Genomic DNA, 55,687 nt, shown 5'->3' with positions numbered 1-55,687 from the left:
ATGATACAAGGTAGCATTAATCAACGCCCCCTCTCATATTCCAGGCCTTCTGCACCCTCTTCCTGAGGATGTTGAGGTATCTGCTGCTTTGATGGAAGAACATGATATCATACATCTTTTTGCAGGCTGGATACAAGAAGTAGACGAAATGATTCCATTATATAGAGACCATCTGTAAGGCAAGCGGATTGTCTGGGTGTCCTTTCCAAAAAAGGCCTCAAGAGTAGATACTGACCTTACAAGGGATAAGGGATGGGAGACTGCCGAGAAAGAGGAGATGAAAGGAGTCTCTCAAGTGTCTGTGGATGATGTATGGTCAGCAGTTCGCTTTACGTACACATACGAGGAACAATAACAGGAGAAAGATCTTGTAAGTAAAGGGGGTTCTGTACTTGGAAGAAATTTCAATAAGGCCCATGGAAGAAAAAGATCTTATTTCTGTTCAAAGAGTCGCATGTATTACTTGGCATGATGCTTATCACATTCTTCTTTCAAAAGAAGAACGAGATGAATATTTACAAAGAGCATACAGCGAAGAAAGACTTAGGAGCTACCTTAAGGAAGGCCTTCATTTTGTTGCTGAGCAAAATGAAATGGTTATAGGATTTGCAGGCTTTTTCCGGCAGGATATGATTAACAGCTGGCTTGTTGCAATGTTTGTTCTTCCTGAATACCAAAATCTAGGAGCAGGGAAAGCTTTGTTTCAAGCAGGGAAATCCGCTCTTATTGGTATGGAAGCTCTGCTTGTAGAAGTGGAGGAGGAAAACAAACCAGCTCTTTCTTTTTACGAGCATATAGGCTTTGAAAAGGTAAAAGATGATTCCATTACGTTTCCCTCCCGCAAGGAAGTGAAGACTCATATTCTTAAATATTCTCTTTTATAATAGACAAACAGGCTGTTGAAAAGATTTTCTCAACAGCCTGTTTCGTGATGACTGGCCGGTGACTCAGCAGGCCGCTTCTCTTCACAGCGTGGAAAGAGAGAAAAAAAGCTGGACTATAATGAGCACGAAAAAGCCAACAGTAAAGAGAGATTTCTGTCTTTTTAAGCCGCGAGAATTCCCTCAAAAAGCAAGAACCCCCGCTTTTTTTAAAGCTAAACTTCTGTTACGAACTCACTTTTTCTTATTCCTGGGGAGAAACCATTTTTTCTGGGTTCACGTACTCTTCAAATTGTTCTTCAGTCAGAAGGCCGCTGTCAAGCACAGCTTCTTTTAAAGTGGTCCCTTCCTGGTGAGCTTTTTTTGCAATTTTAGCTGCATTCTCATAGCCAATATGAGGGTTAAGAGCTGTTACAAGCATCAAGGAATTGTTTAAATGCTCTTTAATCTTGTCGCGATCAGGCTCAATACCTACGGCACATTTGTCGTTAAAGGAAATCATGCCTTCTGCAAGCAAGTAAGAGGATTGAAGGAAATTGTAAATAATTACAGGCTTAAATACATTCAATTCAAAGTTCCCCTGGCTTGCGGCAAAGCCGATGGTGGCGTCATTGCCCATTACCTGGGAAGTTACCATTGTAAGAGCTTCGCTTTGAGTAGGGTTTACCTTACCAGGCATGATGGAGCTTCCAGGTTCATTGGCAGGAATAGTAATTTCACCTAAACCGGAACGTGGACCACTTGCGAGCCAGCGCACATCGTTTGCAATTTTCATCAAGTCGGCAGCCAGAGCTTTTAACGCCCCGTGAGCATAGCTTATCTCATCATGGCTTGTTAACGAATGGAACTTATTTGGAGCTGAACGGAAGGTTTTTTCTGTGATGCTGCTGATTTCTTCAGCTACATAAGCGCCAAACTTAGGGTGGGCGTTAATTCCCGTACCTACTGCTGTGCCGCCAATCGCCAGATCCCGTACATGGTCGATGCTTTCTTTAATCATTTCACTGCTTTTTTCCAGCATGCGGTGCCATCCGCTGATTTCCTGGCCTAAAGTAAGAGGCGTTGCGTCCTGAAGGTGGGTGCGGCCTATTTTAATCACATCATCAAATTCCTTCTTTTTTTCAGCCAGTGTATTCTTAAGTATATCAAGCGCAGGGAGAACATCGCTCTCCACTTTTTCAACAGCAGCTATGTGCATCGCTGTCGGGAAGGTGTCGTTTGAGCTTTGGGAACGATTGACGTCATCATTTGGATGAACGATAAGATCTTTTCCTTCTTCTTCTAGTAGAGCTGTAGCCCGGCGTGCCAGGACTTCATTCATGTTCATATTGGATTGTGTACCGCTACCAGTCTGCCATACGACAAGAGGGAAGTTATCATCTAACTGGCCGCTTAGCACTTCATCCGCCGCTTTGGCAATCGCGTCTGCTTTTTCCGGTTCCAGCTTGCCAAGTCTTTTATTCGCAAGGGCGGCTGATCTTTTTAAAATGGCGAATGCATGGACAACTTCAATGGGCATCTTTTCTTTTCCGATTTTGAAGTTTTCCAGACTTCGCTGGGTTTGAGCTCCCCAGTTTTTATCAGCTGGGACTTTCATTTCACCTAGGGTATCTTTTTCAATTCTATATTCCATCTTGAACGTTCCCCCTAAAAAAGATTTTTACCTTATTATATACCCGGAAGCTTTATCATCAAATCATAGTTTTTTGAAAAATATGATAAAACGAAAAAAGAAGAAATAAAGGTGGGAAAGAAATGATAGAAAAGGATATTTTTCATACACAGTGAAATATGAACTAATATTCGAGAATCCCGAACAACAAGCCCATTGCTAAAAAATCTACTTAACTTCTATAAATAATTGTGTTTAAAATAGATTTTAGAGGGGAACTCCAATGATTGACACCAAAATTTCCGAACAATAATTTTAATAAAAGGAGTGATTGTGCGATGAAAGATTTATATCCATCTCGCATCGGACAAGAAACTAAAATTGTAGAACGGAAAGACCCAGTGATTCATTCAGATTCTTCTCAAAGTAATGGTCCTTTGAATAAAAAAGAGCTAGATTTTTATGAAGAAAATGGATACTTACTCTTTGAAAAAATGTTCAGCGATGAAGAAGTCGAAATCATGAAAAGAGAGCTTGACGGTACAATGGAAGCAAATGAAAGCCGTGAAGCTGACGATGTCATCAAAGAGCCTGGAAGCAATGAAATCCGCTCTGTTTTTGAAACTCATAAGGATGGCAGCTTCTTTGAAGCTCTTTCCAAAAATGAGCGTCTTGTGAAAATCGCAGAGCAGCTTTTAGGAGACCAGGTGTACATTAACCAATCCCGTATTAACTTTAAGCCCGGTTTCAAAGGGAAAGAATTCTACTGGCACTCTGATTTTGAAACATGGCACGTAGAGGACGGCATGCCGAACATGCGTGCAGTCAGCTGCTCGATCGTTCTTACGGACAACTATGAATACAATGGACCGCTTATGCTGATCCCAGGGTCCCACAAATGGTTTGTTTCCTGCCCTGGTGAAACTCCGGATGCAAACTATAAGAGCTCTCTTCAAAAGCAGGAGCTTGGGGTGCCGGACAATGAAAGCATGAAGTGGCTGGTGGATCAGGCAGGAGGACGTATTGACCGTGCAACCGGTCCGGCAGGATCTGTGTTGTTCTTTGAGTGCAACACAATGCACGGATCTGCAGGGAACATCTCTCCTTATCCGCGAAGCAATGTTTTCTTTGTCTATAACTCGATTACCAATAAGCTTCAGGAGCCGTTTTCCGGCAAAGAGCCGCGACCTGAGTTCCTGGCTAACCGAGAAAATGTACAGCCGATCACTCCGGTAAGCGGAGATATTACGAAACAAAAGACAAAGTAAAATGAATAAGGAACAGCTTGTCCGAACGGGGCAAGCTGTTTTTACTATATGAAAACAAGAAAGGGGCGGTGAAAAGTAAATGTCGTTTAAAGACCAAGAAAGAGTGGCTCGGGCAAAAGACAAGGCTGAGGAGAGAACAGTTACCCTGCCTGATGGCACGTCTGTTCCTTCCATTGGCCAGGGAACATGGTATATGGGGGAAGATCCCCGGGAAAAAGATCAGGAAGTTAAGGCCCTCCAGCTTGGAGTTGAAGCCGGCATGAAGTTGATTGATACGGCAGAGATGTATGCTGACGGTGGAGCTGAGGAAGTAACAGGGGAAGCGATAAAAGGAAAAAGAGAAGATGTGTTTCTCGTTTCAAAAGCGTATCCCCATCACGGTGGCAAGGATACCTTGCCGAAGGCGTGTGAACAAAGCTTAAGACGCCTTAAGACAGACTATATAGATTTATATTTGCTTCACTGGAGAGGAAGCATTCCTTTAGAGGAAACGATAGAAGGAATGGAACAGTTGAAAAGAGAGGGAAAGATCAGAAGGTGGGGCGTTTCGAACTTTGATACAAAGGACATGGAAGAGTTACTTGGGAAAGAACAAGGGTCCAACTGCGCAGTAAACCAGGTTTTGTATCATTTAGGTTCACGGGGGATTGATTATGATCTTCTTCCCTGGCAGCGTCAGCACAACATGCCGATTATGGCGTACAGTCCTTTGGCAAGAGGTGATGATCACTCCCGAGTCAGCCTTGTCAACCATCCAACTGTAAAGGAGATCGCAGAGGAGCACCAGGTGAAGCCTCTGCAGATTGCTTTGGCATGGACCATTAGAAATCACGATACCATTGCCATTCCTAAAGCCGTTCAGGAGAATCACGTGATCGAAAATGCTGAAGCTGCTTCTATTATTCTCAGCGAACAAGAGCTGGCACAGCTTGACGAAGCCTTCCCTGAGCCCGACAAAAAAGTCCCACTCGACATCATTTAGAGTCCCCATTTAGGGTGCCTGGCACCCCAGTGGGAGGTTACACTCCTGTAACAAACAATGACTGCAATCCCCGGTGTACCGGGCTTGTGCAAAAGTACCCAATTAGGGTGCCTGGCACCCCAGTAGGATGTTACACTGCTGTAACAAACAATGACTGCAAACCCCGGTCTAACGGGAAAAGGCCAATAGCCTCATAAAAGGTGCCAGGCACCTTTTATGAGGCACATTTATGGTTTGGTGGCGATGTACACGCCTCCAAGGACGAGAGCTCCTCCTACAAGCTGGACGAGACCAAAGCTTTCGCCGAGAAAAAGCACGGCAGCGACTGTGGTAAAGAGGGGAACAAGATTGAAGAAAATGCTCGCTTGAGAAGGACCGACTTCAGCCACACCACGGTTCCAGAGAAGGATGGCAAGAGCAGAAGGGAAAATCCCAATGTACAGCAGCCCAGAGATATGAGAGACAGTCCATTCAATGGGAAATCCATCTCTCCACTCAAAGGCTGCAGCAGGAAGCAGAAAAACAGCCCCGAACACCATCGTCATAATAATACCTCCGTAGAAAGGAAAGCGGTGGCCGTACTGCTTAATAAAAATGGAATACACAGCCCAGCTTACCACTCCTAAAAGCATAAGGAGGTCTCCTGGGTTGATCGAAAGAGAGAGAAGAGTTCCGAGAGAGCCCCGGGAAACAATCCAGACAACGCCGGCAAAGGAAATGATAATCCCGGCAACCTGTTTTGACAGCAGTCTTTCTTTTAAAAATAAGAACCCCAGCATTGCGGCTACAGCCGGAGTGAGCGCATCTACTATGGAAGCATTAATGGTAGTAGTATAATGAACTGACGTGTAAAGCATGACGTTAAATAAGCCGAGTGTTAAAGCAAGCCCGGCTAACGGCCGCCACTCCTGGCGCCACAGCGCCTTGTTGTTCATAATCTCCTGCCAGCCCAATGGAAGGAGGATGACAGCGGCCATGGCAAATCTCATAAAGGAAAGCGTTAAAGGCGGGATAGTATCGCTAAAAGCTTTTCCGACAATAAAGTTCCCTGAAAACATAAGCATGGCTAACAGCAATAATACATATGGGTGAGCCATAGGATAACCCTCTTTGTTTAATAGTTGCCCCGGTTATTTTATCACAGGAATGTTGTGAGCATTATACATTTTTAGAAAGGAGCGAGGAGAATGAGAGAATGGGTCATCCCTTTTCCGTTTCAAAAAGAAGAAGAAGTATCTTTTCAGCTGTATGAAGCGGGGTTTCATCACTTTTACATAGAAGAGCCAATCAAGCAAATTCAAACGGAGGACGGCTACGGGGTAGAGAAGGTGGAGGAGGGAACCGCCCAGGTTCACCTGTTTCCTGAGAACGACTGGAGTGCTGAAGAAATAGCAGCGATTGTCGGTGTCACAGTAGAGGATATAAAAGAAAAGGAGTGGAAAGAGGCGCAGGCAGCTTATGAAAATATTACGCTTCCCTCTGGCTGGAAAGTAATCTATCCTCCTTTTCCCGCAAAGAAAGGAGAAAAGGAGCTGCTTCTTGATCCCCAGGGAGCCTTTGGAACCGGCGTCCACGGTACAACCCAGGACAGTCTTGATATCCTGATGGAACTTCCCCTTGAAATAGGCAGAAAAGCCGCTGATATAGGAACAGGGTCGGGGATTCTTGCAATTGGTGCTGCGGTAAAAGGAGTTCAAGTAGACGCTTTTGATATACAGCCGGTACAAAGGGAAGTCACTCACCAGGCCGAGCTTAATCATGTGGAGGAGCGTATTATAGTAAAGGAACAGGATGTTCTTTCAGAAGATCTTGAAACCTATAATTATGACCTCATCATCATTAATATCGGCGCTTCCGTGACAAAGGAGTGGCTTCAGAGCAAAAGAGTATTTGGAAAATCCACCTGCCCTCTCTATTTAGTATCGGGCATTGTTGACTGGGCCAAAGACGGAATCATTACATTATTTCATGACGCTGGCTTCAAGCTTTGTAACAGCAGGCAGTCAGAAGAGTGGAATACCCTGTTGTTTACTGCAGGGCAAGGCGAAGATGTAACATGAAAATTGTAGTGACAGCTGACACACATATTCCTAAAAGTGCAAAGCAGCTTCCTTCTCGTCTGCTTCAGGAGCTGGAAACAGCAGACAGGATCATCCATGCTGGAGACTGGCAGACAATAGAGGTGTATGAAGAGCTACAGAAGTATGCCCCGGTTGATGGAGTATTTGGCAATGTGGACGGGGAGGACATCAGGCAAGTGATGCCCGAAAAGAAGAGTATAGAGGCTGGCGGCTTTACCATTGGAATTATACACGGCCATGGCGAGAAAAAAACGACGGAAAAGCGAGCCCTCGAAGGATTTGAAGAGCCTCTTGACTGCATTATATTTGGTCACTCCCATATCCCATACGTCAGATTCGCCAGCAAAACACTACTGTTTAATCCCGGTTCTGCTACGAGCAAACGAAAGATGCCTTATTATTCATTTGGAGTTCTTACTGTTGGGAAAGAACTGAAAACAGAGCACATTTTTTATGAAAACAAGGAATAAAAAAAGCCTGAAGGTCTCCCCCTTCAGGCTTTAAATTTACGTAAGTTTAAATTTACGTAAGTCTTGCAATAAACATGGTCGCCATCCCAAAATAAATGAGCAAGGATAATATATCGTTAATTGTTGTAATTAAGGGCCCGGATGCTACGGCAGGATCTACTTTAAATTTGTAAAGAATCAATGGGATAATGGTGCCGGCTAACGTTCCAATGATTAAGGTGGCTAGCAGGGAGCTTCCCACAACCAGGCCGAGAATTATGTTTCCCATCCAAACATAGGCAATGAAAGCAATGAGAATGCCGCAGACGATCCCGATAATAATACCGACTAGGAGTTCACGAAATATCAATTTGAGAGATTGTTTAAAATTTAATTCCTGTGATACTAACCCCCGAACAACTACGGCCAGGGACTGTGTCCCGGTATTGCCTGTCATTCCGGCAATCAATGGCATAAAAAAGGCCAAAGCGACAACCTGCTCAAGCGTTCCTTCAAATCCACTGATGATTCCCCCTGAAACCAGTCCGATAAATAAAAGGAGAATAAGCCAGGGAAGCCGCCGGTAAGCGGCAATGGTTGGCTTTGTGTTAAAATCGATGGCTTTTCCTGAGGCGGAAAGCTTTTCGATATCTTCATTTGCTTCTTTAATGACGACATCAATCACGTCATCTACTGTAATAATACCGACAAGCTTGCCGTCTTCTTCCACAACAGGCATGGATATAAAATCATAGCGATTGATAAGCTTTGCTACTTCTTCCTGGTCTGTATACACGTCAACCTTAACGAGGCGGCTGAACATGATATCTTCTATTTTATCAGTAGGTTTTCCAAGGAGTAAATCCTTGTATGATGCGACTCCTACAAGCTTTTTCTCCGAATCAATTACATAAATGTAATTTAAGTATTCAGCAAGCTCATAGAAGTTCTTCAGTTTCTCTACGGCTTCATGAACCGTGTAATGCTTTGGAATCCAGACGTACCTGTCCGTCATGATTCTCCCTGCTGTTTCCGGCGGGTAATTCATTAAATACTGAACGGCTTCAGACTCTTCCTGTTTCATTTCTGAAAGCAGCTCATTTGCTTTCTCCGGTTCTACATCTGTTAACAGGGAGGCAATTTCATCGTTTTCCATTAAATCAAGGACTTTTGAGGATTTTTCGGTTCCCAGTTTATGTAGCACCTCGAGCTGATCATCCTGTTCTAATTCAACGATAAGATAAGTCAGCTGTTCAATTGACAAATAAAGAAGAAACTTATTGCGATGTTTTGCAGGGAGATAATGATATTGCTGAGCCAGATCATACGGCTGCAGTTCATTAATGATCTCTTGAAAGACTGTCTTTTTTCCTTCCTTTAAGGTCTTGATCAGAGCGAGTGTCATTTCATTTTCAGTCATGCTGCGTGCCACACTAGCACCTCATTTCCTAGAGCGTTTTCTCTTTTGTGATGTTCTAATTTTCTATAGGCAGAAGGCAGTTACACAGCTTCTTTAGGTTTCATTATATTACTCTTTCCTCCATGAGTGCTTGTCACTCTTTCCTTTTATGTAACACGATATCTTTCAGAAAAGTAATTTTTTCTTATCCTTTATCCTGACGCCCTGCTTTTTTTAGGATCTGAGGCTCTTTTCATAACTACCCTCTCCAACCCTATTTCAATCTCTCTCCAGCCTCAGGGTTTCTTTGAGGGTGATTCCTGGGGTTTGATTTGAAAAAAGAATTCGGATTAGTTATTTTGAATGTGTTGCTTTTTTCGACATAATTATTACATAGACAAAGAGGAAGACCGGGACTTGAAATAGAAGTATGGTAAGGAGAGAAAGGTATAAATGAGAGAGGGTGACCCCATGAAACCGTATGTATACGTAGCACGAAAAATGCCGGAATCAATCATTCATATGCTTGAAGAACAATGTGATGTTTCCATGTGGGAGAAAGAAGATGAGCCCGTACCAAGAGAAGTACTGGAAAAAGAAATAAAAAAAGCAGACGGATTGTTTTGTACAGTTACAGAAGAGATTGATCAGGATCTTATTGATAAAGCTGAGAGCCTTAAAATCATAGCCACTATGGCGGTCGGCTACAATAATATCAATGTTCAGGCCGCAGCGAGAAGAGAAATCATGGTTGCTAATACTCCGGGCGTTTTATCTGACACGACGGCTGACCTTACCTTCGGCCTGCTCATGGCCACAGCCCGGCGCATTCCAGAAGGGGTGGATAGCATAAAGAACGGGGAGTGGAAGACATGGGCTCCGTTTCACCTGATTGGACAGGATATACACGGGGCAACACTTGGAATCATTGGTATGGGGAGAATTGGTGAAGCCCTTGCGAGAAGAGCGAAAGGGTTTGACATGAAGGTTCTTTACCATAACCGTAACCGTAAGCATGAGACTGAGATCAATCTTGGTGTGAGGTATGCAGAATTAGAGCAGCTCCTCGCCGAGTCGGACTTTGTTTGTTTGATGACTCCGTATACCCAGGAGACGTTTCATTTGATCGGAAAAGAAGAGCTGAAAAAAATGAAAAACTCAGCTGTGTTTATTAATACCTCCCGAGGCGGTACGGTAGACGAGGAAGCCTTATACGAAGCTCTAAAAGAAAAGGAAATATGGGCAGCAGGGCTTGATGTCTTTGAAGATGAACCGATAGGACCAGATCATCCTCTGTTATCCTTGCAAAACGTGGTGGCTCTTCCTCACATTGGGAGCGCCAGTGAAAGAACAAGAATGAGAATGGCTGAAATGACCACCCGTCATATCCTGCAAGCCTTATCCGGAGAACGTCCGGATCATTTAGTGGGAGGATGAACCTATAAGGGGATAGGACAATAGGTCTCTTTTTGAAATTTTATTGAACTTTTTTCGTTTTAAAAGAAAAAACAGGTTTAGACACAGAGTAGAAAAAGGAAAGATAGGATTAAAGAGAACTGGCTGCCGGCTATAAGTGAAAAAGTATGCAGGAACTCCTGGTAATGGTTACTTTATCTTTGCGGTTTCTGCATACTTTTTCTATCTATTCCCCCTGTAGTAAGTTATTCATCCCATCGGCCGGTATGCTATGTTCTTCTTTACCATCCATCATCCCCTTTTAAGCGATCCGTAATGGATCGTTTTTTTTTTTGGCTGCAGAAGGGTGTATGTAAATGTTTAAGTGAAAAAACAAAAAGGCAGCCAAAGAGCTTGGAGTTCTTCTTATGATTCATTCATCAGACTCTCTGTTAATATAAACGATACTGTCAAAGGGCAGATAAAAGGTGTCTTCATCTTTCCTGGTCACAATATGAAACTTTCTTTCCTGCTGGTTAAGGTGGTGAATCCTTCCAGAAACTTTGTGTATAAAACCATTCTTCCAATAGATAAAAAGCAGGGGATGATGGTCCGCCATCGCTTCACACACCTTTTCTTCGATCTCCTGCCAGGCCTGCTCATCAAGTTCCGGCTTTTTGACTTTCTGCTGCTCGTGTTCCAATTGCTTTAAGAGCTCTACGTGCTCAGGCAGCATCATTGCTGTCCACTTGATTGTTCCACGATCTTTGATATCCATTCGAATCCCTCCTTGTTCTTATTATACACGAACAAACGTTCTTTTAAACCTTGAATAAGAACGTTTGTTCTGACATAATAATATATAGAGAAACTGTTCGTGTTACCAAGAAGGAGGGTACTGCAATGAATCCAGAAAAAATAATCAAAAAAGCAATGATGACAAACACAGCCATAACGTTTATCTATGAGGCAAAGACAGGGGAATTGACCCAAAGAACGGTAGAAGTGAAAAAGATCCTGGCAGGCCGCTTTGTCGGATATTGTTACTTAAGGAAAGGCGAAAGAATATTTAAGATGGATAATGTTCTTTCGATTCAATTGAAGAAAAGAGCAGAGACGGGATCATAGGTGAGGTTGATCGTCAGGAGGAAACGGATAGGATAAAGTTAGGGGAACCGTACCATAAGTAAAGAGAAAGTTGAGAAGACAAAAGATTGAAGTAGACAGTTAATATTTGTGTATTCAATCTTAAAATGTGTTTCTAAAATAGAATTTTTCTTTGATGACCAACCTTAGAATGTATGATTTTACATCGTTAGTTCCAGCATAATGAAATTAGATCAGATTTAGAATGATAACAACCTTTGATTAATTAAAAAGAAAATTGCGGAAAGGGCCCCAATTTTCCTGTCTAGCAAACTGAGGATAAGCGGACATAAACGTAATAATGATAGGAGAGTGATCTAGATGAGGGGATGTGTCAAATAAAAACCGATCGCCGTAGCGGATAGCTGTCAAGGCAAGAGGTAATTCACGTCTAAAGATTTCATTGCGTATTGCTGCTTCATTTTGATTATATTCTCCTTGGTCCACATGCAAATAAACACGATAGACTAAGGAACTACCCTTTGTTTTCCATTCTCCTAAGACTTCATCTCTCATAGGATTGACTTTATTCCATGCATAATCCATTCCAATTGTTAAAAAAAGCTCTCCTGTCTCATCCGAGTGAGTTAATGTATAACGTCTTGGGAAAACAGGTTCCGTCATCGTAACACCATTCAAGTATTCCACAAATAGTTTTTCCGGATTGAAATGACTCAAGCAATCAACTCCAAACTTTTTTATACCATCATTATGTTCATTTACCATCACTAATTCTAATAATTACAAAGAGAGTTTAGTTTCACCCTCCACTCAAACACGCCGGATGCTCTTTATTTGTGCTAATTTACTTACTTTAGAGAGCTGAATCTAAACGAAGTTTCGTAAGACTATGGATCTGTTGCCCTAACCTCCAATGTCTCATATAGAAACAAAGAACCGGATCCCTCTGTGAGGAATCCGGTTTCTTTTATCAAGCGTCGTGATAAGGCGATGCTTTTTTCTGGGCTTTCTCTTCTCTCATTTTCTTCAGGAAGTATGTGGTTTCTGCCACAACAACACCGGAGAGACCGAGTAAGCCGATTAAGTTTGGAGCTGCCATGAGTCCGTTTAATACGTCGGCAATCCCCCACACAAGGCCGAGGTCCATGATGGCCCCAAAGAATACGGCGATCACAAACATGATCCTGTAAATTGGAACGGATCCTGGCTTCTTAAAGAGATACAAAAAGCAGCGTTCCCCGTAATACGACCAGCCAAGGATCGTAGAATAGGCAAAGAACACAAGGCCGACTGCGACTATCACTCCGCCGATCGGGCCAAGGAAGAACTCAAATGTAGCGGATGTAAGAGCTGCACCTTCAAGCCCCTCTTCCATATACATCCCACCCATAACAAGAGCAATCCCCGTGATGGAACAAATCACAATCGTATCAATAAATACCTGTGTCATAGAAACGAGCGCCTGGCGGCCCGGGTAATCTGTACGGGCGGCAGCTGCTGCAATTGGAGCAGAACCTAACCCGGCTTCGTTCGAGAACACACCACGGGCAACCCCGTATTGAATAACGACCCCGATTGCACCACCAGCTACAGCCTGGCCGGTAAAAGCATCTGTGAAGATAAGGCCTACTGCTGCGGGAACAAGTCCTGCGTTCATAATCATCATCACAAGTCCGGCAACAACATAAAAGAGTGCCATAACAGGAACGATATAAGCAACAACGCGACCGATGCTTTTAATTCCGCCAAGAATAACAAGGCCGGTAAATACAGTAAGAAGAATTCCTGTAAGCCATGGTGCTACGTTCCAATTTGATTCCAAAACGTCTGCGACAGAGTTAGATTGAACCGTATTTCCAATACCAAACGCAGCCACAGCTGCAAAGAGGGCAAAGATAACGCCAAGCCAGCGAAGACCTAGCCCTTTTTCAATATAATACATCGGACCACCGGACATTTTGCCCTCTGGGTCTTTGACACGGTATTTTACCGCAAGGATGGCCTCCGCGTATTTTGTTGCCATTCCGAAGAGAGCCGAGAGCCACATCCAAAATACGGCACCAGGTCCCCCGAGCACGACCGCTGTAGCAACACCGGCAATGTTACCTGTTCCCACCGTAGCTGCAAGAGCTGTCATAAGGGATTGGAAGTGGGAGATATCCCCTTCTGATGTCTTGTCCTGTTTACGGCTGAAGGCAAGCTTCAACGCATAGGGCAGGGCGGAGAATTGAAGAAATGATAGCCGGATCGTAAGAAATATCCCTGTCCCGACAAGCAGGATTAAAAGAGGCGGCCCCCAGACTAACCCGCCCAGCATGTCGATAAATTCACTGAATGTCAATGTTTGTTCCCCCTATTCTTTTTTTATAAGATAAAAAGCCCCTCACTTTTGCTTATGTATACTAAACTAGCAGAAGTGAAGGCTAAAGGAATAATATAATAGTATCATTTTTTTGAAAAAATAAACAATTATAAATTATTTTGTCACCAATAGAATATCTTCAGATAAATAGCTCTGCCAGTAATAGACTCTTGCTTTCCACGTAAAGAGTCCATAAGATGAAATAGAGTACATTTTAAGTGGAGGGCATCAATGATTAAGAAAGCAGGAATCGCGTTACTATATATTGTTATTGGCTTTCTTATCTATTTATATGGAGAGCCATTAATTGTATGGATAAATGAAGAAGGCCATAACTATGTTACCATAACAACCATTGCAGCAACCATGTTTTCATTGTTTCCTATTATTCCATACCCTGTCATCGGAGGAATTATCGGGGCAGCTTACGGACCGTTTTTGGGAACAATTGTCATTTGGATAGGATCATCAGCAGCTTCTATTATTATGTTTTTGTTTGTTCGTTACGGCTATCAAGACTGGGGATACAAGGTACTGAGAAAGTATAAGGCGCTGGAGAAGGTAACAATTTTATTTGAAAAGAATGCTTTTCTCGCAATCTTTTTGACAAGGCTGGTTCCTGTCGTCCCATCGATTGCAGTTAACATATACTCAGGGTTGAGCAGAGTCAGATTTATGCCATATGCAGTGGCTTCTTCGGCAGGAAAGGTTCCCGCCATGGTATTATTTGCTACCATTGGAACGGTAGCAGTAACGAATCCATGGGATCTTTTCTATGTTATTGCGGTTTACAGCATTTTCCTTGTCCTGTGCTATATTGTATATAAAATTTTTAAAAGCAAAGCTCGAGCTGAGATAAAGCCTGTAAGACAAGTACGATAATGCAAAAAGAGATGCCCAGAGAGGCATCTCTTTTTAAATCTATCACGTTTATGTTGCCTGCTTTTCACGGGCACGAAGCTCCACACGGCGGATTTTTCCGGAAGTAGTCTTTGGAAGCTCATGAAGAAATTCAATCTTGCGGGGATACTTGTAAGGAGCTGTAAGGTTTTTCGTATGCTCCTGAAGTTCTTTTACCAATTCTTCCCGGTTAGATACTTTTTCTTCATCTTTAAGCACAATAAAGGCTTTAACGATATTTCCCCTGACTTCATCAGGACTGGCAACCACTGCGCACTCCTTGACTGCATCATGCTTTGTTAGTGCATCCTCCACTTCAAAAGGCCCGATTGTATAGCCGGAGCTGATGATGATGTCATCGCTGCGTCCTTCAAACCAGAAGTAGCCGTCTTCATCTTTTGACGCCTGATCACCGGTTAAATACCAGTCACCAAGAAAGGCAGCGGAAGTTCTTTCTGGATCTTTGTAGTATTTCTTAAATAAAGCCGGGCAGTCTTTATGAACGGCAATGTCACCAACTTCACCGACCGCAACAGGTTCTCCCTGCTCATTGATGATTTCTACATGATTGCCTGGGGTCGGTTTTCCCATGGAGCCTGGTTTAATCTCCATTCCAAGAAGGGTGCCGACAAGAAGAGTATTTTCCGTTTGGCCGTAGCCATCGCGGACATCCACTCCAAAAGCATTCTTAAACGCTTCGATCACCGGACGGTTTAAAGGTTCGCCTGCGGAAACGGTACTGCGAAGGTGAGGAAGCTTATAAGAAGCAAGTGTATCCACCTTAGACATGAGCCTGTATTCAGTAGGTGTGCAGCAAAGAACTTGAATGTTTTCTTTTTCTAATAGCTGCAAGTAAATATAAGGATCGAATTTCCCGTTATACACAAAGGCCGTAGCACCTAATGTAATGGTAGATAAGAAAGGACTCCAGATCCATTTTTGCCAGCCGGGAGCTGCAGTCGCCCAAACGATGTCATTCTCTCTGACGTCCAGCCATTTTTTTGCTGCGGTGCGGACATGAGCATACGCCCACCCATGACTGTGGACAACCCCCTTGGGATTTCCTGTTGTGCCGGAGGTATAAGACAAGAATGCCATGTCATCTTTAGAGGTTTGAGCGCCAGAGAAGGCAGACGGCTGCAAATCAGCTAAAGACTCCAGGTTTTCCCATCCGCTATGCGAGCCGCCGATTGTTAGTTTGTACTGAAGGGACGGAGTAGGATCAGAGATGTTTTCAACTTCACCGACAGCGGTGTGAAAAGATATGACTGCGGTGGCGCTGGAATGATTAATTCGGTATGATAAATCCTTCGCTCTAAGCATTTCAGAACATGGAATGGCTACAATGCCTGCTTTTAAGCAAGCTAAATAGGTAATATAGGCTTCAGGTGAGCGGGGAAGAATGATCATTACCCGGTCTCCTTGTTCAATGCCTACCGTTTTCAGAGCGTTGGCATATTGATTCATTTTTTCAATAAGTAAGGAATAAGAGACTTCCCGGCGTTCTCCTGACTCATCGAGCCATCGGATAGCCGTGCGGGTCGAATCATTTGAAAACGCTTCCAATTCATTCGTTACATTATACTTAGCAGGTGCAATTAGTGATTCAGTACTCAAAGGATCCCCTCCTGAAAATCTATTATCATCCTATTATACTAAATTGAAGTTGAATTTTGAATATTTTTATTATTGCAGGAGAAGATTTTTTTATAAAGCAGGACATTTGTGTGAAAAAAGATAATAGATATGAAGATAAGGAAGGAGAGGATGGAATGGAGAAAATAAACATTTTCGAAAAAGCAGGAGAAATACTTAATGAGGGTATGAAAAAGCAGCTTGTATACGGGGAGCCGGTCAGACATGGGGATAAAACTGTGATCCCGGTGTCAAAAAAAATCCTGTCCTTTGGAGGAGGAGGGGGATCAGGGACTGAAAAAGAATCCTCTCAAGAGGGAGAAGGGGGAGGAGGAGGCGGAGCGGTCAGGGAAAAGCCAATTGGCGTCTACGAGGTAACTGATGAAGAGACCATCTTTATCCCTGCTTTTGACCTTAACCGCTTCCTCTTAACGGGTATCGGCTGCCTGGCCGGAGCATTAGTCATAAGCCAGCTGTCTGGAAAAACTGGTTTATTCAGTTGTAAAAGTAAAGAAGAGAACTAACCTGTGCCTTCTGGCGCAGGTTTTTTCTTGTCAGAAGTAAGAAGAACTAAAGAGAGGAGGAGGGCAAGTGAGCTTTTCCTCTTGTTAAAAGGGAGTGTGCTATACTTCTGGTAGAAATATTACAGTGGTAAGAGAAAAGTTGGTGACGCCGATGGACGTTTTGTTGTTAATTATTTCAGAAATTATTGCACCTGTGTTTGTTCTTATCTTTGTTGGAGTCCTCCTGCAACGAAAATTCCAAATGGATTTGTCTACATTATCAAAAGTAAACTTTTATTATTTGATTCCGGCGGTTATTTTTCTGCGGATCTATGAAAGCAGCCTCTCTTTTGAATTGATAGGAAATGTGCTTCTTTTTCTTTTCATTCAGGCAGCAGGGTTATGGGTGGCAAGCTATGCCGGCAGCAAAATTTTCGGATACCAGCGGGATTACAGGGTAACCTTGCAAAATAGTATACTTTTAAATAATCAAGGCAATTTTGGTCTTCCTGTGAATGCTCTCGTGTTTCGGAATGATCCATTTGCGGCTTCAATTCAAATAATCATAATGACGTTTCAAAACATTTTAACCTTTACATATGGCGTGTTTTCTATGGGAGCCTCGAAGCAGGGAGCGAAGAAAGCAGCTGCCGGCTTTGTAAAAATGCCGGTTCTTCATGCGCTTCTTTTAGGACTGTTGTTCAGCTGGGCCGGTATTACTCTTCCAGCAGCCATTGCTATTCCTTTAGATTCAGCGGCAGCTGGTTTTCTGGCAGTGGCTTTAATGTCGTTGGGCGCTCAGGTAGCATACTTAAAGCTTAATAAGAACCTTGGAATTGTAGCCATTAGCAGTTTTTTACGACTGCTTTTTTCCCCAATGCTTGCCCTTGCTGTGATATGGTTATTGGACCTTTCGGGAATGATGGCCCAGGCACTTTTGATTTCAAGTGCTTTTCCTACGTCAAGAAACAGCGCGGCCATTGCCCTTGAATATGACAACAATCCTGATCTTGCGGCTCAAATGGTACTGGTTTCTACTATTTTAAGCAGCATTACTGTAACGGCAGTCGTGTATATTGCCTTTATACTTTTTTAATAGAAGAAAGGGAGAACTTACATGGCAAGAATGACGAGAACAAAGAAATTAGAGGAAAAGAAAAAGGTAGATACGAAAGAGCGTATTGCACAAGGAAGTGTATATTCTTTTTTTCTCATGATTGCTCTTTTAATCAGTCTTATCCTATCTTTTTTCTTTCACTTTGAAAGAATAGAAGCTGCCCTTGTTTATTTATTTCTTTTAACGTTGGTACTTACTTTCGGATTAACTACGGCTTCGGCAGTCCTGAAACGATACATAAGCCGCCTTCAATTATGGATTTTGATTACTTCCACAGGCCTGTTAGCTATTTGTTCCTATGTCATCTATATTTTCCGCTTTGCCTAGGACTTGTTTAATACATACTTTGGGTGGGAATAGAAATGTTTGAATAGGAAGTTATCATACACCAGCTTCTAATATGGAGGTTTTTCTATATGAAAAAGAAATTTGTTTACTCAGCAGCTTCGGCTCTCGTAGCAGCTGGGATTCTAACAGGCTGCGGGGAGGAAGATGAAGCTCCCGAGGAGCCGATTGATGAAGAGCCGGTTGAGGATTATGAAGAAGAGGATCCACCTGCTGATAGTGAAGAAATTATAGATGAAGAAGAACAGGAAGAGAGAGAAGAAGGGGATCAGGATCCAGCAATTGAGGATGAAGAGCTGGAGGAGTCTGAGGAAGAAAGAGATGAAGTAGAAGAAACTCAAGAAGATGATGAAGAATAATCTCTTCTTCCCAGTTTTATCTTTTCTTCCCCGGGGAATGGCGTTATTACAAGAGTAAGAGCTTTAATGAAGGAGGAGGTCAAAAATGAAAATTGATCAAGTATTTAATGAGAATAATGACGAGCTTCGTATAACTTCAGGAGAGTTAATCGTGGAAGATGAAACTTCCGGATCATGGGAAGCAAAGCTTTATGGCGTAGAGAACCAGCGCTTTTTTACAGATGCACTGAAGGATGACACGAAGGAAAGACTCACATTTGAAACAGACCGGGGAACGTTAAATGGAATTATTTCTGTGGAGGCTCTTGATTCCACTGTGGAAGAAAGTGTAATTACGCTAAAAGGTGTAGGTCATTTAAACGGTTTACGCAATTAGAAAAGTAGGTAAGAGCTGTTGAGTAAAATCTCAACAGCTTTTTTCTGTGGGAGCAGAAGGTGAGATGAGCGAAAGGGAGGAGGCGGGTGAGAGTGCGAGGGGTGTTGAAATTTGTCGTTTGACCCAATAAGTGACGGTTTTGACCCAATTATTTGAAAATAGACCCAATTAACCCGAAAAATGACCCAATTATTGCGTGAAGTGACCCAATTAAACCGCAGACCGACCTGATTAATACTCAAAGCGTTCAATATTTTCTGATTATATAAAGGCATCCCAGAAAGCACAGAAGAAAAGTAACATTCTAGCAGCATTTCGTTGCAAAACTTCAATAGTTTGTTCCCTCAAAAGAAGATACGGTAAAATAGAAAGAGATCACCTTGGAGCCATATAAGAAAGGGGCAGCGGTATATGAAGAAAAATAACATTTTATTTATTGGAGCAGGAAGAATGGCAGAAGCAATATACGCCGGCTTGCTTCGCCAAAGCCACCCTGATATCGGAAGAATTATCGTTTCAAATAAATCCGATGAGGAACGTTTACATAATCAAGCGAAGCAGTACGGGGTAAAGCAAACAACCAAGTGGAAGGAGGAAACTGGCCAGGTTGACGTAATCGTACTGGCAGCTCCCCCCGGAGTTCATGATGAGTTACTAAAGGAGCTGGCAGAAGTTGTAGATGGGCAGCTTGTCATTACAGTTGCAGCAGGGATCGATCCAGAATATATGGAGAAGCGTCTTCCAGAAGGCACCCCCGTGGCATGGATCATGCCTAATACAGCCGCGCAAGTTCAACAGTCGATGTCCACCTATGTATGCGGGCAGCATGTAAACAACGAGCATAGATATATATTAGAAGTGATATTGCACGCGATCGGGGAGTATGAAGAATTAAGTGCCCAGCAGGTTCATGATTTAACGGCAGTGACAGGAAGCGCTCCTGCTTTCATGTATTTATTTTGCGAAGCTTTGGAAACGGCAGCAATGGAATACGGAGTGACAAGAGAGCAGGCCAGGAAGCTGGTCGTTCAGATGGCAGCCGGGTCAGCCGCCATGCTTCAGGAAGGCCATAATCCCGCTGATCTTAGAGGACAGGTGACGTCACCGGGAGGAGCGACAGCTGCCGGGATAGAAACATTAAAAGAAGCCGGGTTTGAAGAATTGATTAAGAAAGCTGTGCAAGCAACAAATCAACGGGCCAAAGACCAGGCTGAAGACTGAAAAAAATCTTTATAGAGCCGTTCCTTTCATAGAGGGAGCGGCTTTTTCAGTTGTACATAGATTAACGGAACGTAAATCAAGTGAGGACCAGCTTGCCGACGAAGGGAAAGCCAGTTTCCTTGAATGGTTCAAAGAATAACATAATACAAGAATGCTAGAATAAAAAAGAATATAAGAGAACTGAAGAGTTTTAAAATAATAATTAAGTTATTTGCAGAATAAAGAAAATATATGTGGAAATTCAGAAAAATACTAATTATACTAATCTTGATCACAATTGATTCTTTGATCCTACAACTACATATGGCAGGAGGAGTAAACCATGAGTCGTTTACTGATGAAATGTTTGGCTGTTGTTGTGCTGCTGGCGTTGGTCCCGGTACATACATATGCTGCACCCGGGCAGGAGGAGCTTGATTTATACCTGCAGGAGATTGACTGGACCCAGAAAGAGTTAGAGGAGTACCTGGAAACTGAATATGGGACAGAGCACTCTGATTTTGAGGATGCAGAGGAGTTAAGAACATTTTTAGGAGACTTACTAACAGACGAATCGTTACATGAGCTGTTAACAGAGTACAAGATGACAATAGAAGAGCTTGACCAGCTGCTTAAAGCAGACGACAAGACATTAGCAGATTTCAAGTTTACTGATGATTTAGATTTTTTCCTGTTTGACCACATGCTTGCTGAGCTAGATTTTGAAGAAGCTGAAATGCTCTATGATGATTATTTTGCAGAATTTGGTTTGGATGAAGATGAATTCTGGGTGTTGTATGAACACTTTTATCAAGTATTGTTTACTGAAAACGGAGACTTTAATGAAGGAGTCCTGGAGCGATTAGAAGCACTGCTAGAAAGGCTGGAAAGCTTTCCTTACTTTGAAAGTGCTGATGATTTAACGGCAGAAGATATTGCCGAACTCTTATCCATATGCCAGGAGCTGTTAAGCATTTTCCAGCTTGAAGCCGACTTTTATCTGACCAAGGATGAAGAAAAGCTTCCTCTTACGCTTGGTGAACTCCTTTCTCTTGAAACGACGAATGGATATGATCTGTTAATAGAGTTATACAACGCAGAAGGAGACTTTCTTGCCGACATCATTTTATCAGCTGAATTATTTGCTTACGATTCTATTGATCAAGTGACTGGAGAGTTTAATGAAATTAAGACTATCGCTGAGGTTTCGGCTGATGCAGGGGGAAAAAGTGTAAGCGGACCGGATGAGCGGACGGAAACAGGAGGGAGACTTCCTGATACAGCTTCCTCTTATCCATTACAGATCCTTATTGGATTAGCTGCAGCTGTGCTTGGAGGACTGTTTTACGTAAGAGTAAGAAAGACAGCAGCATAAAACAAAATGTAAATAAGAAGGAGATGAGGAGCAGAACGCCCCTCATCTTTCTTTTTCTGTACCGTCAGATACAGTACAAGTGAGGTTTAAATAAAATAAAAAAAGGTTAAAACAAGTGAAGAAGGTTCTACATTCATGGAAAATAGAGCCCGTACTCATAGATGTGGGGAGGGATAAAATGTCTGAGGAAAAACAAGAAATGATTGACCGGGTGTATGGGGAGCTGGAAAATGTAGAAGACCCTGAGCTTGGAGTAGACATTGTGAATCTTGGATTGATTTATGGCGTGGATATTGATGACAGCAAGAATGTCAAAGTTGAAATGACACTGACATCCATGGGCTGTCCTCTTGCTGGAACGATTGTCAATGATATTCAAAATGCCTTATCGGATTTAAAAGAATTTGGAGAAATAAATGAAGTAGATGTAAATATTGTATGGGATCCACCATGGGATAAAAGTAAAATGTCAAGGTACGCCAAGATCGCATTAGGCGTACACGAAGGTCCTGAAGATCGAGCATAGAGCGAAGGGTCATCATTTGTTATGATGGCCTTTTTCGTTTCTGCCAAAAGGAGGAAACCATGGAAATTCCGCAAGTTTTAATTGATACCTGTAAAAAAAGAATGGAGCCGTATCCTGCTGAGGGCTTTCTCATCGGCGGAGGGAATCCTCAGGCTGATGTCCTGTTTGTTGGAGAAGCGCCTGGAGAGCATGAGCTAATATCTAAGCAGCCATTTACCGGCAGGGCGGGAAAGGAACTGGATAAATTTCTTGAAAGTGCAGGGATATCACGGGAGGATGTATACATTACAAGTGCTGTAAGAAGCCGCCCATACAAAATAGTCAGAAAACAAAAAGGAGAAGAAATAGTCATCAAAAGGCCGAACCGAAAACCGACCAAAAAAGAAATCATTGCCCATGCGCCTATTCTTGATTACCAGATTGAGAAAATAGATCCGACGATCATTGTTACGCTGGGAGGAGTGGCCTATGAAAGACTGACAGGAAAAAAGGACAAAATGACAGAAATTCATGGCGAGGCGCAAAAGACAAGAATACTCAAACTGAAAAATACAACAGACAATACCCTGGTTTATGGAATGAAAGAATATATTCTTTTCCCTTTTTTTCATCCGGCCTCAGTTTTTTATAATCGGAAGCTTGAAGAAATGATCTACGAAGATGCAAAAGCACTTGCAGCCTTAATTCAACATGAGACCTCTTAAAAAAACACTCATCTGAGAGCACAGATGAGTGTTTTGTCGTTGCTTACAATTGGGTTTGGTAATATGTTTCTTCCTCAGGTTGATCAACATTATCGTCATCAAGAGAATCTGCAAAGAAAACAGGGACAGAAACCACTAAAGTAAGAAAGGAAAATAATATCGTTGCAGCAAGCTTTTTCATATGTACCACCTTGTCATTTAATCTCGTGAAAATTTTAACAAATATTCCTTTTATTTAGAAGACGTATATACAAATTTACCTACATAAATGATGAGTCATTTGTAGTGCAGGGCTTTTGTTACAGACCTTATTATGGATAAAAGTTTGAATGGAAATCAAAGTGAGGAAAAGCTGTCAGCTTCTTTTTATCCTGGGCAGGGTAAGGGAGAGAAAAAGGTGGAAAAAAGTTTAATGAAAATGATTATCGGATAAACACTAGTATTGCCTATTTCTGTTTAGGTAAATTTAAAATAGAAGAAGGAGTGTTAATCAATGAGTGAAGGCTATAACCTCTTTAAAGGCCGGCAGTCTGAGGGAACTCCTCCACAGGAACAGGACAAACAGCCTGGCTATGAATACAAAATGAATCCAGAACCAGTATATGAAGATCCAGCTTATAAGGGCAGCGGTAAGCTAAAAGATAAAGTTGCTTTGATTACTGGAGGCGACAGCGGGATTGGCAGATCAGTGGCCATCTATTATGCAAAAGAAGGAGCCAACGTCAGCATTGTTTACTTAGATGAACATGAAGATGCTGAAAAAACAAAAGAATTAGTGGAAGAAAAGGGAGGGAAATGCCTTCTTATCCCAGGAGATGTAGGGGAGGAAGCCTTTTGTAAGGAAGCTGTTGAGAAGACAGTAGAGGAATTCGGTCAATTAGATATTCTGGTTAATAATGCAGCCGAGCAGCATTATCAGGAAGATATCAGAGACATTTCTTCAGAGCAGCTTCACCGGACTTTTCAAACCAATATTTATGGTTCGTTTTACTTCATCCAGGCCGCTTTGCCACACTTAAAAGAAGGCAGCTCAATTATTAATACGGTATCTATCGTGGCCTATCAAGGAATGCCGGTGTTAATGGACTACTCTGCAACAAAAGGCGCCCTTGTTGCCCTGACACGCTCTTTATCACAAAACCTGGTTGACAAAGGGATCAGGGTAAATGGGGTGGCGCCAGGCCCCATCTGGACACCTCTCATTCCAAGTTCCTTTCCAGAAGATGTGGTAAAAGACTTTGGGATTGGCGATCCGGCTCCTACACCGATGCAGAGGCCAGGACAGCCAGCAGAGCTTGCTCCAAGTTACGTCTATTTAGCATCAGATGATTCAACCTATGTGACAGGACAGACGATTCATGTGAATGGAGGAACTGTAGTCAACGGATAAGAGAGTATGAAAAAGCATCTGCCCACCGGCAGATGCTTTTTTTTATTAGGTGCGGAAAGGTATTGGAGCCAAAAAATTGAGGAATTATGTAAAATGATAAATTAAAGCGTAAATATGATTAATTTGCCCAGAACGAGGAAAAAGAAGTAATGCTGTATTATAGGTAAGGGTAAGGAGGATCGGACAATGTTTACACTGGAAGACATGTGGGTTTTCTTTCTCTCGCTCCTGGTTATATTGCCATTTATTACAATGGTTCATCAACTGGGCCACGCATTTTTCATATGGGTTTTTGGGGGGAAATCTACTTTTACAATAGGAACAGGAAAAAAATTATTTAATATTGGTCCGATGGAATTTAGAAGAATATATTTCTGGCACTCTTTTTGCCAGATCGAGAAGCTGAAGTGGGATACAAAAACAGCTCACGTTCTTATCCTTTTAGGAGGAACTATATTTAATATACTGTCTGTTTTCGTGGTCAATAGTATGATTGTGGCAGGTATACTGCCTGAACACATCATTTTCTATAACTTTGTATACTTTACGATTTATTTTGTGTTCTTTTCTTTGTTCCCTGCTCGTTTTTCAGAAGATCACCCAAGTGATTTGATGGCTATCTATGATTTATTTAAATATGGCAAAGGAAAAGATCCGATAGATTAAACAGAAAAAAGGATGACCAGAGCGGTCATCCTTTTTTTATATCTGTTATTCTTCTACAGTCTCTACTACACCACAGGCTAAGCGGTCACCAGCATCACCGGTTGCAAGAGTGGCTTCATCAGGACCCGGTTCATCTGCATCTTCAGACTGGTAACGGTCAGGAATGTGAGCAAAGTTGTCTGGATCTTCATGAAGCATAACGGCTATTTCATCTTCAGCTGCCTGCTCAGAAGTAAACGTATCAACTTTTGTCAGCAAGTACCCTGTTCCATCTTCATTAATATAAACAGGAGGAAGATCACCTGCGTGGGAGCCGTGATCCTCATCATCAGGGTTCCAATGACCGCCCGCAGATGTAAACGGCTCTCCATCATCGTCTACTTCACAAACGCCTTCTTCATGAAGATGAAACCCATGATAGCCTGGCTCTACTTCGAGATCAACAAAGTTGGCTTCCACAAGGACGTTGTCCTCGGCTGTCGTGTAAAATTGAACGGTGCCAACCTCTTCGTTCGGAGTATTCATGACAGCCTGGGCTTCCACCTCATCACCTGTTTCATCATAATAACCAATAATAGAGGCCTGCTCCTCTCCGTTTTGTTCTTCGGTGTCAGGTTCAGCTTCTGGCTCTGCTTCCCCGCCAGGAATTTCAGCCTCGTCCATTTCGTCTACGTCCTCATCATAATCCGACGGCTGCTGCATATCTTCTGTGCCTGGACTGTCCTGAGTCTGGCAGCCAGCTGCGACTATCGCAGCTAATGCAATAGGAAGAGATTTAAGCAAATATGGTTTCATGAAAATTCCCCTTTCTATGTTTTATGGAAGAGTTCCACCACTCTTTTTTATGGTCAGTACCATATTTCCCTAACAATTATTCTAGTAAACAAGTTATATGAGTTGAATTACGAAAACCAACAGGATAGTCCCTGTTGGCATCGAGAATTAAGTAAATAGAGTGTTATTCTAGATCCATATCTTCTTCAGTTATTTCTTCTTCCTCTTTTGCTTCTTCCAGCATTTTATTAATGTTTTCGATATACTCGTGTAAACTCATGTTATTTTCCTCCTTGAATATCTTTTGTATTTTGTCAGTTACTAATTTATTGTTTTGTGTTTGTTACTAGAATTATTGCCAGGTTTATAGATTTCAAAACATTATCTCAAGAAAATAAGACCAAAGTATCATTGCAATTCCAGGGGATAAAATTACTAGTTTAAAATAGAATTTTAAAAATAGTGTTTGCCTTCACCATGCTGGTATAAATATTGCACTGCTTTTAGATAGAAACAAATAATACTCTGTTTTAAAAGGATCTTTCAGCTGAAAAACACCTCATTCTACCCTGAAGTCCCAGATGCAACACTTCTCTCTTTCATGGTCTGTGCAGGAAGCTCTTACTTTTGGGGCCAAATTAATAAAATAAGCTGCTTCATAATAGAAGCAGCTTTTATCCATCGATGTTCTCCTCGCAGAAGGCAAGGTAATTAATTTTCTTTCTCGCACCACTCAATTATAGTGTGGAAGAAAATTTCTGCAATTTCAAAAATGTTATCTAATTCAATGCATTCATTTGGAAAGTGAGCCATTTTTGTCGTTCCAGGTCCAAACACAATGGCAGGGGTATCAGCGTACTGGGTAAGCATTCCACCATCAGTCCCCCAGTTAGAAGCCTGGATCACAGGTTCTTCATGTTGGGAAGATTCATATTGGTTCTGCAGGATACCAAGGAGAGGATGAGAAAGATCGACAGAGCCAGGTATCCAGTTTGCACCGAACCATTCGACATCTACCGGATGCTGTTTAAAAAAGTCATCATACTGCTGAAGACGGTGAAGAGACTGCTCGAGCTCCGCTTTTGCTTCTTCCATTGTCTCATCAGGACCGATGCCATACCTTCCTTCCATTACTACCTTAGATGGAACTGAAGAAGGCCAGCTTCCGCCTTGAATGGTACCAACATTAATAGGGATCGGAATAGTCATGTTCTTAAAGAGAGGATCCTGGAGCCGGATATTTCGCTGGTTTTCTAGTGCCATCAATGTGTCATACACTTTCCAGGATTTCTCAAGAGCGCTGATCCCCTCAAAGCGTGTGCCCGCATGGGCAGAAATCCCACGTACAGTTACCCGGAACCACATGGATCCTTGTTGCTTTGGAATGATTTTCATTTGGGTAGGTTCAGGAATAAGGGCTGCGTCTGCTTTGTACCCTCTTTTTATTGCGGCAAGGGTGCCGGCTCCGCCACTTTCTTCTTCTATTACACTTTGAAAGATAAGATCTCCTTTTAATGTAATGTCCATTTCTACAATGGCTTCCAAAGCAATGAGAAGAGCAAGGTTTCCGCCTTTCATATCAGTCGTTCCTCGTCCAAACATTTTTCCGTCCTTAACGGCACCGGAAAATGGATCATCCTCCCATTGTTCCAAGTCTCCTTCAGGCACCACATCGATATGGCCATTTAAAATGAGAGAGTGTCCTCCGCCGCTCCCCTTTAAGGTTCCTACCACATTTGGGCTGTCTTTAAAGTCTTTGCGTGGACTTGTGAAAGCCGGGTGATCTTCAAGCTCTCTTCTGTCTGGCTCCCAAAAGTCTACGTGTAGACCAGAATTTTCAAGGCGATCAGCGATCTTTTTTTGTAAAGCATATTCCTGGCCTGATCTTGTCGGGTGCTGAACCCACTCACGCAGAAGATCAATGTAATGATCCCGGTTATTGGAAATATATTGTTTAATCTTTTCCTCAGTGCTCATGTACAACCTCCTTCAAATAAAGATGAATTAGTCATGGAGAGTTACTATTTCGCGTTACTTACCAATTTCCTTAATAATGGTATTCAAAACATAGGCTTTATAAGGAACAAAGGGGAAAAAATAGATTTAAAAAGAGAAGAAGAGGATATATAAAGAGAGTCAGTGAAGATAGTTTTAACAGGGAGGGAAAACATGTTTTCATGGGAAGATACATGGGTCCTTGTTATTTCCCTATTTGTCCTGCTGCCTTTGATCACCATCATTCACCAATTGGGGCATGCTTTTTTTGTGTGGATTTTTGGAGGAAAGACAAGGCTAGTCATTGGAACCGGGAAACCAATCTTTTCTATAGGACCTGTTGAAATAAGAAGGATATATTTTTGGCATGCATTTAACCAGTTTGAAAAAATAGAGCATGACACAACTGCTGCAAGGGTTTTAATATACCTGGGCGGCCCGCTTTTTAATTTGCTTTCTATCTTTGTAGTTAACGGCTTAATTATGTCGGGTGTGATGGATGAGCATATGTTTTGGTATTATTTTGCTTATTTTTCTGTATACTATATGTTTTTTGCTTTGTTTCCGGCACGCTATTCGAAAGATCAGCCAAGTGACTCTATGGCCATATATGACTTGTTAAAGTACGGTAAATCCAAAGACCCACTGGAATAAAGAAGCTTTTCACATGAAAAAAGAGTGTCCATGGAATAGACACAATTTGGCAGTTTTAAGTGTGAGATAAACAGGAATTAAGAAAAATATAAGTGAGAATATCTCACAAAAATTAAAAAGTTTATAATAACCTTGGAGGTATAAACATGAGTGAAGAAGAAAAACCGAATGTAACGGAAAACATGGAAAAAGGCCTTATGCAGTCACATGGATTAACCCATGAACAATACAAAAAAGATGTAGATAACATCATGGAAGTTGAGAAAAAAAGGGAAGCTGACCATAAAAAGAACAAAGACGTGGAAAAAGAAATTAACAGCCAGCTATTTAGATAGATAAAAAAGAGAGCGGGAAGGTACCACCCCGAAAGTTAGAGTAGAAATTCTAACTTTTAGGGGTAACAACCGAACGCTCTCTTTTTAGATTATCAAAAAACACTCGTTGAAAAACAGCGTGTATTTATTTTAGCAAAGGGAATATCGATGATGTCTCTGAATTTATGAATGATCTAACATAAAATGCTGTAAAGCCTATCCCCCCCCCCCCCGATTGCCCTAAGTTTCAGATCACAGTTTACATAGAAAAGAATTACTCCTCAAAAAAGGCTGTTGAGTAGGGTTCTCAACAGCCTAGATGAGCGGTGCGTACTACAGCTTACAGGTCCACGGAGTGAGGAGGTTCACCTTTGTCATTCATTACGCGGATTGCAGTCGGATTAATTTCCAGCACAATTAGGTTAGGATCATTTTTACCGTCAAACCATCTTTCAAGTTCTTCATTCCATATTTTTTCCTTAATTTCATTTGAATCTCTAATGTCGGCTGTTCCTTCAATTTCCACGAATTCATCCCCGATGCCTTCGCCATTATAGCCGAGTAAAACGTGAACATTCGGATTTTGTTCCAGTTCTTCAGCCTTATGAGTTTCTTTGCTGGTAGGGGTATAAAGAGTTAAATCCTCATTGTAAAAAGTCATATAGCGAGAATGTGGCTTATCATGTACTACGGTTGCCAATGTACCAATTTTATTATTGTCAATAATATTGATTGCCTTTTGCCTGATTTCCTGTTTGTTCACCCTTCGTCACTCCTTTATGAATGTCTATCTTCATTGTTCCTTTAGAACATAAGGCTCAAACATCTATCTTTCCATTAAGGCTGCTTTATACAGCTGATCATTTTTTGTTATGCTGTATTATAAAAGGTTTTTTGTTATAAGGGGAGGAAAAATGGGGAAAACAAAAGGAATATTTATGCTGATCTTTGCAGCTGCCTTAGCTGTTCTGGTCTTTTCAGTTGAGGGAGCACGGCAGTATCCTTATGCACTGGCTGTAATCATTATATTTGCAGTGTGCCTGGCTGGATTTTTTATATTTATGCGTTTTCTAACTACTGCCTGGTATCAAAGCGGCTTTGCGGCCAATGCTCTGATTATTGTTCTTATACCAGTAGTTGAGGATACAGGTTTTTGGGTTCTCAGCGCAATTTTGCTTGGTGTCTTAGCGAGTACTCAAATAGCCTGGTATTTACTTCACAGTCAACCTGATAAATAGGGACAGAGGGATAGGATGATAGTAATTTGAATGAAATCACCTGGCAGGAGCTTGAATCACCAGCTGAAACAGCTGCAGTAGAAGTCATGCATAATCACTGTTAATAGAGTCTAAGGAGTAGTGTGTGTAAGACAAAAGTTGTGAAGTGAAATGAGAAGGTTTATATGATCTAAAGATCGGGCAAATCTTCTATGAATCACATTTCCCAAGGAGGTTTTAAACTATGGCTACTCTTTACAAGACAGGTGAAAAGGCACCAGAAACAGGCACGTATGTGTTTGACAGCTATGTAAACACGGAGTCAGGAAACCCGCCGATGGAAAATATGGAAGAGATCGAGTTAGAAAAAGAAGATAGATTTCCTCCAATGCCGACAGAAAATGATGCTGTATATTGGAGAAAGAAATAAGGAATTTTCCAAGCTTGGATGTGTAATCATCCAAGCTTTTTTAACGATTATGAAAACCGCTGAACAGTACAGTCCAGATCGTTGCCTTTCACGGCAGCCAGCTGTGGTACATATAGAAATTTAAATTATGGAAATATTTGATACAGCAATTATCATAATGATTTCTCAAGGATCGTTAGTTCTATCGTCCTTTGAAACATTCCCTTGCTTTATTCGTAGAAACCTTTATAATTGTAATAATAAGTTTAAGGGGATGTTTTTATGTATGGTAGAGATGATGCTCCAGAAACCTTATTTGAAAAAGAAGAAATTGTGATTTATGAAGGCGAACAGGCAAAAGTTATCGCTGAATATCAACGGACTATTTGTATTGAATTGTTAGAATATCCAATTGAGGATAAAGAGGAAGAATTCCCTTTTCACAGATTGGTGATAAAGAAAGATGAATGTGAAAGAACAGCAAGCTAAATCAAAAACAGAAGCTAGGCTTAAGTGGAAACACTTTTAGCCAGCTTCTGTTTTTTTAGTTTCCACAGTGGTAAAAAAAGGGAAGGTAAGTCATAAAGATGGAAGGGAGGAATAGGCAGTGAGCAACAAGGTAGATAACAAGCTAAACAAAAGGTTTGTGCCCTTGACCACCGTCAGAAGCGGGAAAGGGGAAGAAGTAAGCAAAGATATTTATGTTTATCCTGTTCAAATTGCCAATGTTGTTTTTGTCGGCTATCCTGGGCAGACAAACGAATGGTTTATTGTGGATGCAGGTATGCCAAGATCAGGCAAAGACATCATTTCTGAAGCGAAGGAACGATTTGGTGAAACAAACCCGCCGAAAGCAGTGGTAATTACCCATGGTCATTTTGACCATGTAGGTGCATTGTTTGATATCCTGGAAGAATGGGACGTTCCCGTTTATGCTCATGAAAAGGAGCTTCCTTTTTTAAGAGGGGAAGCGACTTATCCAGAGCCTGATTCCTCGGTTGAAGGTGGCATGGTTCCTAAGCTGGCCCCCATGCTCCCTACAAATTCAATTGATTTGGGAGAGAAGGTGCAGCCTCTTCCCGAGGGTGGAAGCATTCCGGGAATGCCTGAGTGGGAATGGTTATCCACTCCAGGCCATACAGAAGGGCATATCTCTTTATACAGACAAGACGACAAAGTATTACTTGCAGGAGACGCGTTTGTTACGGTGAAACAAGAATCGTTATATAAGGCCATGAAGCAGGAAAAGGAAATATGCGGTCCTCCCAAATATTTAACGCCTGATTGGGAAGCAGCCAAACATTCAGTTAGCAAGTTAAATAGTCTTCCGTTGGAGCTTGTGGTTACAGGACATGGGTACCCAATGGAAGGGGAAGAGCTTCGTGAGGGGCTGCAGGATCTTGCTGATAACTTTGACATCCTTGCTGTTCCTGAAAAAGGCAATGGCGCTAAAGAAGACCGAAGCGAATAAAAAAGAGACAGCACTGGATACTCCAGGGCTGTCTTTCTTCATGGTATGCAGCAAGACGTATGAGAACGCCTGAATAACAGGCAGGACTAATGCGTGTCTGAAACTTTTTGTTCAGATTTCGACTTTTCTTTTTCCAATTCTGTAAGCAAAAGAACCAGCCGCTTAACTTCATCAGCTGTCAATTCTTCATAGTTTGAAAGCTGGTCAACAATATGGGTAACAGTTGGGTTTTCCTTGTTCTTATCTGAAAGAAAGTACGTGGCAACAGATCCAGTAACCATTCCGATCACGCCTATTCCGCTTAGCATTAACAGTAATGCGATCATGCGTCCACCACCGGTTTCGGGAGAAATATCTCCGTATCCAACAGTGGTTGAGGTGACAATTGACCACCATACTGCATCACCGTAAGATTCAATAGAAGGCTCTATGTAAGGCATTGGTATGGCTGTAAACATTATGAGCATAATTGTGACTGTTAACACTTTATGTAAGTTATTTGTCATCAAAACGGCAGTAAGCCCTTTGGCGTAGTAATTAATGATAGCTACCGCCCGAAGCGCACGGATTAGCCTGGCAATTCTTGCCATTTGAAACAATGAATCAAAGGGAACAATAGCCAGGATATCAAAGGGGTTCTTTTTTACATACTCCCATTTTGTGTCTGCTTTGAAAAACCGGACGGAAACATCAATTGTAAAGATGAGCCAAACCATTAAATCGATTTGGGGAAGGTACACATTGTCCATCCAGATCATAGATACAGATAAAATAGCTAATGCGACCATGAATATTTCATAAAGTATGACGTAGACAGGCTTAGACGATCGTTTCATTTTTCTCTCCTTTCTCTCTTATACAATATCTCAAAAACCTTTTTTTAGTAAATAGAGTAAGAGAAAGCTTGGACCGTCGGCCCTTTTATGTGTGCATAGGGTATGGCCGAGCCGTATGCAGTGACTTTACCGTAAGCTGAAAGGTAACCAGCCAATAAGACACACTCACGTTGGCTGGCTGATACTGGACAAATTCTCACAAGGAACAAACAGAAATAAAAGGAGAGGAAGATGCATCATGAGTGTACGGGTATTTATTGATCCTGGGCACGGTGGCAGTGATACAGGGGCAGTTGGAAATGGTCTGGTGGAAAAAGACTTGGCATTGGATACAGCCCTTCAGATAAGAGACATTCTCCAAAACGGGTATAGCGGGGCAGAGATAAATATGAGCCGCAAAACGGATATTGATGTCAGCTTGGAAGAACGGGTTCAGCAGGCAAACAGTTGGGGAGCAGACATATTCATCTCAGTACATTACAACGCAGCATCCTCTGGGGTGTCAGGATTTGAGACGTATCGATACCGGGGAGCTCCGCAACGAACAGAAGATCTTCATGAGGTAATTCATAGGGAGTTATATAATTACGCCTGGAGAGGAAGAATGCCTGACCGAGGCAGCATGACTGCAGGATTTTACGTTATTAGACACACAACAATGCCTGCTATCTTGACTGAAGGGGGATTCATCACTAACAGTAATGATGCCAGCTATTTACAAGATCCAAGTTTTATAGAGCAAGCGGCACGAGCTCATGCTGCAGCACTGGCTGCGGCTTTTGATGATATTACGGAAAATGGAGGGGAAGATGAAGATATACCTGACACTCCAGATGAAAATGAAGAGAGCTGGAGCGGGCAAATCCTGCAAGAGGGTTCTCGTGGTCCGTTGGTTCGTGATTTGCAGCAGCGACTCCTGGATTTAGGATATGATTTAGGGACGTACGGAGCAGATGGAATATACGGGCCGGTGACACGAGAAGCAGTAAGGAGCTTTCAACAGGATGCAGGAATCACGGTGGACGGTATAGCCGGACCTGAAACGTATCGGGCAATGGAAGAAATGTCCGGAGGCTGGAGCGGGCAGATCCTGCAAGAGGGTTCTCGTGGTCCGTTGGTTCGTAATTTGCAGCAGCGACTCCTGGACTTAGGATATGATTTAGGGACGTACGGAGCAGATGGAATATACGGGCCGGTGACACGAGAAGCAGTAAGGAGTTTCCAACAGGATGCAGGAATCACGGTGGACGGTATAGCCGGACCTGAAACGTATCGGGCAATGGAAGAAATGTCCGGAGGCTGGAGCGGGCAGATCCTGCAAGAGGGTTCTCGTGGTCCGTTGGTTCGTAATTTGCAGCAGCGACTCCTGGACTTAGGATATGATTTAGGGACGTACGGAGCAGATGGAATATACGGGCCGGTGACACGAGAAGCAGTAAGGAGCTTTCAACAGGATGCAGGAATCACGGTGGACGGTATAGCCGGACCTGAAACGTACAGGTCACTTCAGGAAGCAGAAAGACAGGGATAAAAGAAAGAAAACATTGGGCGTTGAGCCCTTTTTTTTATGCTGCTAAATAAGGCCTGTTACTGAATATGGGGTAACATACAATAAAGGGAAACCCCCGTAAAGGAAATTACGAGGGTTTGGAGATGAATCATTAGTTGTTATTGTTGTTATTGTTGTTACGATTGTTGCGGTTATTACGGTTGTTGCGGTTGTTACGGTCTAAATCCTGTAGATCATTGTCATTTGCGAACTCAGTGTTCACATTGTCAAGATTTAGTTCGTTGTTGTTATTGTTGTTATCGTTGCGGTTGTTACGGTTGTTGCGATTGTTGCGGTTGTCGTTGTTGTTGTTGTTGTTGTTATTCATCGTTATCACCTCCCAAAAATAGCTTTGCCTTTTTTAACATTCTTATACTAAGTTTCTTTGGAAGAAAAAGGATAGAAATAGTCTAAATTTTAAGAGCAAAGAGATGTCCGAGAGAGGTGCCAGGAACCCAAAAGTAGGAAGAAGAGAAAAAACGGGTACTTCCAGGGTCCCGCATTTATTTGCGTAACAAAATCATTACAAAAAAGAAGGGTGCCAGGCACCCTTTCACTTAACAGTTATTATTGTTACGCTCGCGGTTATCTCTGTTTTTTAGATCCTGCAGATTTACTTCACAAGCAAATTCTGTATTTAAGTCATCAACATTCAATTCGTTCTCCAGATTGTTATTCTCGTTGTTATTGTTATTATTATTTCTATTGTTGTTATTTCTCAAAGTTTTCACCCCCTGTGGATTACTTTTTCCCTTACGTGATGATTTATACTGAAGTAATTTCAGAAAAAACAGGCAGGTTCCTTTCAATAGGAAAGCCGTATCTATAGAATAAAAAAAAGAGCAAACGAACAGGCGGGGTAAAGATGAAGACACCTTTTGAAAGGTGGGATGGCTGCCAGGACGTATATAATTCAATGACAGAGCTTCTTTCTGATCCTTATTGGATCCCGGGCAGAGACTATTCCTTTACAATAAATGAAAACGACAGCGAGACAGTGGTTTCTTCACTTCACGGCGGCGGAATTGAGCCAGGGACCACCGAGGTTGCCTGCCTTGTATCAAAAAAGGGAGGTTTTACTTTTTATGATTTTAATGGACAGCTAAGGAAAAGTAACACTATTCTTCATGTAACCTCAAATCATTATGATGAAAAAAATATTGTCAGGATATCTAAAGTCAAGAAACACCACCTTGCCTTCCATGGATGCATGGGAAAAGAGAGTGTCACATATATCGGAGGTCTTGAATATTCATTGCGGAACGCTATCTGGTCAAGTCTTGAAGCATACGGATTCCAGGTTGAACTGGCACCTTTTCATATTGGAGGAAATAACGCTGTCAACATTTGCAACCGTACAAAAATTGGGAAAGGCGTGCAATTTGAACTAAGTGAAGGATTAAGGAGGTCATTTTTTTCTGAAGGAAAATGGAATCGTCCGCGACGAAAAGAATGTGAAAATTGGACAAACACATTATTTCAATATGCAGAAGCAGTGGTTAAAGGGTATGAAAATTATATTAAATAACTTGTAGAATTATGGGTAACGTACCGAAGAATGGAGCAAGTCAAAAGACTGTTTATTTTAACCAAACAGCATAATTGATTATTACTTTTTATTTATATATTAAAGGAAACTCTCCTGATTTTGTCGAATATATAGAAAGTAGAGATTGATGGATGAAAGAGGGTGGAAGAGATATGCCAGACAGCAGGCAAAAGACGGAAGAATTTTTACAAACCCTGCCTAAAGATCAACGTGCAGTTTACGTTTATATGCGTGATGAGTACGAGCGTTTAGCAGCAGCAGGGAAACAAACAGATATGGAAGAATATGACGCTTATGTAGAAAAGAAAGCCAGTGAAAAATTCGGGATTACAAGACAGGATGCTATGAATACGTACGCTTTAACTGAATCTCAGTTGAGGATCTTCCATAATTATAGAGCATCCGATATATGATACAATAAAGAAGGGGAGACGTCCCCTTCTTTATTTATAGGTTTTCTTAAGAAGCTTTAACGTTTTCTTTGTTGTTTTTCTAACCGACTGGGGGTTTTGACCAGTGACCAGTCGTCCATCTTGTTTTACAAAAGAGGTAAAGGGAAGCATTGATTGTTTATAATTTGCTCCTCGGTTCTCCAGCTTTGTTTGAAGGACAAAAGGTATCTGTTTATGAAGCATGAGCAAACGCTCTTCTTTGTAAGAAAAAGAGGTTAATGTCTTGTCCTCGATTAAATATTTCCCGTTCGATAGCTTTACATTGATTAAGGCACTTGGCCCGTGACAGACTGCTGAAACAACTCCATTGTTTTCGTAAATTTCTCGTGTAATTCGCTGCAAATCTGTCGAGTCAGAAAAGTCCCACATTGTGCCATGGCCTCCTGCAAAATAAATAGCATGGTATTTATCACTTTTAATTTCTTCAGGAGATAATGAATGTTGAAGCTTTTTCCTGAAGGCCGGATCCTTTAAATACTTTCTTGTTTTCTTTCGGAGAAGGGCAGTAAGCTTGCTCCTTGGATCTAAAGGAATTTCACCCCCTCTAGGGCTAACAATGTCTACTTCATATTTTTTAATTGCCTTATCGTAAAATTTGGTCAGCTCACTTAACCATAATCCTGTTCTTTTCTTCGGATTTTCCAATGTCTCGTGATTCGTGGCTGCTATCAGTATTCTCTTAATAGAAATTCTCCCCTTTCCTATTGTATGTTTGTCATTCCTATTCCTTTTATTTATCTCAAATATTCAGAATAACAAGGAATAATATTGGGTTCCCTATATAAAGGAACGTGTAATTATCAGAATATATAATTTATTTATAGCTTTAAAGAGGAAAACCAGAAAAAGCAATGAATTATAGTTACACGGATAAAAATTACTAATCAAGGGCATCCTGGTTTACTAACAATACGGTAGTAAAGGAGGAGCTAATGAAAAAAAGCAGCAGATTGAACAGACGTGTACTTGCTCTTGTTGTTTTTTTGGTTTTAATCAGCGGACTTGGTGTTTTGAGCTCATTTCAGCCGAATGACACGATAGAACTTTACAAAGCAGCTGATACTGGGTAAGTTATCAATCGAAGTTCGTATGTTCTTCTTTTTCCAACCATGTTGTAGGCATATTCCTATGTTTAACATTGCCATTATTTTTATCTTCCATTAAAACTATTAATTTATTAATAATAGATTTACTAAAAATCTCCTACTATTTACAGACTTGTCCGCATATAAATAAAAAAACACTACTCACAGGATTCACCGAGGCCCAGGCATGTGCTATTAGGGAAAAGGAGGAATTCAAAATGGAATATTATCCTGAAGAAAAAGTTACTTGCTCTTTAACAAATAGAGACGGAATTGTGAAAAGTAATGTTCAAGGGATTTATTTAGTGAGGTTTTCAAAAAATGATTGGAGAGTCTGCCGAAAAGAGAATTTAGTAAGTAAACAAAAAATAAATGATGAAGAGCTGATAGACAGTATATTGATTGATATCCATTTAAAGTACCGGCAAGAGAATGTGCTGAGAGGTTTTATAAAAGAAGGAGCGTAGGCTGAAAACTGTCCTGATATCGGACAGTTTTTTATTTGTTGGCAGGAAAAGATTGAAGTTACTGTTTTGCTAAAGAAGGGAATAAAGCAATAGGAAAATGTATAATCGAAAGGGAGGGGAATTATGGAAACCTATAAGGTAAGATTTTATTTCGACCGAGATAATTACAAAACTGTCGGAATAAAAGGCGAATCAAAGAAAGAGATTCTGGACCAAATTATTAAAAGCAAGGATAAATGGCTGGTTCATGAGGAAAGTACAGCCATTAACATGAATCTGGTAACAAGAGTTACCTTTGTGAAGCCAAAGAAATCAAAAAAGAAAAACTAACAGAGAATATCAGAAGACTGGGGACGATTCCCAGTCTTCTTTTAGCTTCCTTTTAAGTATCTGTTTCATAGAGAACAGGTAAGAAGCAGGTTTGCATAAAAGTAAAAAACCCTAAAAGGGAAATGGAAGATATAGACATGCTTTTCCTTCTTCGTGTCATATAGATGTATTATATGACAAGCAAAGGGGGAGAAACATGCGCTCGATCATAATTAAGAAAAAATGGCTTCCTGTCCTTATTTGTTCACCTGTTTTTATCTTTTTAATTTTTGCCTGGTGGTACAATGAGGAAGTTCAATCGTATGAGACAGCCGGTCCGGCAGAGGAATTTGAGATTCAAATGGTAACAACTGAATTTAAGACGACTACTGAGGATGGTAAAGAAATTGAAGCCTATCGCTGGGATCCAGGAACCATTGTCATTCCAAAAAATAAACAGGTGAAATTAAAGATATACGGTGTGAATGGAAAGGAACACCCTTTTATGATCGAGGGTACTGATATTAAAGGAACGGTGAAAAAAGGAGAAGAGACAGAAATAGATCTTCACTTTACCGAGAGTGGAATCTATCGTCTGATTTGTCTCACGCATTCCCATCATGATGATAATGGTCCAATGGTTGGATATATTGTCGTCAATTAGAGACAAGGCAAGTCTTCCATGCTGGAAGGCTTGTCTTATAATGTTTCCTGCTCATACTCAATCACGAAAAAAGGTACTACAAAGATCTTACCACCCAGTATAAATTGAAACCGCGCCCAGGCTTTTTCTCGCTGGTGGATATTTTATATTAAAGATACAAAAGAAGTTTGGTTCACTCCCTTGTTCATTGTAAAATAAAAGTATAGTATGTATTCATGCAGAATGTTAAATAATGGAGACAAGAATTACAACATGGAAACAGATCCAGGGGAGATTGGAAATGAGTATATCAATAGAGAATTATATAAGCATTTTTATACACCAGACAGACTTAACGCTAACTAACTATGTAAAGGGAAAGTTATCTCCTTATAATATAGCGCCAGAGCAAAATTTAATTATGATGGTTCTGTGGGAAAGAGATGGCCTTACTCAAAATGAAATCGGCCAGCGTTTAAACAAGGACAAGACTAATATTGCTCGGATGGCATACAGCCTGGAGAGAAAAGGCTTCGTCCGCAGAGCAGGCTGTCCGGAAGACCGCCGGTCTCAAAGAGTATATCTCACAGAAGAAGGAGAGCTTTTAAAAGGAAAAGTCCTTCCCGTAGCTGAAGAATTTAACCAGCTAGTTTGCAGAGGGATTACAGAGGAAGAATTAAATACGACTCGAAAAGTGCTTTCAAAAATGAGATCCAATGTGTACTAGGTCAGGGCGGAAAATTTTTGTCAAAAATTGAGTGTAAATAGTTGCTGCAACAACTTAGTTATATTATAGTGGGGAATGTAGAAAATTTTTTGGGGTTTTGGTTGCTATAGCAACCTCTTATCTTGAAGATACATTCATTTATTCTGACTTTCATGTCTGCATGACACATGGGAAGTTAGGAAACCATAACAAAAACACGGAAAAAAAGGAGAAGATACAAGTGGCAAAAGTATTGTACATTACTGCAAATCCTAAAACACCAGAAGAATCTATCAGTTTGGCAGTTGGGGAAGAATTCTTAAAAGCATACAAAGAAGAAAACCCAAATGATGAAGTGGTTCATATCGACCTTTATAAAAAAGACCTTCCTTATATTGATACCGATGTATTTCAAGGCTGGGGCAAGCTTCAGCAAGGAAAAGGTTATGAAGAGCTAAGTGATGATGAAAAAGATAAAGTGTCACGCATCAATGAACTGACTGACCAGTTTATTGAAGCTGACAAGTATGTCTTTGTTACTCCACTATGGAACTTCAGCTTTCCTCCAAGAGTAAAGGCTTATATTGATAACATTGCTATTGCAGGCAAGACATTCAAATATACAGCAGAAGGCCCTGTGGGACTTCTTGAAGATAAGAAGGCGATCCACATTCAAGCGAGGGGCGGTATCTATTCTGAAGGCCCTGCAAAGGAAATGGAAATGGGCGACCGCTATATTAAGCAGGTATTAGCCTTTATGGGTGTGACAGATGTAGAATCAGTGATTGCCGAAGGAATGGCTCAAAATCCTGAGAAATCAGAGGAGATCAAGGCAGAGGCCATCGAAAATGCAAAAGAAACAGCAAAACGTTTCGCTAAAGATGCAGTCAAAGCACAATAAAGAAAAAACCTCGTGATGAGAATCTCATCACGAGGTTTTTCTATTTCGGGATGTTTTCCAAGGGGATTGGCTTTCTGTAATCATAAGAGAAACGTTCTTGCTCTGAAGTCGGAGTGGCTGCTTCCTGTGAATCAGCAGATTGATTTTCGTTAGGCACGTTCTCCAGGGGAATGTCTTTGCCATAAGTGAACATCATGAGTACCCTCCTTTTTTTACTTACTATGTGCATAAGTAATAAAATTATCAGGATGAACGAATAGGTCCATATATCTATTTTATACCATCTATTGTAAAAATTATATGAACAATCTAATGATTTTGAAAAAAGTCTGATAATTTGTACAAAAAACATCTATGTGCTTTTCTAAAAAGAATAATTGGTTTGTTGATTTTTCCTGTGATAACAGCCGATTCAGGTTATGTGATTTGACAAACAAATTGGAATTTTCCCCATTTGCTGCACATAGAATTTACCGAGGTAAAGAAGAAAAAAATAAAACTAGTAAAAATAGACTAAATTTGAAACCAGCAAAGGATTATTGTATAATTTGAAGAAATTACCTTATAGAAAAATTTCAGAGGAGTGGATGGATTTAATGAGCACAACTGTTACAGATCGTATCGAGGGAATTATGTATGCTACAGGAAATAATGAAAATGAAGCTGACATGCTGTGGGAAGTAGGACTTCAGCAAATGGGAGTAGAGGAACGGAGAATATACACATATTACCTTGAAGTGGAGTTATACGATCCAATGAACAATCCTTTAGAAATGACAGCAAAAAAGTTTCACAAAAGCGAAAGGGAAATTAAAGAAACTACATTACAGTGCGCAACATACTTACACAAATTTGTGGAAGCTAGAAGGTAAATAAAATAGAAAAGCTAACCTTGGCGCTTAGATAAAATGCTCGACAAAATGCGATAATAAATGTCAGAATATTTTGTTTACTTGTCTGTTTTTCTCGATATATGTATAATTTTGTAATTAATGGAAGGTGACAGGGGAGAGCTTTAGAGGAAAGGAAAGCAAAAAAGACAAGGGGAGATCCTTGTCTTTTTTATGTCGAAAACGGGGAGTTACCCCTCCATTTTCAACTCTTCGTTTTGTTGCTCTTGATTGCTTTGAGTGAGGATAAAAAAGGCCAGCAAACCAATAAAGGACGTGATGAATAATATAGTTCCCATTGGTACTGCTGTAGTTTCGTTAATACCAACGAGGGGTGAAACAGCAGCACCTAATAATAAAGGAAACATCCCTAACAAAGCACTAGCGCTGCCTGCCCGGTGACCCTGTTTTTCCATAGCCAGAGTAAAGGAGCTTGTTAAAATCATCCCCATGGATGTCATATAAATAAAAATAGGAATGACAATGGATGCTAACGGGCCCTCAATAATAGTCATCACTAAAAGAATTGAAGTTGCACTTACGGCTGTAAGGACAGCCGCTTTAAGAAGGCTTCTTTCCTGGATGATTCCAGCAAAATGGCCGATAAGCCAGCTTCCCATAATAATGCCAAGCCCATTGATGCCAAATAATATACTAAAGACTTGAGGCGAGACCTCATAGATCCCCTGATAAACAAAGGGGGTACCTGAAACATAAGCGAAGCTTCCACCGTGCACAAACCCGACAACCAAAGCGTAGCCAATAAAGGAACGGTCCTTCATTAGACTGCCCATTGTCCGTACAGAACTCCCAATGGAGCTGGGTATCCTTTTCTCGGGCGGAAGTGTTTCTTTAAGACGAAAGGCTACCATGACTACAATGAAGAGACCAAGCAGAGTTAAAAAATAGAAAATTGTATGCCAGCTGGCATATGGAAAAAGCAAAATAGCTCCGCCGCCCATAGGTGCAACCATGGGAGCTACTGCATTAATGACCATTAAAAGGGCAAAAAATTTCGTAAGCTCTTTCCCACTGAAAACATCACGGACTACAGCGCGAGAAAGGACAATTCCGGCTGATGCGGTGAAGCCTTGCAAAAAACGTCCAATAAGAAGCGTAGTAATATTAGGAGCCAGAGCGCAAAGAAGGGACGATAGTGCGAACAAAAAGATGGAAATTAATAATGGTTTCCTTCTGCCCTGGGCGTCACTGATCGGCCCCACAACGAGCTGGCCGAGTGCAAGCCCGATTAAACATGCTGTTAAGCTAAGTTGTACTAAGGAAGCACTAGCGTCTAAATCATGAGCGATTTCCGGGAAACTCGGCAGATACATATCAATATTAAAGGGACCGAGGACTGCCAGCAAACCTAGAAGGAACGCCAACCTCAAGCGTTCTTTACCTGTAGGATTATGAAGCATACATATCAAAAACCTCTCTACATATCTATAATAAGCTTTGCTATTTTGCTTTTTTTGACACAGAACACAAAAGAAGCCCAAATGATATGGGCTTCCAAAAATATACAGTCATTCATAACTGTCTAATGAAATATTCATAAAAGGGACAGGTGAAGCTTTACCTGCTTTTTAATTATACAAAAAAAGCGATCGGAATGAAAAGAATCTTTCTTTCCAGTTTGCTCCAAAAGGATTGGTGATTAATGTTCTTACAGAGGGTACATAGAGGGATGCCATGTCTCTAGAGGTTTTCATCCCCAAAAAACCGAATCATAACGTCTGCTGAAGAAACATCTGATACACTAAAAATGACAGAATATACAGGGAAATAAATAAAACAAAAATGTTGGGGGAATGAACATTGATATGAGTTTGTTTTGGCTGGCTATAGGAATTGCAGCAGCAGGGTATTTTATTGGGGATGGTCTCAAAAATTTTAAGAATCCTAATGCCAAAGATCTCATAGATTACTTAGATGAGGATGAACATGAACTAATTAAGGAAAACCAAATCCATCACTTTGTCGGTATCTCCAAAGAAGATGTAAGACATTTAATTCAGGAGCATTCAGATTTTCCGCATATCGTGATTAATGGCACTACATACTATCCGAAGACAAAATTACGCAACTGGCTTTTACATGCAGGAAATTAAACATACTCCACAAACGGTTCCTCCTTATTTTAGGGGGAGCCTTTTCTTTTTATCAATCAGTCAGTAAAAGGATTGTTGCATCTTAGGACGCATTTTCTGCAGGTTGTTCACTTTTTAGATTCAAAAAAGGATCAGGTTGATATAGTAAATAATGAGGGAGGGGAGAAGATGAATGATAACTTTGGCTGTGCTTCTTTTATTTATGAAATCGAAAGTTGGAGCCCGTTAAAACAAACAACTGTTCACTTTATGCTTTCAGTTGGACTTTGGCTTCCTTTAGCCATCTTTATTGGCTGGCTTCCATTTAGTACGTTGCCTGTGTTCCTTGGCTTACTGCTTTTCATTGTTGTCTATGCGATTTTCTGGCAGGGAACAAAGTTGTATTTGCAAAGGCTGGCTAAAGAAATGAATGATTCGGTATAAAATAGAGTGAGGAGCTGTAAACAGATTTAAAGTAAGGTTGAATTTTGACCCAATTGTTATCTGTTTTGACCCAAATATGGTCCAGTTAGACCCAATTATGTCTTAGTTTGACCTAAATATGGTCTAAACTGACCCAATTAATAAAACTTCCCCCTCGTGTAAGTCTCTCCCTATAAAAAATCAATCAGATTTCTCTTCACCCTAAGCATCAACGGAAATTCCAGAAGAAATAATATGAAAAAGGACTTTTAAACTTGTGGAAAATAAGGAATTCGTCTAGTAAAGCACAGGTTAAATGAACCTCACATTTTCCAGAATATTGAAGTAAAGGAGAGAGGGAAATGATACTAAGATTAAAGTTTAAAGATGGATTAAATGTAAATATGGAAGACGACAAGAGCTTTGAAAAACTAAAGATGGAAGAGGGATTTCTTGAGAGCTTGCAGGAAATCAAAAGAAAGGATTCAGAGATTACCGTAAAAAATGAGGAGGGCGAGACAATAACCAAGACGGGAAAGGAATTGGCTGCAGTCGAAGTGGTGCTGGATTAATATGCTGCTAAAGCTGGGGAACTCCCCAGCTTTTTAACTTTTTATTTCGCAATAAATCTACTAGATGAAATACCAGCCTTTTCAAAGGGGGTGGTATTTTTTCAATTGGACGAACTTCTTCCTTGAAACACCCTGCCTTCCTCCTTTTTCTTGCATACACTAGTTTTTGAAACCTAGGGAAGGAGGGATAAATCGTTGTGCGTTTAAAAGGCAGGAATAAATATAAGATGCACGCTGCAATGAGAAAAAATAATAATCTTAAGCCGTATCTGCCACGTACCGTGAGATGGAGCAAATCTAACTTTTATAAGATGCTTAAGCGATATAAATCGATTGTGGTGAAACCCAACAATGGAAAGAAAGGACAAAGCATTTATTTTATCAACGTTAATTCCGGAAGCTATGTTTTGTACATTAACAGAAGACGAAGGGTATTCAAAAGTAAAAACAGTCTCTATCAATATATGAGGAAGAAGACGAGAAAAAGAAGATTTAATATTCAGCCAGAAATCAAACTTGCAAGAATAAAAGGCAGACCGGTTGATTTCAGGGTTATCGTTCAGAGAAAAAGCGTAAGCTCGCCCTGGACAGTGACGGGAATGATAGCGAGAAAGGCTGGAAAAGGGTACAAAGTTACAAACAGACACAGAAATGGTAGAGTCATGCCTTTACGAAGAGCTCTAAAGAGAATAAATATAAAAACAAAAACGCCACAAGCAATTGAGAATGACTTTAAACGAATTTCTTTACTAGCAGCGAATACATTAGGAGCGTATTTTCCACGTCAACGAATTTTCGCAGTAGATATTGGGGTGGACAGGAAAGGATCTTTATATATCTTTGAGCTGAATCGTTGGCCTGGTTTAGTCGGCTTTAAGAGACTAAAGAATAAATCACAGCTTAGAAGAATTAGATACTATTTAAGAAGGAAAAGAAAGGCTTCGTAAGAGGCACCCGAATCAAAGAAGATTTGGGTGCTTCTTTTTGGTTACCCTGCATATGTAGTCCAGTTAATTTAGACGTTGAAAAATGACCCATCCCACCCCACCTATAATACAGGCCACTCCCATTTATCTATAACACATGAATTGTTGGAATCAATAGAAAAATTCATCAATATATTATATGGACTCTGAAGAGCAGAATTTACTAGGAAAGCTGCTTCTGATGGTGGTACCTTGGTTGCTATTCAGTACACAATTAGAAATATCTCCGAGGAACCAATAGGTTCATTTTCTATGCCAACAGCTAAGCTAGTCGATAAAAATGGAACTGAGTACAGTCCAGATATGGAAACTTCATTTAATTATTCTGTTGAAACGGGTGTAGATGATTCTAAGGTCCTTAGCGATTTAAATCCTGATATTTCGGTTACTAGTGTAGCTGTATTTGAAGTTTCAAAGGAAAAGTTTAGTGAGGGAGAATGGTTCATTGAAATAGACGGTCAGAAAATCTTTATTAAGTAATATTCAATATATAAGGAAGCGCCCTTAATCATAGGGCGTCTTTTTTAGCGTTCAAAAATCAAGTATTAGTAGTTTTATGCAGCGTATTAGTTATTAATGAGCTCTAACTATATGTATTTAAACCTGTTTTGGGAGTAACTGAAACATAGCAGGTAGTGCAATACTAGAAGCCTATAGAAGTCAGTTAAAATTATTAAGTCACCTATACAATATTTATCCATGATAATAATTGACATCAAATACAAATTGTCTTACAATTAAACAAACAAGATAAGATTAACTAACGATGAAAGACCAATCTTTTTATTAAAGAGAGGTGGTATTCTATTAATGAAAGGAGTTGGTTAATTTGAAGGAAGTTGAAATTAAATCTATAGATAGAAAAACACTATCTAAACAGGTTATAGATGAAATTATTGGCCTTTTGACAAGCGGACAATTAAAGCCAGGAGACCGCTTACCTTCTGAAATGGATTTAATGAACAGGTTCAATGTAAGCAGACCTGTTATGAGAGAAGCACTCACTTCTTTAGAAGCAATTGGTGTTGTAAAAAGAGAAACCCGTAACGGGACCTTTTTTTCACAAAAAATAGGCAGTAAACCGTTTACTATGATGCTTGCACTTTCTGCAGGGAATTTGAAATCATTAATGGAAACCAGGATTTCTCTTGAATTAGGTTTAGTAACTTTAGCGGCAGAAAATATAACAGACGATTCTTTAAAAAAATTAGAGCATACGATATCACTCATGACCAATTGTCCTGAAGATTACAGGGCATATGACAGGGAATTTCACGCAATCATCGCCCACAGTGCCAGCAATCCGCTACTAGAAGCAATTGTCGAATCTTTGTTAAATCTTTTCGATAAAACGTGGGATCAAATTTCCAATGAACACCGAGATCCTTCAGGCACTCTTCAACAGCATATTGATATTTTTGAGGCTTTACAAAAAAGAGATCCCTTTGAGGCTTATAAATGTATGTATAAACATTTAAATCATGTACGTAAGAGAGCATATGCAACAGAAGAGGCAAGCTCAGAAGAAGAGTAATATTCACCCGCTTCTCGTAATAGAGAAAGCGGGGTGAATTTTTATTAAATAATTCAGTATCTTTTAAATTTTATAAAGGTGGTGCTATTTTTATGTATGGACAAACTCCAACAGTAACAGAAATGGAAGTCATCCCCGTTGCCGGGTATGACAGCATGCTTCTAAATTTAAGCGGAGCGCATGCCCCGTATTTTACTCGAAATCTGATTATTTTAACGGATAGTTCCGGCCAAACCGGGGTGGGGGAAGTACCAGGCGGGGAAAAAATCAAACGGACTCTGGAAGAATCAAGAGACCTTGTTATTGGCAAATCAATAGGTGAGTATAACAATATTCTAAATGCGGTCAGAAATGAATTCATAGAAAGAGATGCAGGGGGAAGAGGAAACCAGACATTTGACTTACGAGTAACTGTCCACACGATTACAGCTTTAGAGGCTTCATTACTAGATTTATTAGGTAAACATTTAAATGTCCCAGTGGCAGCTCTTTTAGGAGATGGACAACAAAGAAATGAAGTAGAAATGCTAGGTTATCTCTTTTATATTGGTGATAAAAACAAAACCAATTTACCGTACTTAAGCGGAGAAAATGAAACTGACGAATGGTTAAGATTACGTCATGAGGAAGCGCTTACTCCAGAAGCGATTGTACGTTTAGCTGAAGCAGCTTATAAACGCTATGGTTTTAAAGATTTCAAGCTTAAAGGCGGCGTTTTACAAGGGGAAGAAGAAATAGAAGCAGTGACAGCGCTGTCCGAACGGTTTCCTGAGGCTAGAATTACACTAGATCCTAATGGAGGCTGGAAACTTAAAGACGCTATTAGATTATGCAAAGATAAACATCATGTATTAGCTTACGCTGAGGACCCATGCGGAGCAGAAAATGGCTTTTCAGCCAGAGAAGTCATGGCGGAATTCAGACAGGCAACAGGGTTAAAAACAGCGACAAATATGATTGCAACTGATTGGCGAGAGATGGGACATGCGGTAAAACTGCAATCGGTTGACATTCCACTCGCAGATCCACACTTTTGGACCATGCGTGGTTCGGTAAGAGTAGCGCAAATGTGTCATGAATGGGGACTGACATGGGGTTCGCACTCTAATAATCATTTTGATATCTCGTTAGCTATGTTTACCCATGTTGCGGCAGCAGCTCCGGGGGAGATTACGGCCATTGATACTCACTGGATATGGCAGGATGGGCAACATTTGACTAGTAACCCCCTCCAAATTGTTGATGGAAAAGTCGAAGTACCGACTGCACCAGGACTAGGAGTAGAGATCAATCGTGAGGAAATTGAAAAAGCAAATCGGTTGTATAATGAGAAGGGATTAGGAGTAAGAGATGATTCTAAAGCTATGCAATATCTCATTCCAGGATGGGAGTTCAATAGCAAACAGCCTTGTTTAGTTCGTTAAGCACCAACTTGTTTGAAAGGTTATAATCTTCTAAAAATTCGATTGACTTATGTTTTAAATTGTCTTACAATAAAAATTAATAACAAATAAACAATCATACTAATGGTGTTTTGCTTAGAATAGTAGTTTTACTTCAAATAAAGAGGTGGATGAAATGGCAGAAAAAAACAGTAAGTTTCCAAAAGGGATTCTAGGTTTCCCAGTAGCGCCGTTTGACGATAACGGGAAGGTCGATTACTCTGCGTTAGAACGGAACATTGAATTTTTGATCGAGGAAAAGTTAGCGGCTATCTTTGTCGCGTGTGGAGCTGGAGAGTTTCAATCGTTAACGGATGAAGAATACCATAACATGGTTAAGACAGCAGTAGAGACTACTGGTGGAAAGGTTCCAGTCTACACAGGAGTAGGTGGAAATATACAGACTGCTCTCCATCAAGCAAAAGTTTCAGAAGAATTGGGAGCCGACGGATACTTAATCCTTCCTCCGTACTTAATTCATGGCGAGCAGGAAGGCATTTATCAATATTATGAAACTATTATTAAAAGTACAAGCCTCAGTGCCATCATGTACCAAAGAGATAACGCAGTAGCAAATTTGGATACGGTTACAAAGCTAGCGGAACTTCCACAGCTCGTTGGTCTGAAGGATGGACTTGGCAATATGGAATTAAATGTTCAGTTGACTCAGCACTTAGGGGAGCGTCTTGAATGGATGAATGGTATGCCGCTCGCCGAAGTGACGATGCCGGCTTACTATCCTTTAGGGTTTGATACCTATTCATCTGCAATTTCAAACTACATCCCGCACATCTCGCGCTTGTACTTTGATTCCTTAGTAAAGGGAGATACAGAACAGGTTAACGCTTTGTACAAAGAAGTCATTCTCCCAATTAATGAGATTCGAAAGCAAAAGAAAGGATATGCCGTATCCTTGATCAAAGCAGGGATGGAGATTGTTGGCCTGCCAGTAGGACAAAGTGTCAGACCACCAGTGATTCCCGTAGAAAAAGAACATTACCAGCAATTAGAGAAAATTATTAATAAAGCACTAGAGAAGTACCCGGCAAGCGAGTATCAAAGCAATTAATAACTAGGAGGCTAATTCATGAGCACAGCAACCCAAAATCAAACTTATTTGAACTTTATTAATGGTGAATGGCAAGCATCATCCTCTGAAAAAAGTCAAGGAAGCATTAATCCTACCAACCCTGACGAAGTAGTAGGAAATTACCAGCTCTCCACTAAAGAAGACTTAAATCAAGCCATTGAAGCCGCTGATCATGCCAAAACAGCTTGGAGAAAACTAGCAGCCCCTGAAAGAGGAAACTACCTGTTTAAAATTGCAGATATTCTAGAGACAAGAGTTGATGAAATCGCAGAAACAATGACACGAGAAATGGGAAAGACGTTTCCTGAAGCAAAAGGGGAAACCATGCGGGGAGTAGCTATCCTCAGGTATTATGCCGGAGAAGGAATGAGAAAAACAGGAGATGTCATTCCTTCCACTGACAAGGATGCTTTAATGTTTACAAAACGATCCCCATTGGGCGTAGTGGGCGTCATTACACCATGGAACTTTCCGGTAGCGATCCCTATTTGGAAAATGGCACCTGCCTTGGTTTATGGAAATACTGTTGTATTTAAACCGGCACAAGAGGCAGCGATTACGGCCGCAAAAGTTATGGAATGCATGGCTGAAGCTAATTTGCCTCAAGGGGTAGTGAACTTCATTACCGGCTCTGGTTCAACGATTGGCCAAGGATTAGTTGACCACCCAAAAGTGGATGGAATTACTTTTACAGGCTCAGAAAATGTAGGACGGAGAATTGGTCAAGGAGCATTGGCAAGAGGAGCAAAGTATCAGCTGGAAATGGGCGGAAAAAATCCAGTTATTGTCGCAGCAGATGCGGACCTTGACTTGGCTGTCGATGCTACGATCAGTGGAGGGTTGAAATCAACCGGACAAAAATGTACGGCAACAAGCAGGGTTATTGTACAGAGCAGTATTTACGATGAGTTTAAAGAAAAGCTCCTGGAAAAAGTAAAACAAATTAAGGTAGGCGACGGGCTAAAAGAAGACAGCTGGATGGGTCCTTGTGCCAGCGAAAGTCAATTCAACACCGTATCTAGTTATATAGATAAAGGAAAAGAAGAAGGTGCCGTCTTGTTATACGGTGGAGAGCCTGTGAAAGAAGAAAAAGGGTACTTTATTACGCCAGCAGTCTTTGAAAATGTTACGTCAGAGATGGCGATTGCCCAAGAGGAAATCTTTGGGCCGGTCCTCGCCCTGATGAAAGTAGAAACCATTGAAGAAGCCATTGAAGTGGCAAACGATGTAGAATTTGGACTTAGTGCTTCCATTTTCACTACTAATATTCAAAACTTTTTATCCTTTATTGATGACATGGAAGCAGGATTGGTAAGGGTTAATGCTGAGAGTGCCGGCGTTGAACTCCAAGCTCCTTTTGGCGGGATGAAGCGTTCAAGCTCTCATTCAAGAGAACAAGGAGAAGCTGCCATTGAATTCTTTACTTCAATAAAAACGGTGTTTGTAAAGTAAATGAGTGTGGCTCTGTTCCGAAAGCAAGGTAAGGTTCGTTAAGAACCTTACCCTAATAAAGAAATAACTCCCTTTTATATAGCTTTCGGAACAGTTTTTCACAAACAAATGGTAAGCGTTTACAATTGAAGTTATATTTAAATAGTGAAAATTTGCAGGTTTACATGTATGCTTTTTGTAACCGAGATGAAACAGAGGGGAGAGAGGCATGAGTAATTTAATAAAGACAAAAGATTTTATCGCTGCAGTTGTATTGTTGGCTTTCTCCATTGTTATGTATTCTGCGACATTCAACTTAGGTCGTCTCACTGTTTCACAAATTGGAGCTGAATTTGCACCCAGGCTTGTTGCCATAGGAATTTTTATTTTAAGTATCATTCTCTTAATCCAAACGATAAAAGATTGGAGAATAGCATTAAAAAAAGATGAACAGGCAGTAAGTGAGGAAGGCAAGCTGGCTGAAGAAGAGGCACAAGAAGACATTGCAGAGGACATAACGGAGAGCCCGGTCTCTAATGCTGAAAGGTATAAAAACTTAGGCATGACTGTTGGGCTGATTGCTTTGTACTTCTGGCTTATGCCCATTATTGGGTTCTTGATTAGTACAGCTGTCTATTTATTTGTCCAATTTGGTCTTCTAGCGCAAAGAAAATATTGGAACATTCCATTGTTCATTATATTATCTATTGTTGTTTCTACAAGTATCTATTATACATTTCGTCTAGGATTTGAAGTAATGCTGCCACGAGGCATCCTGGGATAGGAGGTGACAGAAATGCTGGGTGATTTGGCTGCAGGCTTTTCTGCAATGTTTGTTCCATACAACATGATACTGATTATTATAGGGGTAGCGCTTGGCTTAGTGTTTGGGTCTATCCCGGGACTGACCGCCACAATGGCTGTTGCGATATGTTTACCGATAACGTTTACAATGGATCCGGGATCTGGTATGGCTTTGCTTATGGGTCTATATATTGGCGGGGTTTCCGGAGGTTTAATCCCAGCTATCTTATTAAAACTGCCGGGTACGCCATCCTCTATTTCAAGTACATTTGACGGGTACCCCATGGCCCAGAACGGACAAGCGGGGAAGGCCTTTGGGCTTGCTATTACGTTCTCATTTTTAGGCGGAATATTAAGTATAGCAGTGTTGATACTAATATCTCCTCCTTTAGCAGATTTTGCTTTACGATTTGGTCCGATTGAATACTTTGCCATTACGATGTTTGCTTTAACTCTTATTTCGAGTTTGTCGGAAGGGTCAATTGTTAAGGGGATGCTGGCCGGGTTATTGGGCATCAGTTTAGCCATGGTAGGTTCAGCGCCAATTGATGCGTTTCCTAGATTTACGTTTGGGATGGATGACTTGAATGCAGGATTCAATCTGCTTCCAGCGTTAATCGGCTTGTTTGCAGTTGGGGAAATTCTTAGAATCTCAGAGAAAAAGATTAACCCCATGGGGCAGAAAAAACTGACTCATAAAATTAAGGGGTTTGGTTTTTCAGTAGCCGAGTTTTTCAAACAGGGGTGGAACTTCTTACGCTCTGCAGTAATAGGGGTAGCGGTAGGTATTCTTCCTGGTATCGGCGGAGGAACAGCTAATATCATTGCCTATGCGACTGCAAAGAATCAATCAAAAACACCGGAGAAGTTTGGGAAAGGATTCTCTGATGGGGTAGTAGCGTCTGAATCTTCTAATAACGCTGCAGTTGGAGGAGCTTTAGTTCCTTTAATGGCGCTTGGTATTCCAGGGGATACGGTAACCGCAATGCTGTTAGGTGGCCTTGTTATACACGGCTTGCAGCCTGGCCCGATCTTCTTTGCTCAAAACACTGACATTGTGTATGGCATCTTTGCTGCTTTGATTATCGCCAATATCGCTATGATGTTGTTCCTTTTCCTAGGAATGAAGTTTTTTGTCAGAATTCTGAGTATTCATAAACATATTCTGTTGCCAATCATAGTGGTTCTATGCGCAGTAGGGGCTTTTGCTGAAAATAACCGTTTATTTGATGTAGGCGCATTGTTGTTTTTCGGAATATTAGGTTATTTATTTATTAAATATAAGTTTCCGATTGCACCCGTTATCTTAGGTTTTATCCTCGGGCCAATAGCGGAGACCAATCTTCGCAGAGGTCTTCAACATACCGATGAAAATTTCCTGCCTTTCTTTACGGAACCTATTGCTATGGTGTTCTGGGTGATCGCCATTGGATCCGTAGGATTTAAGGCATGGAAAAATCATAAAAATAAAAGATTAGCAGGAGGGGTTTAAATGAAACTAGTCTCTTTTAAAACATTGTTACTAGTCCTGGTTTTTTCACTTGTTACGTTTTTGGCAGCTTGCGGGAACGGCGCTGACGAGACCGGCGGCGAAGAACAAGGAAACGGAGAAGAAGATACAAACTCTGAGGATGCGGCTAATGCCAGTGGGTATCCTGAAAGTTCAATTGAAGTCGTGGTTCCTGCTGGGGCAGGTGGCGACACAGACCGTAACACGAGAACATTAGCGAGACATCTTGAAGATGAGCTTGGGGTAAATCTCGTGGTTCAAAACGTTGAAGGTTCTGGGGGAAGTGTGGGGTCAAGAGAAGTAATGCAGGGTAATGCAGATGGTTATAAAGCTCTTGCGTTTCATGATAGTGCGCTAATCAATAGTATTCTAGGGCTAACCGAATATTCTCATCAAGATTTTGAATTAGCTGGGATCAGCGTACAGGACCAAGGGAATGCTTTTGTTGTTAGTGCCGATTCGCAATTTGAAGACTTAGATGATTTAGTTGAGTATGCAAGAGAAAATCCAGGTGAGGTCTCCGTTGCTACGGAAACAGGCGCCTTCACTCATCTGCAGTTACTAGCTCTAGAAGAAGAAGCAGGCATTGAATTTAGAATCGTAGATGCCGGTGGTGCCTCAGATAAAATTACGGCTCTTCTTGGCGGCCAGGTTGACGTGGTACCTACTCAATTAGGACTTGTTGATGAATATTTAGAAGCAGATGAAATGAGAAGTGTAGGTGTCTTGTCTGAAGAAAGACTTGATCAGTTCCCTGAGGAAGAAACGTTTGTAGAGCAAGGATACGATATTGTCTTTAATAAGAACTTCTTCTGGGCCTTCCCACCTGAAACTCCAGAAGATGTAGTTAATACCTTCGCAGATGCTATGGAAACAGTTATAGAAGAGAACGAAGATTACAGAGGCGAAGCTGAAGGGCACGGGGTTACTCCAAACTTTATGGGTCCTGAAGAGGCAGAACAGCATTTAAATGAAGAGAAAGACTACTATCAAAGTATATACGAAGCTAGCGGTGAATAAGGATAGAAACCATTTTAGAAAAGACAGGGTGCAATCTACAGCACCTTGTCTTTTCTTCTTGGCTCGTTTCCTTATACTTTCATTTAAAGAGGGTCGTTTTATGATACCAATGGTAAAAAGAAGTTTTATTATCATCATGTGCCTTTTATATTTTATCGCATCCTTTTCCCAATCAACTTTCATTTATTCTGTTTTATCTATTGTCATACTTCTTACGTTTTTCTTATCAATTGTTCATGCAAACAAAAAAACAATGATAATGGGAAGTGTTCTTTTTGTTGCTGGAACGGTAATAAACTTAACTGTGAATCAAGGGACGGTTATGGCTACTATTGAAGGAATGCAGCAAAATCTTCCTTTGGTGGTGCTTATGACTCTTGCCCCTTTATTAGCTATTCCAATCACGAACAGCAGCCTCATGGGTTCAATTCAGCAGGTTCTAAAACAAATGATGGATTCGCCAAACAAGTTGTTTGCCGGCCTGGCATCTTTTTTAGCTGCAATTACACCTGTCTTAAGTGTAGGGTCAGTCAAGCTGTTACATGACATCGTAAGAGAAAATAAGTTTTCCTCTGCATTTTTGGCAAGAGCCTATTTTGTTGGTTTTTCTACAGCAATGGTGTGGTCTCCTTATTTTGGTTCTGTTGCTTTGACACTATACTATCTTAATATACCCTTTGGTGACTATATTCTTATTGGGTTAGTGTTAGCGTTTTTACAACTTGGTGTGGGCATGCTTCTTTTCCTTTCAAGTAAGGACAAGGAGACACAGAAACTTTCCTCCCCCTCGGCAAAAATGTCAGTTTTTCCTTTGGTTAGTAAAGTAATCATTCTTCTAGGTTCTTTAATAGGTGTGCTCGTGGTGCTGGAATCAATAACGGGTCTTCCCATGTTGCTGCTTGTTAGCTTAACCTCGATAATCATCCCTATCTTATGGTCCCTTGGGACGAATAGTTGGAGAGTCTTCTTTTACGAAGGTAAAGCCTTTTTTAATAAGCTTGATTACGGAGTTAACACAGAAATAGTTCTTTTTCTAAGCGCTGGCCTTTTTGGAAGTGCTCTGGCTGCTTCTCCGTTTTCTGTTTATATCAGTAATGCCTTTCAGGCTCTTTCTTCCATATCATTCTTATTGGTTGGAGTAATTGTCGTGTTATTTGTGAGTCTTATGGCTTTTGTAGGCATTCATCAAATTATTACCGTCCCTCTTTTAGCTATGCAGGTAAGCCCTGAAGCTTTAGGAGCCGATCCGATTTCATTAGCTGTTGTATTCCTCCTTGCCTGGTTCCTTTCTTCTATCTTAAGCCCTTTCAATGCTATCACCATCTTTATCTCCCAGGCTGTACACAAAGATACCATTACAGTGGGCTTTAAATGGAACGGGTCTTATGTGGCTGTTATGTTTGTTGTAGGGATGGTTTTTGTAGCCTTGCTTCATTATGGGGGATCCTTTTTTACCAATTGACTGCCGGAATGTGAGGAGGAAAATAAAGAAAAAAAGCGGTGGGGGAAGAAATGAAGGTATGAACACCGCTTACATAAATAATGTTTTCGTTTTCATTGCTTTTCACGGTTTTTGCTTAATGGAAATTGTAGGAGGATAATAAGGGTATTCCATTAAGAAAGTAGGGTAATAAGATGAAAAGATTATTATCTCATATCATTGACATTATTAATGAAACGGTTGAGCTGAAGAGAGAAGCTGATCAATTGGTTGAGAAAAGCAAAAACCTTTAATGTGAAGAGGAAAAGGTTAGTTTATTATATAAGGACACCATACTATTACTGAAAAAACCTCAAATGAAGACTCTTGGTGAGTCCTTTTGAGGTTTTTTGCTTATAGAAGAGCAGAGCTAGGATGGGCAAATAAAAGAATTGTAAATTTTAGAAGATGCATTAGTATGATTTTTTTACTTCAATGTTATATTTGTT

General features: G+C 40.9%; 66 protein-coding genes and 1 pseudogene (1 of these 67 running past the window's edge). 50 read left to right on the top strand and 17 right to left on the bottom strand.

The genetic code is table 11. The annotated features are described in order from the left end of the window. Nucleotides 1-196 precede the first annotated feature (196 nt). Together CEF17_RS20035 and CEF17_RS11285 are read left to right on the top strand one after the other, a co-directional pair. On the top strand, nt 197-355 hold the full coding sequence (locus tag CEF17_RS20035; RefSeq protein ID WP_157843015.1) for a hypothetical protein: 159 nt from the start codon (nt 197-199) through the stop codon (nt 353-355). 37 nt (nt 356-392) lie between these two features. Beyond that, entirely contained in the window at nt 393-884 is a 492-nt protein-coding gene (locus tag CEF17_RS11285; RefSeq protein ID WP_100399613.1) for a GNAT family N-acetyltransferase, read from the top strand. A 241-nt stretch (nt 885-1,125) separates the two neighbouring features. Here the strand turns inward: CEF17_RS11285 and fumC are convergent, their stop codons facing one another. Further along, on the bottom strand, nt 1,126-2,514 hold the full coding sequence (fumC, locus tag CEF17_RS11280) for a class II fumarate hydratase (RefSeq protein ID WP_100399612.1): 1,389 nt from the start codon (nt 2,512-2,514) through the stop codon (nt 1,126-1,128). Between the two features lie 317 nt (nt 2,515-2,831). On the opposite strand from fumC, the gene thpD reads away from it, so the two are divergent. Together thpD and CEF17_RS11270 are read left to right on the top strand one after the other, a co-directional pair. After that, the gene (gene thpD / locus CEF17_RS11275) at nt 2,832-3,761 is read left to right on the top strand and encodes an ectoine hydroxylase (protein ID WP_054634896.1); all 930 of its coding nucleotides are present in this window, start codon (nt 2,832-2,834) and stop codon (nt 3,759-3,761) included. 79 nt (nt 3,762-3,840) lie between these two features. Beyond that, a complete protein-coding gene (locus CEF17_RS11270; protein WP_100399611.1) occupies nt 3,841-4,743 on the top strand; it encodes an aldo/keto reductase in 903 nt (300 codons plus the stop codon). A 227-nt stretch (nt 4,744-4,970) separates the two neighbouring features. Here CEF17_RS11270 and CEF17_RS11265 read toward each other — a convergent pair whose 3' ends face one another. Next, nucleotides 4,971-5,840, bottom strand: a complete 870-nt coding sequence (locus CEF17_RS11265; protein ID WP_100399610.1) for a DMT family transporter — start codon at nt 5,838-5,840, stop codon at nt 4,971-4,973. A 90-nt stretch (nt 5,841-5,930) separates the two neighbouring features. Between CEF17_RS11265 and CEF17_RS11260 the strand changes: the two genes are divergently transcribed. Beyond that, on the top strand, nt 5,931-6,803 hold the full coding sequence (locus CEF17_RS11260) for a 50S ribosomal protein L11 methyltransferase (protein ID WP_100399609.1): 873 nt from the start codon (nt 5,931-5,933) through the stop codon (nt 6,801-6,803). Beyond that, the gene (locus CEF17_RS11255; RefSeq protein WP_100399608.1) at nt 6,800-7,294 is read left to right on the top strand and encodes a metallophosphoesterase family protein; all 495 of its coding nucleotides are present in this window, start codon (nt 6,800-6,802) and stop codon (nt 7,292-7,294) included. Before CEF17_RS11260 ends, CEF17_RS11255 begins: the two co-directional genes overlap by 4 nt. Nucleotides 7,295-7,346: 52 nt before the next feature. On the opposite strand, the gene mgtE is transcribed toward CEF17_RS11255, so the two are convergent. Then, on the bottom strand, nt 7,347-8,705 hold the full coding sequence (mgtE, locus tag CEF17_RS11250) for a magnesium transporter (protein ID WP_100399607.1): 1,359 nt from the start codon (nt 8,703-8,705) through the stop codon (nt 7,347-7,349). 438 nt (nt 8,706-9,143) lie between these two features. Between mgtE and CEF17_RS11245 the strand changes: the two genes are divergently transcribed. Further along, nucleotides 9,144-10,109 (top strand): 2-hydroxyacid dehydrogenase, encoded by a 966-nt coding sequence (locus tag CEF17_RS11245; protein ID WP_100400883.1) that lies wholly within the window; start codon nt 9,144-9,146, stop codon nt 10,107-10,109. A 391-nt stretch (nt 10,110-10,500) separates the two neighbouring features. Here the strand turns inward: CEF17_RS11245 and CEF17_RS11240 are convergent, their stop codons facing one another. After that, on the bottom strand, nt 10,501-10,845 hold the full coding sequence (locus CEF17_RS11240; protein ID WP_100399606.1) for a YolD-like family protein: 345 nt from the start codon (nt 10,843-10,845) through the stop codon (nt 10,501-10,503). A gap of 125 nt (nt 10,846-10,970) precedes the next feature. Here CEF17_RS11240 and CEF17_RS11235 point away from each other — a divergent pair, with 125 nt between their 5' ends. Further along, nucleotides 10,971-11,195: a WYL domain-containing protein gene (locus CEF17_RS11235; protein ID WP_100399605.1), complete on the top strand. Its 225-nt coding sequence runs from the start codon at nt 10,971-10,973 to the stop codon at nt 11,193-11,195. A 240-nt stretch (nt 11,196-11,435) separates the two neighbouring features. Here CEF17_RS11235 and CEF17_RS11230 read toward each other — a convergent pair whose 3' ends face one another. Next, nucleotides 11,436-11,891: a staygreen family protein gene (locus CEF17_RS11230; protein WP_100399604.1), complete on the bottom strand. Its 456-nt coding sequence runs from the start codon at nt 11,889-11,891 to the stop codon at nt 11,436-11,438. 253 nt (nt 11,892-12,144) lie between these two features. Then, nucleotides 12,145-13,491, bottom strand: coding sequence for an alanine/glycine:cation symporter family protein (locus tag CEF17_RS11225; protein WP_100400882.1), 1,347 nt, complete (start codon nt 13,489-13,491; stop codon nt 12,145-12,147). Nucleotides 13,492-13,767: 276 nt separating this feature from the next. Between CEF17_RS11225 and CEF17_RS11220 the strand changes: the two genes are divergently transcribed. Then, nucleotides 13,768-14,418 carry a TVP38/TMEM64 family protein gene (locus tag CEF17_RS11220; protein WP_100399603.1) on the top strand — a complete coding sequence of 217 codons (651 nt, stop codon included), beginning with the start codon at nt 13,768-13,770 and terminating at the stop codon, nt 14,416-14,418. Between the two features lie 48 nt (nt 14,419-14,466). On the opposite strand, the gene mbcS is transcribed toward CEF17_RS11220, so the two are convergent. Further along, entirely contained in the window at nt 14,467-16,053 is a 1,587-nt protein-coding gene (mbcS, locus tag CEF17_RS11215) for an acyl-CoA synthetase MbcS (protein WP_100399602.1), read from the bottom strand. 110 nt (nt 16,054-16,163) lie between these two features. Here mbcS and CEF17_RS11210 point away from each other — a divergent pair, with 110 nt between their 5' ends. The 9 genes from CEF17_RS11210 (at nt 16,164) to CEF17_RS11170 (ending at nt 22,576) form a co-directional block, all read left to right on the top strand. Beyond that, a complete protein-coding gene (locus CEF17_RS11210) occupies nt 16,164-16,595 on the top strand; it encodes a spore germination protein GerW family protein (protein WP_157843014.1) in 432 nt (143 codons plus the stop codon). 151 nt (nt 16,596-16,746) lie between these two features. Then, nucleotides 16,747-17,670, top strand: coding sequence for an AEC family transporter (locus tag CEF17_RS11205; RefSeq protein ID WP_198508951.1), 924 nt, complete (start codon nt 16,747-16,749; stop codon nt 17,668-17,670). Nucleotides 17,671-17,691: 21 nt separating this feature from the next. Continuing rightward, nucleotides 17,692-18,018 carry a hypothetical protein gene (locus tag CEF17_RS11200; RefSeq protein WP_100399599.1) on the top strand — a complete coding sequence of 109 codons (327 nt, stop codon included), beginning with the start codon at nt 17,692-17,694 and terminating at the stop codon, nt 18,016-18,018. Between the two features lie 89 nt (nt 18,019-18,107). Next, nucleotides 18,108-18,395 carry a hypothetical protein gene (locus CEF17_RS11195; RefSeq protein WP_054634887.1) on the top strand — a complete coding sequence of 96 codons (288 nt, stop codon included), beginning with the start codon at nt 18,108-18,110 and terminating at the stop codon, nt 18,393-18,395. Nucleotides 18,396-18,480: 85 nt separating this feature from the next. Next, the gene (locus CEF17_RS11190; RefSeq protein ID WP_100399598.1) at nt 18,481-18,771 is read left to right on the top strand and encodes a hypothetical protein; all 291 of its coding nucleotides are present in this window, start codon (nt 18,481-18,483) and stop codon (nt 18,769-18,771) included. 411 nt (nt 18,772-19,182) lie between these two features. After that, nucleotides 19,183-19,992: a pyrroline-5-carboxylate reductase gene (proC, locus tag CEF17_RS11185; protein ID WP_100399597.1), complete on the top strand. Its 810-nt coding sequence runs from the start codon at nt 19,183-19,185 to the stop codon at nt 19,990-19,992. A 322-nt stretch (nt 19,993-20,314) separates the two neighbouring features. After that, a complete protein-coding gene (locus CEF17_RS11180; RefSeq protein ID WP_100399596.1) occupies nt 20,315-21,346 on the top strand; it encodes a processed acidic surface protein in 1,032 nt (343 codons plus the stop codon). 178 nt (nt 21,347-21,524) lie between these two features. After that, nucleotides 21,525-21,872, top strand: coding sequence for a metal-sulfur cluster assembly factor (locus tag CEF17_RS11175; protein WP_054634882.1), 348 nt, complete (start codon nt 21,525-21,527; stop codon nt 21,870-21,872). Nucleotides 21,873-21,931: 59 nt separating this feature from the next. Then, complete coding sequence (locus CEF17_RS11170) at nt 21,932-22,576, top strand: uracil-DNA glycosylase (RefSeq protein WP_100399595.1); 645 nt, start codon at nt 21,932-21,934, stop codon at nt 22,574-22,576. Nucleotides 22,577-22,619: 43 nt separating this feature from the next. Here the strand turns inward: CEF17_RS11170 and CEF17_RS20030 are convergent, their stop codons facing one another. Further along, complete coding sequence (locus tag CEF17_RS20030; RefSeq protein ID WP_157049679.1) at nt 22,620-22,757, bottom strand: hypothetical protein; 138 nt, start codon at nt 22,755-22,757, stop codon at nt 22,620-22,622. A gap of 312 nt (nt 22,758-23,069) precedes the next feature. On the opposite strand from CEF17_RS20030, the gene CEF17_RS11165 reads away from it, so the two are divergent. Then, nucleotides 23,070-23,966, top strand: coding sequence for an SDR family oxidoreductase (locus CEF17_RS11165; RefSeq protein ID WP_100399594.1), 897 nt, complete (start codon nt 23,070-23,072; stop codon nt 23,964-23,966). Between the two features lie 186 nt (nt 23,967-24,152). Beyond that, entirely contained in the window at nt 24,153-24,632 is a 480-nt protein-coding gene (locus tag CEF17_RS11160; RefSeq protein ID WP_100399593.1) for a hypothetical protein, read from the top strand. 45 nt (nt 24,633-24,677) lie between these two features. On the opposite strand, the gene CEF17_RS11155 is transcribed toward CEF17_RS11160, so the two are convergent. Next, nucleotides 24,678-25,427, bottom strand: coding sequence for a superoxide dismutase family protein (locus CEF17_RS11155; protein WP_100399592.1), 750 nt, complete (start codon nt 25,425-25,427; stop codon nt 24,678-24,680). Nucleotides 25,428-26,117: 690 nt separating this feature from the next. Further along, nucleotides 26,118-27,383 carry a peptidase gene (locus CEF17_RS11150; RefSeq protein WP_100399591.1) on the bottom strand — a complete coding sequence of 422 codons (1,266 nt, stop codon included), beginning with the start codon at nt 27,381-27,383 and terminating at the stop codon, nt 26,118-26,120. Between the two features lie 192 nt (nt 27,384-27,575). On the opposite strand from CEF17_RS11150, the gene CEF17_RS11145 reads away from it, so the two are divergent. Together CEF17_RS11145 and CEF17_RS11140 are read left to right on the top strand one after the other, a co-directional pair. After that, nucleotides 27,576-28,055 (top strand): zinc metalloprotease, encoded by a 480-nt coding sequence (locus CEF17_RS11145; protein ID WP_100399590.1) that lies wholly within the window; start codon nt 27,576-27,578, stop codon nt 28,053-28,055. Between the two features lie 146 nt (nt 28,056-28,201). Continuing rightward, nucleotides 28,202-28,390 (top strand): hypothetical protein, encoded by a 189-nt coding sequence (locus CEF17_RS11140; RefSeq protein WP_100399589.1) that lies wholly within the window; start codon nt 28,202-28,204, stop codon nt 28,388-28,390. A gap of 319 nt (nt 28,391-28,709) precedes the next feature. Here the strand turns inward: CEF17_RS11140 and CEF17_RS11135 are convergent, their stop codons facing one another. Then, the gene (locus CEF17_RS11135; protein WP_100399588.1) at nt 28,710-29,132 is read right to left on the bottom strand and encodes a pyridoxamine 5'-phosphate oxidase family protein; all 423 of its coding nucleotides are present in this window, start codon (nt 29,130-29,132) and stop codon (nt 28,710-28,712) included. Nucleotides 29,133-29,283: 151 nt separating this feature from the next. Between CEF17_RS11135 and CEF17_RS11130 the strand changes: the two genes are divergently transcribed. The 5 genes from CEF17_RS11130 to CEF17_RS11115 all read left to right on the top strand — a co-directional run bounded on the left by CEF17_RS11130 (nt 29,284) and on the right by CEF17_RS11115 (nt 31,466). Then, complete coding sequence (locus tag CEF17_RS11130; RefSeq protein ID WP_100399587.1) at nt 29,284-29,607, top strand: hypothetical protein; 324 nt, start codon at nt 29,284-29,286, stop codon at nt 29,605-29,607. Between the two features lie 223 nt (nt 29,608-29,830). Continuing rightward, on the top strand, nt 29,831-30,016 hold the full coding sequence (locus tag CEF17_RS11125; RefSeq protein ID WP_054634872.1) for a YjzC family protein: 186 nt from the start codon (nt 29,831-29,833) through the stop codon (nt 30,014-30,016). Then, nucleotides 29,991-30,140, top strand: a complete 150-nt coding sequence (locus CEF17_RS20385) for a hypothetical protein (RefSeq protein WP_198508950.1) — start codon at nt 29,991-29,993, stop codon at nt 30,138-30,140. Before CEF17_RS11125 ends, CEF17_RS20385 begins: the two co-directional genes overlap by 26 nt. A gap of 137 nt (nt 30,141-30,277) precedes the next feature. Further along, nucleotides 30,278-30,484: a hypothetical protein gene (locus CEF17_RS11120; RefSeq protein WP_054634871.1), complete on the top strand. Its 207-nt coding sequence runs from the start codon at nt 30,278-30,280 to the stop codon at nt 30,482-30,484. A 118-nt stretch (nt 30,485-30,602) separates the two neighbouring features. Continuing rightward, nucleotides 30,603-31,466 (top strand): MBL fold metallo-hydrolase, encoded by an 864-nt coding sequence (locus CEF17_RS11115; protein WP_100399586.1) that lies wholly within the window; start codon nt 30,603-30,605, stop codon nt 31,464-31,466. Nucleotides 31,467-31,552: 86 nt separating this feature from the next. On the opposite strand, the gene CEF17_RS11110 is transcribed toward CEF17_RS11115, so the two are convergent. Continuing rightward, complete coding sequence (locus tag CEF17_RS11110; protein WP_100399585.1) at nt 31,553-32,302, bottom strand: potassium channel family protein; 750 nt, start codon at nt 32,300-32,302, stop codon at nt 31,553-31,555. Nucleotides 32,303-32,540: 238 nt separating this feature from the next. On the opposite strand from CEF17_RS11110, the gene CEF17_RS11105 reads away from it, so the two are divergent. Further along, a complete protein-coding gene (locus CEF17_RS11105) occupies nt 32,541-33,833 on the top strand; it encodes a peptidoglycan-binding protein (protein ID WP_100399584.1) in 1,293 nt (430 codons plus the stop codon). Between the two features lie 130 nt (nt 33,834-33,963). Here CEF17_RS11105 and CEF17_RS11100 read toward each other — a convergent pair whose 3' ends face one another. Then, nucleotides 33,964-34,179 (bottom strand): hypothetical protein, encoded by a 216-nt coding sequence (locus CEF17_RS11100; protein WP_100399583.1) that lies wholly within the window; start codon nt 34,177-34,179, stop codon nt 33,964-33,966. A 537-nt stretch (nt 34,180-34,716) separates the two neighbouring features. Between CEF17_RS11100 and CEF17_RS11095 the strand changes: the two genes are divergently transcribed. Together CEF17_RS11095 and CEF17_RS11090 are read left to right on the top strand one after the other, a co-directional pair. Continuing rightward, a complete protein-coding gene (locus CEF17_RS11095; RefSeq protein ID WP_100399582.1) occupies nt 34,717-35,379 on the top strand; it encodes a poly-gamma-glutamate hydrolase family protein in 663 nt (220 codons plus the stop codon). A gap of 152 nt (nt 35,380-35,531) precedes the next feature. Then, entirely contained in the window at nt 35,532-35,813 is a 282-nt protein-coding gene (locus CEF17_RS11090) for a hypothetical protein (RefSeq protein WP_100399581.1), read from the top strand. A gap of 30 nt (nt 35,814-35,843) precedes the next feature. Here CEF17_RS11090 and CEF17_RS11085 read toward each other — a convergent pair whose 3' ends face one another. Continuing rightward, nucleotides 35,844-36,497 carry a type 1 glutamine amidotransferase domain-containing protein gene (locus tag CEF17_RS11085; RefSeq protein WP_157843011.1) on the bottom strand — a complete coding sequence of 218 codons (654 nt, stop codon included), beginning with the start codon at nt 36,495-36,497 and terminating at the stop codon, nt 35,844-35,846. 287 nt (nt 36,498-36,784) lie between these two features. Between CEF17_RS11085 and CEF17_RS20025 the strand changes: the two genes are divergently transcribed. The 6 genes from CEF17_RS20025 (at nt 36,785) to CEF17_RS11060 (ending at nt 39,963) form a co-directional block, all read left to right on the top strand. Further along, nucleotides 36,785-36,922: a hypothetical protein gene (locus CEF17_RS20025; protein ID WP_157843010.1), complete on the top strand. Its 138-nt coding sequence runs from the start codon at nt 36,785-36,787 to the stop codon at nt 36,920-36,922. 233 nt (nt 36,923-37,155) lie between these two features. Then, nucleotides 37,156-37,404, top strand: a complete 249-nt coding sequence (locus CEF17_RS11080; RefSeq protein WP_100399579.1) for a hypothetical protein — start codon at nt 37,156-37,158, stop codon at nt 37,402-37,404. Nucleotides 37,405-37,527: 123 nt separating this feature from the next. After that, nucleotides 37,528-37,734: a hypothetical protein gene (locus CEF17_RS11075; RefSeq protein ID WP_100399578.1), complete on the top strand. Its 207-nt coding sequence runs from the start codon at nt 37,528-37,530 to the stop codon at nt 37,732-37,734. Between the two features lie 196 nt (nt 37,735-37,930). After that, the gene (locus tag CEF17_RS11070) at nt 37,931-38,377 is read left to right on the top strand and encodes a cupredoxin domain-containing protein (protein WP_100399577.1); all 447 of its coding nucleotides are present in this window, start codon (nt 37,931-37,933) and stop codon (nt 38,375-38,377) included. Nucleotides 38,378-38,657: 280 nt separating this feature from the next. Further along, nucleotides 38,658-39,083, top strand: a complete 426-nt coding sequence (locus CEF17_RS11065; RefSeq protein WP_100399576.1) for a MarR family winged helix-turn-helix transcriptional regulator — start codon at nt 38,658-38,660, stop codon at nt 39,081-39,083. Between the two features lie 220 nt (nt 39,084-39,303). Continuing rightward, nucleotides 39,304-39,963 carry an FMN-dependent NADH-azoreductase gene (locus CEF17_RS11060; RefSeq protein WP_054635141.1) on the top strand — a complete coding sequence of 220 codons (660 nt, stop codon included), beginning with the start codon at nt 39,304-39,306 and terminating at the stop codon, nt 39,961-39,963. Nucleotides 39,964-40,003: 40 nt separating this feature from the next. On the opposite strand, the gene CEF17_RS20020 is transcribed toward CEF17_RS11060, so the two are convergent. Next, complete coding sequence (locus CEF17_RS20020) at nt 40,004-40,159, bottom strand: hypothetical protein (protein WP_157049677.1); 156 nt, start codon at nt 40,157-40,159, stop codon at nt 40,004-40,006. Nucleotides 40,160-40,559: 400 nt separating this feature from the next. Between CEF17_RS20020 and CEF17_RS11055 the strand changes: the two genes are divergently transcribed. Further along, complete coding sequence (locus tag CEF17_RS11055) at nt 40,560-40,835, top strand: hypothetical protein (RefSeq protein WP_100399575.1); 276 nt, start codon at nt 40,560-40,562, stop codon at nt 40,833-40,835. 209 nt (nt 40,836-41,044) lie between these two features. Here CEF17_RS11055 and CEF17_RS11050 read toward each other — a convergent pair whose 3' ends face one another. Next, complete coding sequence (locus CEF17_RS11050) at nt 41,045-42,274, bottom strand: Bcr/CflA family efflux MFS transporter (protein ID WP_100399574.1); 1,230 nt, start codon at nt 42,272-42,274, stop codon at nt 41,045-41,047. Between the two features lie 405 nt (nt 42,275-42,679). On the opposite strand from CEF17_RS11050, the gene CEF17_RS11045 reads away from it, so the two are divergent. The 13 genes and pseudogenes from CEF17_RS11045 (at nt 42,680) to CEF17_RS10985 (ending at nt 55,220) form a co-directional block, all read left to right on the top strand. Then, nucleotides 42,680-42,967: a DNA-binding protein gene (locus CEF17_RS11045; RefSeq protein WP_198508949.1), complete on the top strand. Its 288-nt coding sequence runs from the start codon at nt 42,680-42,682 to the stop codon at nt 42,965-42,967. A 168-nt stretch (nt 42,968-43,135) separates the two neighbouring features. Beyond that, nucleotides 43,136-43,390: a DUF3021 domain-containing protein gene (locus tag CEF17_RS11040; protein ID WP_100399573.1), complete on the top strand. Its 255-nt coding sequence runs from the start codon at nt 43,136-43,138 to the stop codon at nt 43,388-43,390. A gap of 341 nt (nt 43,391-43,731) precedes the next feature. Next, nucleotides 43,732-43,941, top strand: a complete 210-nt coding sequence (locus tag CEF17_RS11035; RefSeq protein WP_100399572.1) for a hypothetical protein — start codon at nt 43,732-43,734, stop codon at nt 43,939-43,941. 227 nt (nt 43,942-44,168) lie between these two features. Next, nucleotides 44,169-44,888 carry a YheC/YheD family protein gene (locus CEF17_RS11030; RefSeq protein WP_332835316.1) on the top strand — a complete coding sequence of 240 codons (720 nt, stop codon included), beginning with the start codon at nt 44,169-44,171 and terminating at the stop codon, nt 44,886-44,888. Between the two features lie 225 nt (nt 44,889-45,113). Next, a pseudogene (locus tag CEF17_RS11025) lies at nt 45,114-45,407 on the top strand (DUF4352 domain-containing protein); the annotation flags it as partial. A 349-nt stretch (nt 45,408-45,756) separates the two neighbouring features. Further along, nucleotides 45,757-46,461, top strand: coding sequence for a FadR/GntR family transcriptional regulator (locus tag CEF17_RS11020; protein ID WP_332835296.1), 705 nt, complete (start codon nt 45,757-45,759; stop codon nt 46,459-46,461). A gap of 92 nt (nt 46,462-46,553) precedes the next feature. Next, a complete protein-coding gene (gene gudD, locus CEF17_RS11015; RefSeq protein WP_100399568.1) occupies nt 46,554-47,885 on the top strand; it encodes a glucarate dehydratase in 1,332 nt (443 codons plus the stop codon). A 154-nt stretch (nt 47,886-48,039) separates the two neighbouring features. Continuing rightward, a complete protein-coding gene (gene kdgD / locus CEF17_RS11010) occupies nt 48,040-48,972 on the top strand; it encodes a 5-dehydro-4-deoxyglucarate dehydratase (RefSeq protein WP_100399567.1) in 933 nt (310 codons plus the stop codon). Nucleotides 48,973-48,990: 18 nt separating this feature from the next. Beyond that, nucleotides 48,991-50,445, top strand: coding sequence for an alpha-ketoglutaric semialdehyde dehydrogenase GucD (gucD, locus tag CEF17_RS11005; protein ID WP_100399566.1), 1,455 nt, complete (start codon nt 48,991-48,993; stop codon nt 50,443-50,445). 208 nt (nt 50,446-50,653) lie between these two features. Then, a complete protein-coding gene (locus CEF17_RS11000; RefSeq protein WP_100399565.1) occupies nt 50,654-51,208 on the top strand; it encodes a tripartite tricarboxylate transporter TctB family protein in 555 nt (184 codons plus the stop codon). Nucleotides 51,209-51,220: 12 nt separating this feature from the next. Then, nucleotides 51,221-52,720: a tripartite tricarboxylate transporter permease gene (locus tag CEF17_RS10995; protein WP_100399564.1), complete on the top strand. Its 1,500-nt coding sequence runs from the start codon at nt 51,221-51,223 to the stop codon at nt 52,718-52,720. Further along, nucleotides 52,721-53,758 carry a tripartite tricarboxylate transporter substrate binding protein gene (locus CEF17_RS10990; RefSeq protein ID WP_100399563.1) on the top strand — a complete coding sequence of 346 codons (1,038 nt, stop codon included), beginning with the start codon at nt 52,721-52,723 and terminating at the stop codon, nt 53,756-53,758. 100 nt (nt 53,759-53,858) lie between these two features. Continuing rightward, complete coding sequence (locus CEF17_RS10985; RefSeq protein ID WP_100399562.1) at nt 53,859-55,220, top strand: hypothetical protein; 1,362 nt, start codon at nt 53,859-53,861, stop codon at nt 55,218-55,220. Between the two features lie 431 nt (nt 55,221-55,651). Here CEF17_RS10985 and CEF17_RS10980 read toward each other — a convergent pair whose 3' ends face one another. Then, nucleotides 55,652-55,687, bottom strand: partial view of a sigma-54-dependent Fis family transcriptional regulator gene (locus tag CEF17_RS10980; RefSeq protein ID WP_100399561.1) — the final stretch only. The gene runs 1,881 nt beyond the window's last position; only the last 36 of its 1,917 coding nucleotides appear in the window; its start codon lies beyond the right edge, outside the window; the stop codon is at nt 55,652-55,654.

It is taken from the genome of Bacillus sp. FJAT-44742, from assembly GCF_002797315.1.
Lineage (GTDB): Bacteria > Bacillota > Bacilli > Bacillales > Marinococcaceae > Thalassorhabdus > Thalassorhabdus alkalitolerans.
This window is presented reverse-complemented; position numbering and strand designations above follow the sequence as displayed.

Bases quoted from the DNA above. Each gene is read 5' to 3' on its own strand.
- fumC (WP_100399612.1), bottom strand. From the start codon at position 2,514: ATGGAATATAGAATTGAAAAAGATACCCTAGGTGAAATGAAAGTCCCA.
- thpD (WP_054634896.1), top strand. From the start codon at position 2,832: ATGAAAGATTTATATCCATCTCGCATCGGACAAGAAACTAAAATTGTA.
- CEF17_RS11270 (WP_100399611.1), top strand. From the start codon at position 3,841: ATGTCGTTTAAAGACCAAGAAAGAGTGGCTCGGGCAAAAGACAAGGCT.
- CEF17_RS11265 (WP_100399610.1), bottom strand. From the start codon at position 5,840: ATGGCTCACCCATATGTATTATTGCTGTTAGCCATGCTTATGTTTTCA.
- CEF17_RS11260 (WP_100399609.1), top strand. From the start codon at position 5,931: ATGAGAGAATGGGTCATCCCTTTTCCGTTTCAAAAAGAAGAAGAAGTA.
- CEF17_RS11255 (WP_100399608.1), top strand. From the start codon at position 6,800: ATGAAAATTGTAGTGACAGCTGACACACATATTCCTAAAAGTGCAAAG.
- CEF17_RS11245 (WP_100400883.1), top strand. From the start codon at position 9,144: ATGAAACCGTATGTATACGTAGCACGAAAAATGCCGGAATCAATCATT.
- CEF17_RS11240 (WP_100399606.1), bottom strand. From the start codon at position 10,845: ATGGATATCAAAGATCGTGGAACAATCAAGTGGACAGCAATGATGCTG.
- CEF17_RS11235 (WP_100399605.1), top strand. From the start codon at position 10,971: ATGAATCCAGAAAAAATAATCAAAAAAGCAATGATGACAAACACAGCC.
- CEF17_RS11225 (WP_100400882.1), bottom strand. From the start codon at position 13,491: ATGCTGGGCGGGTTAGTCTGGGGGCCGCCTCTTTTAATCCTGCTTGTC.
- CEF17_RS11220 (WP_100399603.1), top strand. From the start codon at position 13,768: ATGATTAAGAAAGCAGGAATCGCGTTACTATATATTGTTATTGGCTTT.
- CEF17_RS11205 (WP_198508951.1), top strand. From the start codon at position 16,747: ATGGACGTTTTGTTGTTAATTATTTCAGAAATTATTGCACCTGTGTTT.
- CEF17_RS11200 (WP_100399599.1), top strand. From the start codon at position 17,692: ATGGCAAGAATGACGAGAACAAAGAAATTAGAGGAAAAGAAAAAGGTA.
- CEF17_RS11195 (WP_054634887.1), top strand. From the start codon at position 18,108: ATGAAAAAGAAATTTGTTTACTCAGCAGCTTCGGCTCTCGTAGCAGCT.
- CEF17_RS11190 (WP_100399598.1), top strand. From the start codon at position 18,481: ATGAAAATTGATCAAGTATTTAATGAGAATAATGACGAGCTTCGTATA.
- proC (WP_100399597.1), top strand. From the start codon at position 19,183: ATGAAGAAAAATAACATTTTATTTATTGGAGCAGGAAGAATGGCAGAA.
- CEF17_RS11180 (WP_100399596.1), top strand. From the start codon at position 20,315: ATGAGTCGTTTACTGATGAAATGTTTGGCTGTTGTTGTGCTGCTGGCG.
- CEF17_RS11175 (WP_054634882.1), top strand. From the start codon at position 21,525: ATGTCTGAGGAAAAACAAGAAATGATTGACCGGGTGTATGGGGAGCTG.
- CEF17_RS11170 (WP_100399595.1), top strand. From the start codon at position 21,932: ATGGAAATTCCGCAAGTTTTAATTGATACCTGTAAAAAAAGAATGGAG.
- CEF17_RS20030 (WP_157049679.1), bottom strand. From the start codon at position 22,757: ATGAAAAAGCTTGCTGCAACGATATTATTTTCCTTTCTTACTTTAGTG.
- CEF17_RS11165 (WP_100399594.1), top strand. From the start codon at position 23,070: ATGAGTGAAGGCTATAACCTCTTTAAAGGCCGGCAGTCTGAGGGAACT.
- CEF17_RS11160 (WP_100399593.1), top strand. From the start codon at position 24,153: ATGTTTACACTGGAAGACATGTGGGTTTTCTTTCTCTCGCTCCTGGTT.
- CEF17_RS11155 (WP_100399592.1), bottom strand. From the start codon at position 25,427: ATGAAACCATATTTGCTTAAATCTCTTCCTATTGCATTAGCTGCGATA.
- CEF17_RS11150 (WP_100399591.1), bottom strand. From the start codon at position 27,383: ATGAGCACTGAGGAAAAGATTAAACAATATATTTCCAATAACCGGGAT.
- CEF17_RS11145 (WP_100399590.1), top strand. From the start codon at position 27,576: ATGTTTTCATGGGAAGATACATGGGTCCTTGTTATTTCCCTATTTGTC.
- CEF17_RS11140 (WP_100399589.1), top strand. From the start codon at position 28,202: ATGAGTGAAGAAGAAAAACCGAATGTAACGGAAAACATGGAAAAAGGC.
- CEF17_RS11130 (WP_100399587.1), top strand. From the start codon at position 29,284: ATGGGGAAAACAAAAGGAATATTTATGCTGATCTTTGCAGCTGCCTTA.
- CEF17_RS11125 (WP_054634872.1), top strand. From the start codon at position 29,831: ATGGCTACTCTTTACAAGACAGGTGAAAAGGCACCAGAAACAGGCACG.
- CEF17_RS20385 (WP_198508950.1), top strand. From the start codon at position 29,991: ATGCTGTATATTGGAGAAAGAAATAAGGAATTTTCCAAGCTTGGATGT.
- CEF17_RS11120 (WP_054634871.1), top strand. From the start codon at position 30,278: ATGTATGGTAGAGATGATGCTCCAGAAACCTTATTTGAAAAAGAAGAA.
- CEF17_RS11110 (WP_100399585.1), bottom strand. From the start codon at position 32,302: ATGAAACGATCGTCTAAGCCTGTCTACGTCATACTTTATGAAATATTC.
- CEF17_RS11105 (WP_100399584.1), top strand. From the start codon at position 32,541: ATGAGTGTACGGGTATTTATTGATCCTGGGCACGGTGGCAGTGATACA.
- CEF17_RS11100 (WP_100399583.1), bottom strand. From the start codon at position 34,179: ATGAATAACAACAACAACAACAACAACGACAACCGCAACAATCGCAAC.
- CEF17_RS11095 (WP_100399582.1), top strand. From the start codon at position 34,717: ATGAAGACACCTTTTGAAAGGTGGGATGGCTGCCAGGACGTATATAAT.
- CEF17_RS11090 (WP_100399581.1), top strand. From the start codon at position 35,532: ATGAAAGAGGGTGGAAGAGATATGCCAGACAGCAGGCAAAAGACGGAA.
- CEF17_RS20025 (WP_157843010.1), top strand. From the start codon at position 36,785: ATGAAAAAAAGCAGCAGATTGAACAGACGTGTACTTGCTCTTGTTGTT.
- CEF17_RS11080 (WP_100399579.1), top strand. From the start codon at position 37,156: ATGGAATATTATCCTGAAGAAAAAGTTACTTGCTCTTTAACAAATAGA.
- CEF17_RS11075 (WP_100399578.1), top strand. From the start codon at position 37,528: ATGGAAACCTATAAGGTAAGATTTTATTTCGACCGAGATAATTACAAA.
- CEF17_RS11070 (WP_100399577.1), top strand. From the start codon at position 37,931: ATGCGCTCGATCATAATTAAGAAAAAATGGCTTCCTGTCCTTATTTGT.
- CEF17_RS11065 (WP_100399576.1), top strand. From the start codon at position 38,658: ATGAGTATATCAATAGAGAATTATATAAGCATTTTTATACACCAGACA.
- CEF17_RS20020 (WP_157049677.1), bottom strand. From the start codon at position 40,159: ATGATGTTCACTTATGGCAAAGACATTCCCCTGGAGAACGTGCCTAAC.
- CEF17_RS11055 (WP_100399575.1), top strand. From the start codon at position 40,560: ATGAGCACAACTGTTACAGATCGTATCGAGGGAATTATGTATGCTACA.
- CEF17_RS11050 (WP_100399574.1), bottom strand. From the start codon at position 42,274: ATGCTTCATAATCCTACAGGTAAAGAACGCTTGAGGTTGGCGTTCCTT.
- CEF17_RS11045 (WP_198508949.1), top strand. From the start codon at position 42,680: ATGAGTTTGTTTTGGCTGGCTATAGGAATTGCAGCAGCAGGGTATTTT.
- CEF17_RS11040 (WP_100399573.1), top strand. From the start codon at position 43,136: ATGAATGATAACTTTGGCTGTGCTTCTTTTATTTATGAAATCGAAAGT.
- CEF17_RS11035 (WP_100399572.1), top strand. From the start codon at position 43,732: ATGATACTAAGATTAAAGTTTAAAGATGGATTAAATGTAAATATGGAA.
- CEF17_RS11030 (WP_332835316.1), top strand. From the start codon at position 44,169: ATGCACGCTGCAATGAGAAAAAATAATAATCTTAAGCCGTATCTGCCA.
- gudD (WP_100399568.1), top strand. From the start codon at position 46,554: ATGTATGGACAAACTCCAACAGTAACAGAAATGGAAGTCATCCCCGTT.
- kdgD (WP_100399567.1), top strand. From the start codon at position 48,040: ATGGCAGAAAAAAACAGTAAGTTTCCAAAAGGGATTCTAGGTTTCCCA.
- gucD (WP_100399566.1), top strand. From the start codon at position 48,991: ATGAGCACAGCAACCCAAAATCAAACTTATTTGAACTTTATTAATGGT.
- CEF17_RS11000 (WP_100399565.1), top strand. From the start codon at position 50,654: ATGAGTAATTTAATAAAGACAAAAGATTTTATCGCTGCAGTTGTATTG.
- CEF17_RS10995 (WP_100399564.1), top strand. From the start codon at position 51,221: ATGCTGGGTGATTTGGCTGCAGGCTTTTCTGCAATGTTTGTTCCATAC.
- CEF17_RS10990 (WP_100399563.1), top strand. From the start codon at position 52,721: ATGAAACTAGTCTCTTTTAAAACATTGTTACTAGTCCTGGTTTTTTCA.
- CEF17_RS10985 (WP_100399562.1), top strand. From the start codon at position 53,859: ATGATACCAATGGTAAAAAGAAGTTTTATTATCATCATGTGCCTTTTA.